Genomic DNA, 51,766 nt, shown 5'->3' with positions numbered 1-51,766 from the left:
GCCGATGCTGCTCGGGCTCGCGTACCGCCTCCTCGGCAGCCGTCACGACGCCGAGGACGTGCTCCAGGAGGCGTACCTGCGCTGGTTGGGCGTGGACCGCTCGACGGTGGCCGAGCCACGCCGATACCTGTCCCGGGTCGTCACCCGGCTGGCCCTGGACCGACTGCGGGCGCGGCAGGCGAGCCGCGAGACGTACGTCGGGCCGTGGCTGCCCGAGCCGGTGCCGACCGAACCCTCGCCGTTCGGGCCGCTGGACCGCGCCGAGCTGCGCGACTCGCTCTCCACCGCGCTGCTGCACGTCCTGGAACGGCTCACCCCGCCGGAGCGTGCCGTGTACGTCCTGCACACCGCCTTCGACCTGCCGTATGCGGAGATCGCGGAGATCCTGGACCGAACCCCGGAGGACTGCCGGCAGCTGCACCACCGGGCGGTCTCCCGGGTACGCCAGGAGCAGCGTCGGTTCACCGCCAGCCGCTCCGAACGGGAGCGCCTGCTGGACGCGTTCCTCGCCGCCGCCCGCGACGGTGACCTGGCGACGTTGACCAGCCTGGTCGCCGCGGACGCCACCGCGTGGAACGACGGCGGTGGCCGGGCACGGGCCGCCCGCAACCCGGTCAACGGGGCGGACCGGGTCGCCCGCTTCTTCGCCGGGATCTACGGCCCCGCCCGGGAATGGTCGTTCCAGCGGCTGGAGCTGAACGGCGAACCCGCCGCCCTGCTCACCCGCGCCGACGGCAGCCGTTACGCGCTGACCGTCGCCGCGGCCGACGGCCGGATCACCGGTATCTACGTGATGGGCAACCCGGCGAAGCTGCCGCCGACCGGCTGAACCCCGCCGCCGTCAGCCCGCGTCGACAGCCCGGGTCAGCCCAGCTCGGGGAACCAGAGCGCGATCTCACGCTTGGCGCTGTCCGTCGAGTCGGAGGCGTGCACGAGGTTCTCCCGGTTGGACAGGGACAGGTCACCCCGGATGGTGCCGGCGGCGGCCTTCCGGCCGTCGGTCGCACCGACCAGCCCGCGAACCACGTCGATGACCTGGTCGCCGGAGAGCACCAGGGCGACCAGCGGGCCGCCGGTCATGAAGTCCTTCAACGGCGGGTAGAACGCCTTGTCGACGTGCTCGGCGTAGTGCTCGTCGGCGAGCGCCGCGTCCATCGTCCGGTGCGCCATCGCGTCGATCCGCAGCCCCTTGCGCTCGAAGCGGGAGAGGACCTCGCCGACCAGGCCGCGGCGTACCGCGTCGGGCTTGATCAGAACGAGGCTGCGCTCATCCGGGCTGTTGCTGGACACGCTGGGTTCCTCCTGTACGCGTTGAACGCTCGAGATCGGTACGGTCAGCCTAGCGACCCGGTCCCGGCGCCGGCGCGGCGGCCGGTCTTTCCCCCGGTGGCCGATCCGGCCTAGCCTGGCCCTGACCCCCGGGAGGTCCACTGTGGCGAATGGCGGGAACCGGCCCATCGCGCCGGTACGCAAACTGATCGGCACGGTGCTGGGCACCGTGGCCACCTTCGTCGTCCTCTTCGGGCTGGGCATGACCAGCTGGGCCATCGTGGCTCTCGGGGTCGCCCTGCTGGTGCTGGCCATCGCCCTGGCGACCGTACGCGGCGGCGGGCGCACCTGGGTGGTCGGCGTCGGGCACGTGCACAGCGCCTCCGAACCGCCAACCCAGTACGCGTTCGGCCGCTGTGAACTCCAACTGGTCATCGACGCGCCCGGCCTGCCACCGCGATCCAAGAAGATCATCGAGCCTCGGGTGCCGGTCTCCAAGTGGCCGTCGCTGGGCCAGACCCTGCCGATCCGGGTCGCGTTGGACGACCAGCGGCACGTCAAGGTCCTCTGGGACGAGGTGCCGACCCACGCCGAGACCGCCGCCGCCGTCGCCGACCTCCCGCCGGAGTTCGCCGACATCGACGCGGTGGACGAGGTGTTGATCCAGCAGGATGCCCCGCCGTGGGCCGACCGCGCTCCGGACGACGACTTCCGGGACGACTTCCGCGACCCGCACGGCGACCCTTTCCGAGACCCGCACGGCGATCCGGTACGCACCGATCCCCTGCGCACCGATCCCCTGCGCTCCGATCCCCTGCGGGACGACCCGGGTGTCGCGTCCGAGGAGCGCGAGCCGGTGGTGGTGCACCAGACCCCGGGCGGCCCGGTGTTGGAGGGCGTCCTCGTCGAACCCCAGGCCAGCGGTCTACCCCGGAGGGCCACCCCGGCGCCACGCACCGCCCCCGAGGAGCGCTTCGACAAGCCCGACGCCGACCGTTACGACCCCCCGCGGGACGACCTGTCGACCGCAGATCCCGTGGACCCGCCGCCCGCGCAGCGCGCGGACCCTGTCAGCGCGCAGCGCTCCGATCCACTCAGCGCGCAGCGCTCCGATCCGCCGCCCGCGCAGCGGTCCGGAACGGGCGCGACCGACCCGCTGGATCCACTCGATCTACCGCTGGACGACCCGTCCCCGGGCCGGGCGGGCCGCGAAACCGTGAGCGACGAGGACCTGGATCGGGCGATCTTCGGGTTCGACACGGCGTCGGCCACGGATCCGACCGCGCCGATCAGCGGGGTCGGGCTCACCCTGCTGGTGACCGACCTGTCCCGGTCGCTCGGCTTCTACCGCGACGTGCTCGGCTTCAGTGAGGTCGACCAGGGCGCCCACAACGCCGTACTCGCCTCCGGCACGACCCGGCTCGTCCTCCGCGAGGTGACCGGGGCGGCGCCGATCAGCCGCCGCCTGGTGCACGTCAACCTTGAGGTGAACGACATCGAAGCGGCGTACGAGCGACTCCGTGAATCGGGCGTCCGCTTCACCTACGCGCCCCGGGTGGTCAACCGGGGCACCAAACTGGAGGTGTGGGCGGCGGCGTTCCGTGACCCCGACGGCCACGGCATCGCCCTCACCCAGTGGCGCGAACGCGCCGACGCCTGACCCTGCCGACCTCACCTCGGCTGACGCGGCCGCGTCAGCCGAGGATGACCCGACGAACGTGCAGCGCGTACGCCCAGACCAGGGCGAAGATGATGCCCAGCCCGAACAGCGACCAGTGCAGCAGACCTCCCAGGATCAGCAGACCCTGGAGCACGGTGCCGGCGTTCCAGGCCCACGGTCGCCGCATCATGCCGGCGAGCACGACGGCGGCCACCGCCAGTGCCACCACCACACCGATCGCGGCGCCGCTCAGGTCACCGCCGACCACTCGTACCGGCTGGATCGCCAGCAACAGCACCAGCGCCTCCAGGGCGAGGGTCCCCGCGCCCAGACCGCGTACCGCCGCCTCCGGGTTGCGCACCCCGCAGCGGCGCGGCTGCCCCGCGACGGGCTCCTCCACCGGCTGGTCAGCTGGCGCGCCTGCCCCGGCCTGCCCGGTCGGGTCGTCGGTGGCGTGCGGGTCCCGCTCCGGACCGCTCATCGCTTCAGCAGCCGGCGGGCGTCCGCGACCGTGACCACCGACCCGGTGACGAGGACCCCGACCCCGCTGAGTTCACCAGGGACGTCCTCCTCGGCCAGCGCCACCGCGAGCTCGATCGCGTCCGGTATCTCCTCGGCCGACTCCACCCGCTCCTCGCCGAACACCTCGGCCGCCAGCGCGGCGAGTTCCGCCACCGGCATCGCCCGTGGCGAGCTGTTGCGGGTGACCACCACCAGGTCGGCCACCGGCTCCAGCAGCTCGAGCAGGGCCTCCGCGTCCTTGTCGGCGAGGACGCCGACCACCGCCACCAGCTTGCTGAACGCGAACTCCTCCTGCAGGGCGTTGACGGTCGCGGCCATGCCGTGCGGGTTGTGCGCGCCGTCCAGCAGGACGGTCGGGGCGCTACGAACCCGCTCCAGCCGCCCCGGGGAACTGGCCGAGGCGAAGCCCTCCCGGACCGCCTCGATGTCGAGCTGCCGGCGAGCCCCGGCACCCAGGAACGCCTCCACCGCCGCGAGCGCCACCGCGGCGTTCTGCGCCTGGTGGGCGCCGTGCAGCGGAATGAACACGTCGTCGTACACACCGCCGAGGCCCTGGATGCTGAGCACCTGGCCGCCGACCGCGACCGCCCGACGCATTACGCCGAACTCGCCGCCCTCCCGAGCGATGGTGGCCCCGACCTCGGCGCAGCGATCCAGAAGTGGCCGCGCCGCCTCCTCCTCCTGGGCGGCCGCGATCACGGTGGCGCCCGGGTGGATGATGCCGGCCTTGGCCAGCGCGATGTCCTGGAGTGTGTCGCCGAGCCACTCGGTGTGGTCCAGCCCGATCGGGGTGATCACGCAGACGCCGGCCTGGATCACGTTGGTGGCGTCCTCGGCGCCGCCGAGCCCCACCTCGACCACGGCGATGTCGACAGGCGCGTCGGCGAAGGTGGCGAACGCCAGCGCGGTGGTCATGTCGAAGTACGTCAGCGGCTCGTCCGACCGCGCGTCGACCAACTCGGCCAGCGGCTTGATCTCCCGGTAGATCGACGCGAATCGTTCCTCGCTGACCGGCTCCCCGTCCAGGCTGATCCGCTCCCGCACGGTCTCCAGGTGCGGGCTGGTGTAGCGGCCGGTGTGCAGCCCGAACGCCCGCAGCAGCGAGTCGATCATCCGCGCGGTGGAGGTCTTGCCGTTGGTGCCGGTCAGGTGGATCGCCGGGTACGCCCGCTGTGGGCTGCCGAGCAGGTCCAGCAGCGAATCGATCCGGTCCAGCTCGAAGACCATGCGGGTGAAACCACGGGCGTTCAGCTCCGCCTCGACGGCGGCGAAATCGGTACGGTCGGTCACGAGGACAGTGTCTCCAGAGCAGCGTCGATCCGGACCAGGTCGGCCTCGGCGGTGGCGAGCCGGTCGCGGATCTTCGCGACCACCGGCTCGGGGGCCTTGCCGATGAAGGCAGGGTTGTCGAGCTTGGCGCGGGCCTGCGCGACCTCCTTCTCGGCAGCCGCACGGTCCTTCGTGAGCCGGGCCCGCTCGGCGGCCAGGTCGATCGACCCCCGGGTGTCCAACGCGACACCGACCGCGCCGGGCATGGCCAGGGTGGCGCTGGCCTGGAAGTCGTCCCCGGCCGGGTCCAACCGGACCAGTGAACGGATCAGGGGCTCGTGGGCGGCGATGCCCGCTCCGGTCAACCCGTCGAGGCGGGCAGCTACCCGCTGCGTCGGGCGCAGCCCCTGGTCCGAGCGGAACCGACGGATCTCGGTGACCACCCGCTGCACGCTCGCCAGCTCGGCCTCCGCGGCGTCGTCGACCAGCGCGCGGTCGGCCACCGGCCAGGCGGCGGTCTGCACCGTCTCGCCGCCCGTCAACGCGAGCCACAGCTCCTCGGTGACGAACGGGATGATCGGGTGCAGCAGCCGCAGCAGCTGGTCGAGCACGTGCCCGAGCACACGACGGCTGACCTCCGCCCGCTCACCGCCCTCGGCGAGCACCGGCTTGCTCAGCTCCACGTACCAGTCGCAGACGTCGTCCCAGGCGAAGTGGTAGAGCAGGTCGCACACCTTGGCGAACTCGTACGCCTCGAACTGCTCGTCGACCTCGGCGGTGACGTGCGACAGCCGGGACAGGATCCACCGGTCGACGGTGGAGAGCTGCTCGACGGGCGGCAGGTCCCCCGTGGTGTGCGCGCCGTTCATCAGCGCGAACCGGGTGGCGTTCCAGAGCTTGTTGCAGAAGTTGCGCGAGCCCTGGCACCACTCCTCACTGACCGGGACGTCCTGACCGGGGTTGCCGCCCCGAGCGAGGGTGAATCTGGTGGCGTCGGCGCCGTACCTGTCGATCCAGTCCAGCGGGTCAACCACGTTGCCGAACGACTTCGACATCTTCTTGCCGTACTGGTCGCGCACCATGCCGTGCAACGCGACCACGTCGAACGGCGGTCGGCCGTCCATCGCGTACAGGCCGAACATCATCATCCGGGCGACCCAGAAGAACAGGATGTCGTACCCGGTGACCAGCACGCTGGTCGGGTAGAACTTCGCCAGTTCCGGGGTCTGCTCGGGCCAGCCGAGGGTGGAGAACGGCCACAGGCCGCTGGAGAACCAGGTGTCCAGGACGTCCTCGTCCTGGTGCCATCCGTCGCCGGTCGGCGGCTCCTCGTCGGGGCCGACGCAGACGACCTCGCCGGCCGGGCCGTACCAGACCGGGATGCGGTGCCCCCACCACAGCTGACGGGAGATGCACCAGTCGTGCATGTTGTCGACCCAGGCGAAGTAGCGCTTCGCCAACTCGGCCGGCTCGATGCGGACCCGACCGTCGCGCACCGCGTCACCGGCCGCCTGGGCCAGCGGCGTGGTGTTGACGAACCACTGCAACGACAGCCGGGGCTCGACAGTCGTCTTGCAGCGGGAACAGTGCCCGACCGCGTGCACGTACGGACGCTTCTCGGCGACGATCAGGCCCTGCTCGCGCAACGCCGCGACGATCGCGGGCCGCGCCTCGAACCGGTCCAGCCCTTCGAACGGGCCGGGCACGGTGATCACACCGCGCTCGTCCATCACTGTCAGCGCGGGCAGGTCGTGGCGCTGGCCGATCTCGAAGTCGTTCGGGTCGTGCGCGGGCGTCACCTTGACCATGCCGGTGCCGAAGGACGGGTCGACGTGCGCGTCGGCGACGATCGGGATCCGGCGGCCGGTGAGGGGCACCTCGACCTCGGTGCCGATCAGGTGCTGGTAGCGCTCGTCGTCCGGGTGCACCGCCACCGCGGTGTCACCCAGCATCGTCTCGGCCCGGGTGGTGGCCACCACGACCTCGTCGCTGTACCTGATCGAGATCAACTCACCGTCGTCGTCGGTGTGCTCGACCTCGATGTCGGAGAGCGCGGTGAGGCAGCGCGGGCACCAGTTGATGATCCGGTTGGCCCGGTAGATCAGGCCGTCTTCGTACAGCTTCTTAAAGATCGTCTGGACGGCCCGGGACAGGCCCTCGTCCATGGTGAAGCGCTCGCGGTCCCAGTCGACGGAGTCGCCGAGGCGACGCATCTGACCCAGGATGGCGCCGCCGGACTCGGCCTTCCACTGCCAGACCCGCTCGACGAACTTTTCCCGACCCAGGTCGTGTCGGGACAACCCCTGAGCGGCGAGCTGCCGCTCAACGACGTTCTGGGTGGCGATGCCGGCGTGGTCCATGCCCGGCAGCCACAGCGCCTCGAAGCCCTGCATGCGCTTCCGTCGCACCAGGGCGTCCTGCACCGTGTGGTCCAGGGCGTGGCCCATGTGCAGCGAGCCCGTGACGTTCGGCGGCGGGATGACGATGGTGAAGGGGGGCTTCTCGCTGTCCGCGGACGCCCGGAAGTGCCCGGCGGCTACCCACTGCTCGTACCGTCGCTGCTCTACCTCGCCCGGCTGGTACTGGCCGGCAAGGGTCGGGGCGTCGGGGCGGTGGGCATCCAGTCTCTCGGTCACCTGACAAGTCTACGGAGGGCTTCTCCGGACCTGACGTGCGCCACCTCTCGTTCGCGTACGGTGTCGGCTATGTCCGACGCACATCTCACCGACCGTTCGCTCGACGGCAGTCACGAGCCGGTCGAGCTGAGCGAGGAGCCGATCCAGCTCAGCACCCGGGACTCCGGGGGCGACCCCGACGAGCGGTCCGGCGGCTGGTCCCGACGCCGCAAGATCGGTTGGGCGATCGCGTTGGTGGTCGGCCTCGCGGGCGCCGGTGTGCTGGGCGTCGGCGGATGGCGGGTGGCGCAGCAGAAGGACACCCAACTGACCTCACCCGATCGGGTGGCGGGTCTGACCCGCGACGACAGCGAGCGGGCGAAGAGCACCGCCGACTACCTGCGCAGTGGCCTGGCCGCGAACATCGAGCTGGACCGCAGTTTCGGCACTGTCTACCGCGACCCGGCCGACGACAAGCGCTCGGTGCTCATCTTCGGGGGCACCACACTGCTGTGGCAGCCGGAACGGGACCTGGACAGCCTCTTCCGCCTCATGTCGGACGAGACCGGCTCGGTGAACGGCCTGCGCGAGTCACCCGCCGGCGATCTGGGTGGCGTGATGAAGTGCGGCAGCACCAGTGGCGAGGGTGGCGATTTCGCGGTGTGCGGTTGGGCGGACCACGGCAGCGTCGTGATGGCCATGTTCCCGGGTCGGTCGGTCACCGACGCCGGCGGCCTGATGCGCAACCTCCGTAGCGAGATGCAGACCCGGGGCTGATCCGAGCCCAGTGCCCGTCAGTGTCACCGCCCTGGCCCGGGGCGCTTCCTGGCACCCTGCGGTGGCATTGGCACCGTACGCGCCTCCTGCACACGGATTTCGGCCCGGAACCGGTGCGCGGCGGGATGCCACATCTCCTCGAACGGACCCATGACCTCACCACCGATGCCACGACGACGTACCCGCGCTCCCAGCCACGTGAGGATCCCCAGGATCGCCGCCACGCAGGCTGCGACCACCAGGGGGATCAGGACGTCATCCACGCGTCCAGCCTAGAGGCGCCGCGCCCCGCACGCGTTGATCGACTCCGTTTCGCCGATGTGGCGGTATGGAGGGGATCAACCCGTGACACGGGAACGCAGAAAGGGCCACCCCCATCGGGGGTGGCCCTTTCTGAAAGATTGTCCGGCGGCGTCCTACTCTCCCACACCCTCACGAGTGCAGTACCATCGGCGCTGGAGGGCTTAGCTTCCGGGTTCGGAATGTAACCGGGCGTTTCCCCTCCGCCATGACCGCCGTAACTCTATGAACATATCAAACAACCCCGGCACGTCTCCACGTGGGTGTTCGCTTGTTCAGAGTTGCACAGTGGACGCGTAGCAGCTTAGTAGTCAAGTCCTCGGCCTATTAGTACCGGTCAACTGAACCCGTTACCGGGCTTACATTTCCGGCCTATCAACCCAGTCGTCTAGCTGGGGGCCTTACCCCACCAAGGTGGGTGGGATACCTCATCTTGAAGCAGGCTTCCCGCTTAGATGCTTTCAGCGGTTATCCCTTCCGAACGTAGCTAACCAGCCGTGCCCTTGGCAGGACAACTGGCACACCAGAGGTTCGTCCGTCCCGGTCCTCTCGTACTAGGGACAGCCCTTCTCAAGTATCCTACGCGCACGGCGGATAGGGACCGAACTGTCTCACGACGTTCTAAACCCAGCTCGCGTACCGCTTTAATGGGCGAACAGCCCAACCCTTGGGACCTGCTACAGCCCCAGGATGCGACGAGCCGACATCGAGGTGCCAAACCATCCCGTCGATATGGACTCTTGGGGAAGATCAGCCTGTTATCCCCGGGGTACCTTTTATCCGTTGAGCGACACCGCTTCCACTCGCAAGTGCCGGATCACTAGTCCCGACTTTCGTCCCTGCTCGACCTGTCAGTCTCACAGTCAAGCTCCCTTGTGTACTTGCACTCAACACCTGATTGCCAACCAGGCTGAGGGAACCTTTGGGCGCCTCCGTTACCTTTTAGGAGGCAACCGCCCCAGTTAAACTACCCACCAGACACTGTCCCTGAACCGGATAACGGTCCGAAGTTAGATACCCAAATCAACCAGAGTGGTATTTCAAGATTGCCTCCACCCATACTGGCGTATGGACTTCACCGGCTCCCACCTATCCTACACAAGCTAATTCGAGTACCAATGTCAAGCTATAGTAAAGGTCCCGGGGTCTTTCCGTCCTGCCGCGCGTAACGAGCATCTTTACTCGTACTGCAATTTCGCCGGGCCTGTGGTTGAGACAGTGGGGAAGTCGTTACGCCATTCGTGCAGGTCGGAACTTACCCGACAAGGAATTTCGCTACCTTAGGATGGTTATAGTTACCACCGCCGTTTACTGGCGCTTAAGTTCTCCGCTTCGCCCCGAAGAGCTAACAGGTCCCCTTAACGTTCCAGCACCGGGCAGGCGTCAGTCCATATACATCGAATTACTTCTTCGCATGGACCTGTGTTTTTAGTAAACAGTCGCTTCCCCCTGCTCTCTGCGGCCATACAACGCTCCACCCGCGCGGGGCTTCACGTCTCCGGCCCCCCTTCTCCCTAAGTTACGGGGGCAATTTGCCGAGTTCCTTAACCACAGTTCGCCCGATCGCCTCGGTATTCTCTACCTGACCACCTGTGTCGGTTTGGGGTACGGGCCGCTAAGAACTCGCTAGAGGCTTTTCTCGGCAGCATAGGATCACTGACTTCACCTGAATCGGCTCGGCATCACGTCTCAGCCTTCATGTGGTGCGGATTTGCCTACACCACGGCCTACACGCTTACCCCGGCACAACCACCGGCCGGGCTCAGCTACCTTCCTGCGTCACCCCATCGCTTGACTACTACCCGTCAGGTTCCCACGCTCCCCAACATCAACCCGAAGGTCTCCGTCAGTTTGGGTGGTTAGCACAACGAGGTTCATCAGGGACGCTCTTTCGCGGGTACGGGAATATCAACCCGTTGTCCATCGACTACGCCTCTCGGCCTCGCCTTAGGTCCCGACTCACCCAGGGCGGATTAGCCTGGCCCTGGAACCCTTGGTCATCCGGCGGAAGGGTTTCTCACCCTTCTTTCGCTACTCATGCCTGCATTCTCACTCGTGCCGCGTCCACAACTGGGTCACCCCGCTGCTTCACTCGCGGCACGACGCTCCCCTACCCATCCACACACCTGCACAAGGAATCACGTCCAAGCGAGGATAAAATGTGAATGCCACAGCTTCGGCGGTGTGCTTGAGCCCCGCTACATTGTCGGCGCGGAACCACTTGACCAGTGAGCTATTACGCACTCTTTAAAGGGTGGCTGCTTCTAAGCCAACCTCCTGGTTGTCTATGCGACCCCACATCCTTTTCCACTTAGCACACGCTTAGGGGCCTTAGCTGGTGATCTGGGCTGTTTCCCTCTCGACTACGAAGCTTATCCCCCGCAGTCTCACTGCCGCGCTCTCACTTACCGGCATTCGGAGTTTGGCTGATTTCGGTAAGCTTGTGGGCCCCCTAGACCATCCAGTGCTCTACCTCCGGCAAGAAACACGCGACGCTGCACCTAAATGCATTTCGGGGAGAACCAGCTATCACGGAGTTTGATTGGCCTTTCACCCCTAACCACAGGTCATCCCCCAATTTTTCAACATTGGTGGGTTCGGCCCTCCACGCGGTCTTACCCGCGCTTCAGCCTGCCCATGGCTAGATCACTCCGCTTCGGGTCTAGGACACGCGACTGAATCGCCCTATTCAGACTCGCTTTCGCTACGGCTCCCCCACACGGGTTAACCTCGCCACATGCCACTAACTCGCAGGCTCATTCTTCAAAAGGCACGCCGTCACCCCGCAAGGCTCCGACGGATTGTAGGCGAACGGTTTCAGGTACTATTTCACTCCCCTCCCGGGGTACTTTTCACCATTCCCTCACGGTACTTGTCCGCTATCGGTCACCAGGAAGTATTTAGGCTTACCAGGTGGTCCTGGCAGATTCACGGCAGATTTCAGGGGTCCGCCGCTACTCGGGAACACCCACAGAAGGTCAGCAACTTTCACCTACCGGACTTTCACCGTCTACGGTCAGCCATTCCAGACTGTTCGACTAGCCACTAACTTTGTAACTCCTCGAGCGCATGTCAGTACACTCAGCGGGGTCCCACAACCCCGACCACGCAACCCCTGACAGGTATCACACGCAGCCGGTTTAGCCTCGATCCGCTTTCGCTCGCCACTACTCACGGAATCACTAAATTGTTTTCTCTTCCTACGGGTACTGAGATGTTTCACTTCCCCGCGTTCCCTCCACACACCCTATGTGTTCAGGTGTGGGTGACACCACATGACTGGTGCCAGGTTTCCCCATTCGGACACCCTGGGATCACAGCTTGGTTGACAGCTCCCCCAGGCCTATCGCGGCCTCCCACGTCCTTCATCGGCTCCTGGTGCCAAGGCATTCACCGTTCGCCCTTGACAACTTGACCACAAAGATGCTCGCGTCCACTGTGCAATTCTCAACAAACGACCAACCCACAACCCGATCCGCCCCACACCAAACCCAGTCCTCAGACCAGCGGTATGTGAGGCCAGGCCATGCCTGGCAACCTCGCGAACCCACAGGCTCGCTACGGTTCCGAAAGAAACAACACGATGGTTGTTCTTTCAGGACCCAACAGGGTGCTCACATTCTCCCCCAGCCGCACCAGAAGCCACCGTTCCCACCACCCACGGGTGGCTGTACTAGGCGCCGCCGGCCGTTGCCAGGGCAAAACTTGCCAGTGTCTCCGCCATTCGAGCACCCCACCACCACATTCGGGTGATGCGGGCTCCTTACCGACTTTCGTCGGAAGGTGCTCCTTAGAAAGGAGGTGATCCAGCCGCACCTTCCGGTACGGCTACCTTGTTACGACTTCGTCCCAATCGCCAGCCCCACCTTCGACGGCTCCCTCCACAAGGGTTGGGCCACCGGCTTCGGGTGTTGCCGACTTTCGTGACGTGACGGGCGGTGTGTACAAGGCCCGGGAACGTATTCACCGCAGCGTTGCTGATCTGCGATTACTAGCGACTCCGACTTCACGGGGTCGAGTTGCAGACCCCGATCCGAACTGAGACCGGCTTTTTGGGATTCGCTCCACCTCACGGTATCGCAGCCCATTGTACCGGCCATTGTAGCATGCGTGAAGCCCTGGACATAAGGGGCATGATGACTTGACGTCATCCCCACCTTCCTCCGAGTTGACCCCGGCAGTCTTCGATGAGTCCCCGCCATAACGCGCTGGCAACATCGAACGAGGGTTGCGCTCGTTGCGGGACTTAACCCAACATCTCACGACACGAGCTGACGACAGCCATGCACCACCTGTGACCGCCCCCGAAGGACCCCCCATCTCTGGAGGTTTTGCGGCCATGTCAAACCCAGGTAAGGTTCTTCGCGTTGCATCGAATTAATCCGCATGCTCCGCCGCTTGTGCGGGCCCCCGTCAATTCCTTTGAGTTTTAGCCTTGCGGCCGTACTCCCCAGGCGGGGCGCTTAATGCGTTAGCTGCGGCACAGGGAACCGGAGAGGCCCCCCACACCTAGCGCCCAACGTTTACAGCGTGGACTACCAGGGTATCTAATCCTGTTCGCTCCCCACGCTTTCGCTCCTCAGCGTCAGTATCGGCCCAGAGACCCGCCTTCGCCACCGGTGTTCCTCCTGATATCTGCGCATTTCACCGCTACACCAGGAATTCCAGTCTCCCCTACCGAACTCTAGCCTGCCCGTATCGACCGCAGGCTTGGGGTTGAGCCCCAAGTTTTCACGGTCGACGCGACAAGCCGCCTACGAGCTCTTTACGCCCAATAAATCCGGACAACGCTCGCACCCTACGTCTTACCGCGGCTGCTGGCACGTAGTTGGCCGGTGCTTCTTCTGCAGGTACCGTCACTCTCGCTTCGTCCCTGCTGAAAGAGGTTTACAACCCGAAGGCCGTCATCCCTCACGCGGCGTCGCTGCATCAGGCTTCCGCCCATTGTGCAATATTCCCCACTGCTGCCTCCCGTAGGAGTCTGGGCCGTGTCTCAGTCCCAGTGTGGCCGGTCGCCCTCTCAGGCCGGCTACCCGTCGTCGCCTTGGTAGGCCATCACCCCACCAACAAGCTGATAGGCCGCGAGCCCATCCCAAGCCGAAAAACTTTCCACCACCAGCCATGCGGCCAGAAGTAATATTCGGTATTAGCCCCCGTTTCCGAGGGTTATCCCAAAGCTTGGGGCAGGTTGCTCACGTGTTACTCACCCGTTCGCCGCTCGAGTACCCCGAAGGGCCTTTCCGCTCGACTTGCATGTGTTAAGCACGCCGCCAGCGTTCGTCCTGAGCCAGGATCAAACTCTCCAACAAAAAACTATGTTGAACAGCATCCTGACAACAAACAAATGTTGCCAAAGGAATCCCAACCAGCCAGCAAAAACTGACCAGTCCGGGGTATAAATCATAATTGGCACTGGCTTTACAAGCACCCTGTTGAGTTCTCAAAGAACAACCACACACCGACCAGAAGCCCCACCTCAGTGGAACCCCAACCGGGGCTTTTCGTTCCGTGTCCCCGCCGCTCTCGCGCCGGGCACTTTTACTACGTTACCTCACCGTCTCGGCCGTGTCAAACCGTGTGTCCCGGTCTGTCATGCTTCGTGCGGGTTGGCCCCGGCGCACCCACGCAGCAGCGAACCGCTGCGTCAGGTCGTCGGATTTGGCAGGCCGGCCGCTGCGGTTTCCCGCAAGCTCGCCCGGTGCCCTGCCGGTCGTGAACCTTACCCGGTCGGCTTCGCCGCACCAAATCCGCCTCGCGGCCAATCCGGCGAGCCCCGCCCGGCCGTGTCTCACAGGAGCGAACCCCTGCTTGACCCGGTCACCAGCTTGGTTTGCGGCCTCAGGACTTTCGTCCCGTTTGCCCCGTTCCGCGCTGGCAGAGAGAAAGTTACGCGTCCGCGGGTTTGATCGTCAAATCCGCGGGGTAGCGGCGCGCGTCACATTCGGGTTCGCGGCCGCCCACTCACGCCAACGGAAAGGCCGCCAGAGCACCGAATGGGCAGGTCAGGACGCCTGCCGCCGCCGGGCGACCAGCCACGCCCGGATGCCGAGGACACCCACAGTCGTTCCGATGGCCAGTGACGCCCCGATCAACAGCGCGTGCACCCACAGAAAGCTGGTGGGCGCGCCGTCGGCGACCGTGCCGGACGCCCAGGACCGCGGGTCCTGCCAGATGGCAACCGCGAACCTCGGCCAGATCACCCAGGTCCAGATCCCGACCCCGACCAGGAAGACAGCCCACCGTCGCGACAACACCATGGCAGCCGAGTATGCCAGCGCGGCTGCCCACCAGAGCCGCCGTCAAGCCAGCCGGGCCTCCCCGCGAGACCCGCACGGGCACAGCAGGCGCCACCGACGCCCGGGACTCATTCCGTTTCCGACGGCAGCGAGCTGGGCACTGCGAAAGAGGACAGTTGCCGACCGTCCCCCCGGAGGTGCCCCGTGCAACCCTCGATCTTCAATCCCTGGGCATGGCGTGACCCGTCCGCCCTCGCTGGCGGATACACGCAGACCACCCCCGCGGTCACGCCGCCGGACGGCCCGGACGGTGGGCACGACGGCCCGGACGCGCCCGGCCCTGGCACACCAGTGGACCTGGTGGGCTACCACGTGGAGGCGACCGACGGGCGGATCGGCACCATCGACGAGGCGAGCAACGAGGCGGATGCGGGATACCTGGTGGTGGACACCGGCCCGTGGATCTTCGGCCAGAAGGTGCTGCTGCCGGCTGGCACTGTGGTTCGGGTGGACCACCAGGAACGCGTCGTGCACGTCGACCGCGCTCGGCAGGCGATCAAGGACGCACCGCCGTTCGAGGCGGATCCGGCCGACCCGGAGTACCGGGAACGTGTCGGCAGCTACTACGCCGACAGTTACCTTCCCCCGCCCGGAGCCATACCGCGGGTAATCTGAGCTCGTGGTCCGACTGGGCAACTGCGCGTCGGAGGCGGTCGACACGGTCGACGGCCTCCCGCTCGGCGCGCTGCCCGGGATCGCAACCAGCCCCGGCGATGGCCGGGAGCAACTTCTGAACGTCCTCCGTGCCGGTGGTCTGCGGTACCGCGCCGGCGCGCGATGGCGGACGGCTCGCTGAGCCGATCCCGCTGACCGAGGGGTCCCGGAAGGGACCCGCTCGGCGCGCGCCCGCGTCACCCCACCCTCGGATACGAGAGGCACACCACCATGTCCGTCGCACGAATGCTCACCGGCGACCGGCCCACCGGCCGCCTTCACCTCGGCCACTACGTCGGCAGCATCGCCAACCGGGTGCGGCTGCACCGGCGCTACGAGAGCTTCTTCATCATCGCCGACCTGCACATGCTCACCACTCGCAATCGCCGCGAGGACATCGACCAGGTTTCCGGCAACGCCCGGGAGATGGTGACCGACATCCTGGCCGCCGGCGTCGACCCGGAGCGGGCCATCTTCTATCTCCAGTCGGCGATCCCGGAGGTCGGTGACCTCAACACACTCCTCCAGAACCTGGTGACCGTCCCCCGGCTGGAACGGGTCCCGTCACTCAAGGACATGGCCCGAGACGCCGGCAAGGAGGAGATGCCGTACGGATTGCTGGGTTACCCCGTGCTCCAGGCCGCGGACATCCTCTGCGTCAAGGGCGAGGTGGTCCCGGTCGGCCGGGACAACGCCGCGCACGTCGAGGTGACCCGGGAGATCGCGCGCCGATTCAATCATCTGTACGGCCCGGTCTTCCCGGTGCCTGAGCTGATCCCGGCGGACACGCCGAGCCTGGTGGGCACCGACGGCGCGGCCAAGATGAGCAAGAGCCGGGGCAACACGATCGCACTGTCCGACGACGCCGCCACCGTGCGGCGGAAGGTGCTCGGCATGTACACCGACCCGAATCGGGTACGGGCCGACGTGCCGGGCACGGTGGAGGGCAACCCGGTGTTCGCGTACCACGAGGTCTTCAATCCGGACCGCGACGAGGTGGCCGACCTGGCCCGGCGTTACCGGGCCGGGCAGGTCGGTGACGTGGAGGTCAAGGAACGCCTGGTCGTCGCGTTGGAAGCGTTCCTGGCGCCGATTCGGCAGCGCCGGGCCGAGATCGAGGCCGACCGGGGGTTGGTCGACCGGCTGATCGTCGAGGGCACCGAACGGACCCGTCAGGAAGTCCGGCAGACCCTGATCGAGGTACGCCGGGCGATGGGGTTGACCGGCGCGTACCAGCAGGTGCGGCGGCGGGCGGAGCGGAGCCGGCGGCGGACGCAGACCTCGGCCTGAGGCCGGGGCGTCCGGTGCTCGGCGGGGGGACCGGGTGAACGGTCGGCCGGTTCCCGCTCCACCCTGACGCAGAATGCGGGGATGAGGGGGATTTCGGGCGTTCGACCGGTACCGGTGGCGGAGGCGCACCGGACCACGATGTTCGAGATCTTCTTCGATCTGGTCTTCGTCTTCGCCCTCACCCGGGTCATCACGTTCATGGCCGGATCGCCGACCGCGCTCACTCTGGCTCAGGGGCTGCTCCTGCTCCTGCTCCTGCTCTACTCCTGGGGGCCGTACACCTGGGTGGGGAACCTGGTGCGCGCGGACGTCGGCCTGGTCCGCGCGGCCACCCTGGTCGCGATGGCGGCGATCTTCGTGGTCGCTCTGGTGCTGCCAGACGCGTGGACCCAGGGCCCGGGGCTCGTTGACGCGCCGCTCGCGCTCGCCCTGGCCTACGTCGTCGGACGCGCGGTGCAGCTCGTGGTCCTGTTCTGGGTGAGCAGGACGGACCAGCCACTTCGTTCGACGCTGCGCTTCTTCGTCGTGCCGGTGGTGCTGGCGTGGTTCCCGCTGATCGGTGGAGCGCTGCTCGGCGGTGCGGGCCAGACCGCGCTCTGGACGGTCGCGCTGCTGGTGGACATCGGTGGCGCACGGATCGCATCGGCCTTCCGGCCGTGGCAACTGCGCAGCGTGGGCCACTTCACCGAGCGGTTCGGTCTGGTGCTCATCATCGCGCTGGGCGAGTCGTTGATCTCCGCCGGTGCGAGCCCACGGACGATGGCGCCGGTCAGTGCGGCGGTGGTGGCCGCGCTGCTCGGTCTCGCCAGCACTGTGTGTCTGTGGTGGCTCTACTTCGACCGGCTGGCGCCCGCCGCGCGGGAGGCCGTCAGCAACGTGCCGGATGACCGACGCGGCGACGTCGCCGGTGACGCGTACGGCCTCGGGCACTCGCCGTTGATCATCGGGGCGATCTACGTCGCGCTCGGCATCGAGGAGGTGATCGGCCGGCTCACCGAGGAGTCGGCGCGTGCCGATCCACTGGGTTGGGAGGCGGCCACCGCGCTCTTCGGTGGCGCGGCCGTCTACCTGCTCAGCAGGTTGGTCTTCCGCCGACTGACCCTCTGGACGATCTACCCGACGCAGGTCGTCGTCGCGGTGCTGCCGCTGGTCCTGCTGCCGGTCGGCCGCTCCCTGCCTCCGCTGGCGGCGCTCGCCCTGCTGACCGTCCTCCTGGTCGGGGTGACCTGGTTCGAGCGACGGGTGGACCGGCGCGACGAGCGGCCCAAACCCGCGCGGCCAGTGCGGCCAAGAAAATCGTGACGTGCCGTGTCGACATCCCCGGTCTCCGATCGTCGTCATGCTGTACGGCGACACGCCGCACCGAGAGGAGCCGGAACGTGAAGTACATGCTGCTGTTCATGAGTCCCGTGGCCGACGGGGAGGCCGTCGACAACGGGTGCACCGTCGAGGACTGGATCCGCTACGACCGGGAGATGAAGGACGCCGGGGTCTGGGTCTCCGGGTATCCGCTACAGGACCTGACCACCTGCACGACGGTGCAGGTCGGCCCCGGCGGTGAGCGCACGATCACCGACGGGCCGTTCGCCGAGACCCGGGAGCTGCTCGGCGGGTACGACGTGATCGACGTTCCGGACCTCGACGCCGCGCTGGACTGGGCGGCCCGCAGCCCTGGTGCCATCGGTACCGGGTCGGTGCAGGTTCGTCCGATCTTCGAGTTCGACATGCAGGCCTGATCGTGCCGGACGGGGAGTCGGCCGTCAGTTCGTCGGTGGAGGCGGTGTTCCGGGAGGAACGCGGTCGACTGCTCGCCTCGCTCGTGCACCGCTTCGGAGATCTCGACCTGGCCGAGGAGGTCGCGTCCGAGGCCATCGAGGCGGCGCTCGTGCACTGGCCGACCGACGGTGTGCCGAGTCGACCGGGCGCGTGGCTGCTCACCACGGCTCGGCGTCGGGCGGTGGACCGGCTGCGACGCGACAAGGTGCTGGCGACGCGGCTCGCCGTACTCCGGGCCGAGGCCGAGCGGGCCGACCCCGCCCCACCCGCCGACGCGGACCGGGACCTCCCCGACGACCGACTGGCGCTCTTCTTCACCTGCGCGCACCCGGCCCTGGCCGCGCCGGATCGCGGGGCGCTCACCCTGCGGTTCCTCGCCGGTCTCACCACTGTCGAGGTGGCGCGGGCCTTCCTGGTGCCGCCGGCGACGATGGCTCAGCGGCTCGTCCGGGCCAAGCGGAAGATCCGGGACGCCCGTATCCCGTTCCGGGTGCCCGGGGAGGACGAGTTGCCCGGTCGACTGCCCACGGTGCTCCAGGCCGTCTACTCGGTGTTCACCGAGGGGTACGCCGCCAGTTCCGGCCCGGATCTCCAACGGATCGATCTTGCCGAGGAGGCCATCCGGCTGGGCCGGATCCTTCGTCGGCTGCTACCGGCCGAGCGGGAGGTCGCCGGGCTGCTCGGTCTGATGCTGCTGGTCCATGCCCGACGGGACGCGCGTACCGGACCGGACGGCGCGATGATCCTCCTGGACGAGCAGGATCGTGGACGCTGGGACCGCCCGATGATCGAGGAGGGGCGCGGGCTGGTCGTTGTCGCGTTGACCGGCCCCGCCCCCGGCCCGTACGGGGTGCAGGCTGCCATCGCCGCCCTGCACGACGAGGCGGCGGACGTGGCGAGCACCGACTGGCCGCAGGTGGTGGCGCTCTACGACGTGCTGCTCGACCTGGTGCCGTCGCCGATCGTCGCGTTGAACAGGGCCGCCGCGGTGGCCATGCGGGACGGGCCCGAGGCAGGGCTCGCCCTGCTCGACGGGTTGGCCGACGATCCGCACCTGCGCGGTCACCATCCCTATCCGGCGGCGCGGGCCGACCTGCTGCGCCGCCTCGGCCGGTACGACGAGGCGGCCGAGGCGTACCGCAGCGCATTGGCGCTGGTCGGCACCGAGCCGGAGCGGGCGTACCTGCTCGGCCGGCTCAGAGCTGTCACGACCGAGTGAGCTGTACCCTTCCCCGGGTGAGTCTGCCTCTGCCTCCCGGTGAGTTCGCCGCGTACCTGTTCGACTGCGACGGCACGATCGTCGACTCGATGCCGCTGCACTACGTGGCCTGGCAGCGGGCCCTGGAGGAATGGGGCTGCGAGTTCCCCGAGGAGCTCTTCTACGCCTGGGGTGGCCGGCCGACCGCCGACATCATCGTCGCCCTGAACGAGCAGCAGGGTCTGGCGATGCCGGTGGCGACGGTCGTCGAGAACCGTGAGCGCATCTACCAGGAGTTGCTGCCGCAGCTCGCCGCCGTGCCCGACGTGCTGGCGCACATCCACGACGCGCACCGGCGGGTCCCGTTCGCTGTCGTCTCCGGCAGCACCCGCGCCTCGGTCACCGCCTCCCTCGATGCGCTCGGCCTGCTGGACCGGTTCGACGTGCTGGTCTGCGCCGACGACTACACGCGGGCCAAGCCCGACCCGGAGGCGTTCCTGCTCGCGGCGGAGCACCTCGGCGTACCCCCGGAGTCGTGCCTGGTCTTCGAGGACACCGACCTGGGCATTCAGGCCGCGACCGCAGCCGGCATGGCATCGGTACGCGTGCCGCAGCAGCGCACGCACTGACGTCTCAGGCCACCGTGAGCAGGAGCTTCCCCGCGTAGGAGGTCTGCAGACGCTTGTGTGCCTCCCGCACCTTGCCCAGTGGGAACGTCTCCGCGACGTGCACCACGAACGGTCCCGCCTCGATGAGTTCGTTGAGGCGTTGCAACTGCCGGGGGTTCGACTCGCCGTCGTACGCCCGGACCACGACGCCGGGGCGTTCGCTCGGCTCCGGCTGCACCCCGTGGGCGTACGCGACCACGCCGCCGTCGACGAGCGTCTCGGTGAGCCGGTCCACTGTCGCACCGCCGGCCATCGCGAGGATGGCGGCCACTCCGGCCGGTGCCGCGTCCCGGATCCGGGCGAGCACGTCGTCCAGGTCGCCGTGGCCGTCGAGGGAGATGTCGGCACCGAGCCGGGTCACCAGCGCGACGCCGTCCGCCCCGGAGGCCACGGCGATGACGTTCAGCCCCTGGCGCTTGGCCAACTGCACCGCCAGGTGACCCTGTCCGCCGCTCGCCCCGAAGATCAGCAACCACGAGCCGGCCGACAGGCTGAGCGTGTCGAGCCCGGCCAACGCGGTCAGCGCGTCGGTGGGCATCGCACCGGCGTGCTCGGCCGGCACTCCGTCGGGCACCTTCGCCGCGTACTCCGCCTTGACGGCCGCGTACTCGGCGTAGCAGCCGCCCTTCGGTCGGGTCGTGGCGGAGACGTAGACCAGCTCTCCGACCGCGACGTTGGACACCTTGCTGCCGGCCGCGATCACGGTCCCGGCGCCGTCGGAGCCGGGCACGATCGGGAGGGAGGAGCCCTCCGGCACGAGGATGCCCTGCCGCTCGTACGCGTCCCACACCCCCACGCCGGCGCTCAAGACCTTGATCAGCACCTCGTCGTCGGCGACCTCGGGGATCGGCAGCTTCCGCAGCGTGATCACCTCCGGCCCACCGAACTCGTCGAAGGCCGCGGCCTGCATCCGCTCTGGCACATCCCCGTCAACCATGTGGATTCCCTCTCCGTGCCGGCGTTCCCGTCGCAGCATGCCGGCTCGGGCACAGGCGCGGTCCAGGGCTGAGCGTCGTTCACCCACAAGGGCGACCGGCTGCTGTCGGCGTGGAGTGACGGGCGTAGCCGGGGCGGAGCGGGAAAGGCGGGCGGACCGCGAGGACGGCTACCGCCGCCGACCACGGTCGGCGGCGGTGACGGAGGCAGCGGTCAGGACGTCCGTGGCTCCTGACCCCGCAGCGCCTGCTCGACGGCGTCGCGTACGCGGGCGTCTTCGCGCACCTTGCGCTGCGTCCGGTTGCGGCGCCGGTACAGGTACGCGCCGACGAGCACCGCGATCAGTACGACGAGCACCAGCACCAGCATCCACGGCAGGGCCCAGCCGTGCGCGGTGACCTGGACCGGCTTGAGCGAGGTGGTGGAGCCGGAGGCGTCGGTGAGCAGCGGGGTGAGGGTCGCGGTCGCGGCCAGCGAGATGGTGGGAGCGACCCCGTGCACCGGCACTGTCACCTTCCAGCTCTCACCGGGCAGCAGCTCCGGCGGCGCGGCGATGTCGGCGGCCCGTACCCGCAGCAGGCCGAACGGACCCGAGACCGTCACCCCCTGCTGCCCGGACAGGGCGGCGTTGCCGATGTTGTGGACCTTGTAGGTGATGGTGGCGTCGCCCTTGGCGAACGGGTTCGACGAGCCGGCGTACGTGACGTGGAGGTCCTCGATCGCGAGGTTCGGCTTCAGCTCGCCGCCGACCCGCAACTTGATCCGGATACCGAGGCGACGGTCGACGTTGATGCCCTCGGCCTGGTCGGCCTGGGTCAGCGCGGTGAGGATGCCGCCGACGTAGTCACCGGGGGTGGCGTTCTCCGGGATGCTGATCTTGAAGGGAACCTGTGCGGTCTTTCCGGGCTGGATCACGACACTGGCGGCGTTCGCCTTCACCCAGGCACCGATGGCGACGGACTTCTTGTCCTTGGTGAGCAGGTCAAGCTGGCCCGCGTCGGTGGTGAAGCCGTCGGCCGCGTACACGGAAAGGGTCAGCGGCGCGGGACCCCGGTTGGCCACGACCATGGCGTCGTCGACGGCGCCACCGGGATTGACGTTGTAGCTGTAGCTGGACCGGGCCTCGCCGTAGCTGTTGGAGGCCGTCCGGACCGTCCAGGCGACGTTGCCCTCCGCCGCCGAGGCGGGGACGGCACCGACACCGACGGCCGCGACGGCGGCGAGCACTGACAGTGCGGTCGTACGGAGGAGTGTCTTCCAGCGCGTTACGGACGGGTACATGTCGGTTCCTTGAGGTGATCTTGGGAGGAGTGCAAATGGGTGGCGGGGTAGGCCCCCGAAGGTGCCTACCCCGCCGAATGGAGCGGTCCGGTCAGCTGCTCAGCGCAGTGATCGTGAGGGTGGTGCGGTAGCTGCCCTTCGCGATGCTGTCCGGGATCTTCAGGTCCAGGTCAGCGCCGAGCTTGGCGCCGCCCCGGGGGTGACCCTGGGCCGCCGCACCGAGGGCGCTGGAGACCGAGAGGCCCTTGCCCTGGTCGTCGTAGGACGACAGGATCGGCGCGCCGGCCTCGGCACCCGCTCCGGCGTCCAGCACGTACGGGGTCCAGCCCAGGTAGGAGCCCGAGAAGGTCTTCTCGGCGTCCTGGAAGTCACCGACGTTGGCCGAGATCGACCACGGGGCGAGCGAGCGGCGGCTGTCCGACACGAGGATCGGGTTGATCTTGCCGTTCGCCTGGAAGTAGGTGCCGTTGCGCTCCTGCGCGGTACCCAGGTCCACCAGGCCGTTGTAGCCGTCGATCGTCCAACCGAACTCGCCCGGAGCCGGGTTCGGCACGTTCACCTGGATGGACTGGCCGTCACCGTTGAACGGGTGCACCGTCACGTTGTCGACGATCGAACCGACCGGCTGACCCTCGGGGGTGTTGACGCAGGAGAGGCCGTTCTCGACCGACGCGTTCGGCGCCGCGCAGGTGCCGCTGCGGATGTTGGCCAGGACCAGCTTGTCGCCGCGCACCTGCACCTTGACGTAGCTGCGGACGTGCTCCTGGTTCTGCACGGAGTTGTACCAGTACTTGTTCGGGTCCAGCGGGTCCGGGCCGTTGCCACGGATGCCGGTGCCGGTGGTGTCCGGCTTCTTGATGTCGTAGTACTTCGAGCCGGAGGCCGAGTTGGCGGTCACGTAGATGACGCCACCCGGGCCGGGGAACACGTCGGCGGCACCCGGCTTCTCGGCCGGGTTCTCCTTCTGGCCGTTCTTGATGGAGTAGCTGCGCGAGTAGCTGTGGTCGTGGCCCTGCAGCACCATGTCGATGCCGAGGTTCGAGAAGGCCGTGGTGAAGTCTTCCCGCCGCTGCTTGTTGTCGGTGTCGGTCGCGTGGCTGGCCGGCGAGTAGATGGAGTGGTGGTAGACCAGCACCTTCCACTTGGCCTCGGAGCCGTGCTTGTTGACCACGTCGGTGATGTACGCGACGTGCGCGGCGTCACCGGCGTTGCTGCCGTCGGTCGGCAGCTTGTAGCTGTTGCTGTTGATGTCGATGAACAGCACGTCCTTGTAGACGAACCAGTAGTCGCCACCGGACTTGGTGCCCGCCGGGCTCCCGTTGTCGTAGTACGGGGCCGTGCGGTCGGTGTTCGGGGTGAAGTGGTGCTGCTCGTAGGACTTGCCGCCGACGTCGTGGTTACCGATGGTGGCGACGACGGGGTACTGACGCAGCTGGTCGGGCGCCATGAACGAGGTCCACTGACCCTCGTCGTTGGCGGACTCGACGTGGTCGCCGCCGGAGACCAGCAGCTCCGCGTTCGGATTGGCCGCGGTCGCGACCTTCAGGGTGTCCTCCCAGCCGGCCTGGTCCTTCAGCCGGTCACCGGAGGAGCCGATCTGGGGGTCGCCGAAGAACAGGAAGTCGTAGTCGCCCTCGAAGTCCTGCGTCTTGAAGGCGTACGTCGGGGACCAGCTGCCCTCGGCGCCGACCCGGTACGAGTACGCCGTCTTCTCGCGCAGGTTGCTGATCGTGGCGTGCCGGCTGAACCCGGTGGTGGAGGTGTTCGCCGCGCCGACGGCGTCGAAGCTCACGGCACCGGCCGGGAACTCGCCGTTGACGATCTCGGCGGTCGGGGCGAGCTGGATCTTCTGCGCGGTGTCGGCGGAGGAGTACCAGGTCACGATGCGCTGGGTCTCGTTGGCGCCGACGCCGAGGATCACGCTGCTGATCGTGGTGGACTCGGCCGCACTCGCGGTGGCCGTCAGGCCACTGCCGAGGGCCGCTCCCATTCCCAGGAAGCCGGCGACGACTCCGGCGACCAGGCGCCGCCGCACGAGCCCGGAGGCCCGTGTCGAGGTGCTCAATGTCATCGACATTGTTCCCTTTTCAAATAGAGAAATGGATGTTTCTTCACCCGACACTGGGGAAGCGGATCCACGCTTTCGCCGCCCGATGAACCGATCATGAACGTGATCTTGCGAAAGACTGCACTTCACGAACTACTTAGCCTTACTCAGGACCCGGAAATGCGCTGCACAAACCAGATGAGCCCCATGATGGACACCGCCCCCGAAACAGCTCCGGTCGCCCAGATACCGGCTTTCGGCGCACGGCGACGCAGCACGAGCAACAGCGGGAAGACGATCGCGATAATGCTCAACTGCACAACTTCGATGCCGACGTTGAACACCAACAACGACCACAGCAGGGTCCACGACCACGCCTCGTCGATGCCCAACGCGCCGGCGAAGCCCAGCCCGTGCACGAGACCGAAGCAGAACACCACGCCGAGGCGGATCCAGCCGGCCCGATCCAGGCTGAAGTGCCCGTGCCCGGGCGTCTCCAGGTCGGCCGCGTGGGTGCCCCGCCGCCAGATCCCCCACAAGTGCCAACCTGCGACGACGGCGATGGACAACGCGATCACCGGCTCCACGATCGTCGCCGGCACCTCGACCAGTCCGAGGGCGGCCAGCATGAACGTCACCGAATGCGCCAGGGTGAAGCTGGTGGCGGCGAGCACGATCTCGCGAAGCCGCCGCGACCCGGCGATGAGCGCCAGCAGGAACAGGATGTGGTCGATCCCGGACAGCAGATGCTCGGCGCCCAGCAGGAAGAACTCCCCGAACCGGTCGTACCACGCCTGCCCGGTCGAGAAGGAGGGGTGGGCCGCGTCGAGCGCCGCGCTACCCGTACGGCCGTCGATCTCATAGGTGACGATCGTCTTGGTGCCCTTGACGTAGCCCTCGCCGTCCGGGAAGAGGTCGCTGCGAACCTCGTGCTCGTCGACCCGCTGGGCGCAGGTCCAGTCCAGCAGCAGACCGGCGTACGGCACGCCGTCGCGCTCGCCGATCGTCGCGTCGCTCACCTGGGTCGGCCGGCACGCCGTACTCCCCGACGTGACCGAGAAGCGGTCGGAGACATACCCGAGGACCGTCGACGCGTGGCTCTTCAGGGCTGCGGCCTGGGCGCTGGAGTCACCCGCCTCGAATGCGGCGGTTCCCGCCTGGAAGAGCGGATCGTCGCCACCGGAATCGGCGGCGGACACGACGAGGAGGTCGTATTCAAGTTCGACCGTCGTGCGAATGTGACCCTCATCTCCCGCTGTGATTTTTGTGTACACAGTCGACGAGAAACCGTGCGCGGACGCCGCGTGAGCGCCCAAAAACGGGATCACCGCTGCGGCGATCCCGACAGCGGTGACGATAACGGTGCGGCGGACGCGGCCCAACATGCGACTCCCTCGGTTGGCCAGTGCACGCTGCATGCCGTGGGTGAACACCAACCCGCGCGCCGACGAACCACCGGAAAACAAAATCCCCGAACCGGCACCCGCAGATTGCCGTCGGCCGGAATTGCGATAGGAATACGAGAAAGTACGCGCACCCCCCGCCACCATCCGGAGGACGATCACCTTGCGCCCCCCGCTTCGGGCCGTTGCCATGTTGGCCGCGACCGCCGCGCTGGTCACCGCCTGCAGTTCCGGCGACGACTGGTCCCAGCCGCGTCCGGCGCCCAGCGCCATCGGCACTCTCGGCCCCGGGTTCGTCGACCCCTCCACGAAGCCCGCTCCGGAGGCGACCATCACTCCACAGCCGGGCTCCTGGGACGGCGTCCACCCGCCGAAGGACTACCGGGTGGTGCTGTTGACTGCCGGCGACGACGCCCCGACCAAGGCCCTCGTGACGGCCGTCAAGGAGTGGGCGGACGACGAGCACGTCGACCTCCGGACGATCGTCGTCGGCAACGCACACGACGCCGTTTCCCGCATCGCCAAGGCCATGGAGATGGGTCCGGACCTCATCGTCAGCGCTGGCAACGACCTCATCGACCCCCTCGCGCTGGTAACCCCGAGCCACCTCGACGAGAAGTTCCTGGTGGTGGGCGCGGAACTGGCCGAGCCCACCCACAACGTCACAGCCGTCGACTGGGACGGCGCGTCGTTCCGTGGCGAAGGGCTCGGGGCGTCGTCGACCTACGACCCGGCCTCGTTCACCGGAGAAAGGTGCGCCGCCGCCGTCCGGGCGGGCGTGGCCGCCGTTCTCAACGACCTGACCGGGATCGTGGTCTGGCTCTGAACGGCGGAAGCGGCCTACCTCGGCCCTCGGTCCTCGAACTCGTACGTGGTGGTCAGGCCCTCGGGCAGGTCGGGGACCAGAGCATTGGTGCCGTCGACCACCTGGACGTAGCGCTTGCCCTGGAAGATCGAGTAACTCCCGTCGGCGACCTGGTCGATCCGGAAGAGCTGCGTCGAGGCCGCCGCGTCGCACGCCCGGCCGCGTACGCTCCCCGGCGCGGCGTCGTGCATGACTGTCATGCAGACCTCACCGCCGCCGGACGGTGCGGCCAGCACGATCCGGTACCTGTCCCCCTGCGGGCGGAGCACCCACCGAACCGCGTCGTCGACGCCCGGCTCGCTGATGGCCCGCACCTGGTCGGTGCCAACGCTGATCGCCAACGCGGCGCCGTTCATGCCCGGCACCACGATGCGGACCTGACGCTCACCGGCGAGGATCTCCTGTGGTCCGGCCGAGGCGGTCGCGGACGGAACCACAGACGGTGGGGCCTGACTCGCCGGACCGCCGACCGGCGGCTCGACGTCGGCACGCGCCCGCACCAGGGCGGTGCCAGCGGCGACAGCCACGATGGCCAGGCCCACGGTGCCGACGGTTACCCGGCGTCGCCGGCGCTGATCGCTGCGACGGCGCAACGTCTGGGCCCCTGGCAGCGTGGCGACTCGCCGGACCTCGTCGGCGATCGCCGCGAGGTCGTCGCGCGGATCAGCCATGGGAGGTCTCCTCCTGGTGCTCGTCGGCCAGCAGCCCGGCCATCGCTCTCCTCCCACGGGCGAGGTACGTCTTCACCGTCCCGACCGGCGCCTGCATCTCCGCTGCCACCTCTGCGACGCTGAGGTCGTTGAGGTGGTGCAGCACGACGGCCCGGCGCTCGTTGGCGCTCAACCGCTGGAGCGCCTGCAACAGCGCGACGTGGTCCTCACTCAGACCCGGCACACCCTGGTCGACGGCAGCCCGACGATGGGCGCGTACCCGGTTGAACGCCTTACGCCAACTGCTCACCGCGATCCGTGAGGCCACCCGGCGGACCCAGGCCTCCGGGCTGTCCGTCTCCCGGACCGTCCGCCAACGCTGCCAGGCGCGCATGAACGCCTCCGCGACAGCGTCCTCCGCCTCGGCACGGTTGCCGGTCAGCGCGTACACGTGACCGACGACCCGACCCGCGCAGGCCGCGTAGAGGGCGTCGAACTCCTCGGCATCACGCATCCGACCGGTGCCCTCCCGCGCCTCGTCCCCTGGTCACCGCCCGCATGCAACCCGCCGGGGTGGACCGGCCCGAGCAGCGCGGGGGGATTTTGTGACCAGCGTCACACCGCAGTGATCAACCTGACGACCGGGCCAGACGTCATCGTGCCGCCCCGGGAGAGGCCCGTGGCGGAGAGGACGATGTGCGACGACGGCAACGACGCGCCCTGACAGCCGGCGTACTCGCGACCGTGCTGGTCACGGCGGGCCTGACGGCCCAACCGGCGAGCGCGCAGGAGCAGCCGACCGCTGCGGTCTCCGGCACTTCCGGGACGTTCACCCTGATCACCGGCGACCGGGTGTCGCTGGACGCGACAGGTCACCCGGAGATCCAGCGAGGACCTGGGCGGGCCGGGATGCGTTTCGTGAGCAGCCGGGAGGACGGCCACCAGTACGTCGTCCCGGTCGACGCGATGCCACTGCTGCGCGACGGCCGGCTCGACCGGCGACTGTTCGACCTCACCGCGCTCGGCGAATTCGGCTACGACGACCGGGCAGCCGAATTGCCGCTGCTGGTCGCGTACCCCGAGGACAGGCCGGCGCAGGCGCGGACCGCCACCGCCGAGGGTGACGGGCGGGTCCGGGCCGATTTGCCGGCCGCGCACGCGCTCGCGGTCCGGGCGGACCGCGACGACCGGGTCACGCTCTGGACCTCGCTCACCCGAGGTACGACCTCCGCGCGCACCCTCGCCGCCGGAGTGACCCACGTCTGGCTGGACGGCAAGCGCAAGGTCTCCCTCGATCGCAGCGTGCCGCAGATCGGCGCACCGACTGCCTGGCAGGCAGGATTCGACGGAACCGGCGTCACCGTCGGCGTGCTGGACACCGGGATCGACGCCGACCACCCCGACTTCGCCGGGCACCTCACCGAGGTCCGGGACTTCACCGGCGGGAACGACCCGAGCGACGCGGTCGGCCACGGCACCCACGTGGCGTCGACGATCGTCGGCAGTGGTGCCGCGTCCGGCGGCAGGTACCGAGGTGTGGCACCGGGAGCGAAGCTGCTGGTCGGCAAGGTCTGCGCCACCACGGAATGCCAGGACTCGGACATCATCACCGGCATGCAGTGGCTCGCGCCGCAGGCACGGGTGGTCAACCTGAGCGTGGGCGGCACCGACGCACCCGGTCTCGACCCGCTGGAGACCGCGGTCCAGGAACTGAGCCACCGCCACGGCACCCTCTTCGTGGTGGCGGCCGGCAACGAGGGCAAGCCGAAGTCCATCTCTTCGCCGGCCTCCGCCGACGACGCCCTCGCCGTCGCCGCCGTCGACGCCGACGACCAGCGGGCCTACTTCTCCAGCCGGGGTCCGCGCGTCGGCGACAACCACATCAAGCCCGAGATCAGCGCGCCCGGCGTCGACATCGTGGCCGCCGCCCCCGGCGGCGACTACGCCACCATGTCGGGTACGTCGATGGCGACCCCGCACGTGGCCGGAACCGCCGCCATCCTCGCCGGGCAGCACCCGGACTGGACCGGCCCACAGCTCAAGGCCGCCCTCATGGACTCGGCCAAGCCGACCGGCGAGGACACCATCTACGAGCAGGGCGCCGGCCGTGTCGACATCGCGCGGGCTGTCGCCCAGCCGGTCGCCGCCGACGTCGCCGCCATCGATTTCCCCGTCCAACGCTGGCCGCACGCCGACGACACCCCGCTCACCCAGGTCGTCGGCTACCGCAACACGGGAAGCGCCCCGGTCACGTTGACCCTGGCCGTCGCCCCCGCTCCGGCCGGCATGCTCACCGTCAGCCCGGCCACGCTCGTGGTACCGGCCGGTGGCCGCGCCGAGGCGACGATCACCGTGGACACCCGGGTGGACGCCCCGGACGGCGTCTACCAGGGGGCGCTGACCGCGACCGGCGCCGGCGACCTGCGGGTACGGACGCCCTTCGTGCTCAACCGCGAGATCGAGAGCTACGACGTACGACTCGACCACACCGGCCGGAACGGCAAGCCCGCCACGGAGTACACGACGGTGGCGGCGAACCTGACCACCGGAGAGTTCAGCACCCTCGCCGCGACCCCGGGTGGCGGCACCCTCCGGCTTCCCAAGGGCCGCTACGCGCTGTACAGCACCATCCACGAGGGTGCCGTCTCGACCATGCTCGTCCAGCCGGTGCTGGACGTCCGTGGTCCGGTCACCGAGGCGGTCGACGCACGGAGCGCCAAGCCGGTAGCGGTGACCGTGCCCGAGCGCGACGCCGCAGCCACCTCGATCAACGTGAGCGCCAACTGGGACGACGGCTTCCGCTATCCGGGCGTGCAACTCAGCGGGGCGTCCTTCGCGGACGTCTTCTTCGGCCGGATCGGACCGGCCGTCACCGCACCCGAGTTCACCGCCACACTGGGCGTCGGGCTCGCTCGGCCGGGCCCGGACGGCACCTTCCGGAACAGTCCCTACACCTACGACCTGGCGTACGTCCGGCAGGGCGACATGTTCACGGGCCTGGCCAGGAAGCTGTCACCGAAGAACCTCGCCACCGTCCGGACGACCTACCGCAGCCAGTCCACCACGACGACGGCCACCCGGTTCCACCGCGCCTCGGCACCCGGCGGCTCCGGCCCGATCGGTTCGAGGACTCCGGTCGACCTGCCGTTCCACGGCACCGAGTACTACAACACCGACGGCGGCATCACCTGGACGTCCACCCTCGTCGAGGGGGACAACAGCACCCTCCAGGAGTCGACCTTCAAGGCGGGGAGGTCGTACACCCAGACCTGGAACGCGGCGCCCTTCGGTCCCACCGTGGCCCAGGCCCCGGCCCTCGCACCCCTGGGGTACGCCGGCCGCGACGGTGACACCATCTCGGTCGCGGCGCTGCCCCTGTTCGGCGACGCCATGGGCCGCCCGGCGAGCCGCGACGACCGGCCGATGCAGATCCGCCTGCTGCGCGACGGTAAGGAGATCGGCACCTCGGACAGCCCGTGGGCGGAGTTCGCGGTACCCGCCGCCAAGGCCGCCTACCGTCTCGAGGCGACCACCACCCGGGGCGCCCCGGACACCCTGTCGACGTCGGTCTCGGTGGCCTGGACCTTCACCTCGGCGTACACGGCGTCGCCACAGCGGCTGCCACTGACGACGGTCCGGCCGATGCCCGTGCTCGACGACACCAACACGGCCCGGGCGGGCCGGATCATGACGATTCCGGTGACGCTGGACCGGCAGGCTGACTCGAAGGCGGCGGCCAACCGCACGCTCGGGGTGTCCGCGTCGTTCGACGACGGCCGCACGTGGGTCGCGTTGCCGGTGCTCCGGAACCTCGCGTTGATCAGCCACCCGCGACGGGCCGGATTCGTGTCGCTGCGGCTGACCGCCACCGACACCGCCGGCAACACGGTCACGCAGACGATCCAGCGGGCCTACCGGATCGTCTGACGCACTGCCTGGTCCGGGGCGGTGGCCGCTCGAGCCACCGCCCCGGAGCGACCTTCGGCGCCTCAAGCGGTGAGGGCACCGTCGATGGCGATGGACGCACCGCTGATGAAGGTGGCCTCGTCGCTGAGCAGGAACGTGGTGAGCGCGGCGACCTCGTCGGAGGTGCCGGCCCGCCCGGTCGGCTGCGCCGACAGGTAGCGCTCAGCAATCTCCGGGGCCTGGTTGACGACGCCCTGCCAGAGCGGCGTGTCGATCAGGCCGGTGACCAGGGCGTTGACCCGTACACCGGAGCGCGCCACATCGTGGGCCGCCGAGCGGGTCAGCCCGATGACGCCGTGCTTCGCCGCGTTGTAGGCGGCCTGGGTCCCGTCACCCTTCACGCCGGAGACGGAGGCGTTGTTGACGATCGCGCCACCGCCGGAGGCGATGATTGCCGGCAGCTCGTACTTGAGGCCGTAGAACACGCTCGTCAGGTTGAGGGCGAGCGACAGGTGCCAGTCCTCGCTCTCGGTCGCGCGAACGCTGGCCATCGGGCCGCCGCCGGCGTTGTTGAACGCGCCGTCCAACCGCCCGAACTCCGACACCGCGGTGCCGACGAGCCGCGCCATCTCCTCCTCGACCGTCACGTCGGTCGGCACGAACAGGGCGCTGCTGCCCGCGCTCCTGATCTGCGCGGCCGCCTCCTCGCCCCGGTCCTTGTCCCGGGCGCCGATGACGACGTGGGCACCCTCTTTGGCCGCCCGCTGCGCGAACGCCAGGCCCATGCCCTGCGTACCGCCGGTCACGACCAGCACCTTCGAATCCAACCGTCCGGACATTCCGCTTCGCCTTCACTCGATGTGTTGAGCCCCGGCAGTCCGCAGGGCTTCGCGAGGGAACGCTAGTCATTTCTGGAACGGTCGACAAAGTAACAGTCCTCACAAGGCCGGAGTCGAGCCTTCTAGAATCCGGCCAAACCGGCTGTCACCCTCGACACCGGGGCCCGCGCCGACCGCCGTGCGGCCGTAACCGCAGGCACATTCTTTGGTAATCGTTCCATAAAATAGTTAGCTTTGGTGCGTCGTTCGAATACCTTCAAATAACTCTTAAGGGACAGTCATGCCTACACGTCACGCCGCTTCACAGTCGCAGCGATGGAGAGCCCTGCTGTTCATCTCCATCGCCCAACTGATGGTGGTGCTCGACGGCGCCGTCATGAACATCGCGCTTCCCTCCGCCCAGCAGGCGTTGCACTTCACGGACGGGAGCAGGCAGTGGGTGGTCACCGCGTACGGTCTGGCCTTCGGCGGCCTGCTGCTGGTCGGTGGCCGGATCGGCGACATGGTCGGGCGCAAGCGCATCTTCCTGATCGCACTTGGCGGTTTCGCCATCGCCTCGGCCATCGGCGGTTTGGCCGCCAACGCCGCGATGCTGTTGACCGCCCGAGCGCTGCAAGGCGTGTTCGCGGCCCTGCTCGCGCCAGCCGCACTCTCGTTGCTCTCCCTGTCCTTCACCCAACCGAGGGAACGCGCGAAGGCGTTCGGCGTGTTCAGCGCGGTCTCGATCGCCGGTGGGGCGGTCGGCCTGATCGTCGGCGGCCTGCTCACTCAATATCTGAACTGGCGTTTCGCGATGTTCGTGCTCGTTCCGATCGCGGTCATCGGGATCCTCGGCGCCAGTCGCACCGTCCACGACGACAGCGAGCGGCACCGCGCCCGTCTCGACATCCCCGGCGTCCTGCTGGCAAGCCTCGGGCTCGTCGGCCTGGTCTACGGATTCGGTGTCGCCGAGAGCCACGGTTGGTCGGCGGGCGTGACGATCGGGTCGTTCACCGCTGGCGTGCTGCTGCTGGCGACCTTCGTCGTGGTGCAGACCCGGGTCACGTCTCCGCTGCTGCCGCTGCGCGTCCTGACCGAACGCAACCGCGCCGCCGCGTACCTCTCGGTTGGTCTTGCCATCGTCAGCATGTTCGGGATGTTCCTCCTGCTGAGCTACTACTTCCAGCAGGTCAAGGGATGGTCGCCAGTCATGGCTGGTCTGGCCTTCATGCCGATGGCGGTGCCGCAGGCGGTCGGAGCCACGCAGATCGGTGCAAGACTCGCGCACCGGATGGCCCCTCGGCCGATCATGGTCGGTGGTTACCTCGTCACCGCGGTCGGCCTCGTGTTGCTCGCCCTGCTCCGCGCGGACAGCGGCTTCCTGGAGATCGCGTTCGCCGAAGCGGTGATCGGGCTCGGCATCGGCACCGCGTTCATGCCCGCGATGAGCATCTCCACCCACGGTGTCGAGCCACGGGACGCCGGTGTCGCCTCCGCGATGATCAGCTCCTCGCAGCAGGTCGGCGGCTCGATCGGCACGGCACTGCTGAACACCATCGCGACCAGTTCGGCCGCCACCTACCTGGTCTCGCACGGTGGCCCCGGGGCCCGGAACGAGTCGCTCATGCACGGCTACTCGGTCGCCTACTGGGTCGCCGTCGGGTTCGTGGTCGCGGCAGCTCTGGTGTCGGCGGTCATGGTGAACGCCGGCGCTCCGAAGCACGTCCCGGCCCTGGCGGACGATCTTCCGGACATCGCACCGGTGCCCGCGCACTGAACGGCGTTATCCCGCCACCGGTGACCGAGGACACGGTGCGCGGAACCGTCCGGCAGGGTGGAATCAGATGCGTGAGCAGAGCAAACACCACGAGTGAGGATGGGACGCACGCTCTGCCGAACCGCCGTCCGGCTTCCACCAGCGGTGACGATGCCCCCTCGTTGGAGGAACCGGTGCGAGAGAGCGCAGCGCACCGACAACGCTGGGCGGTCCAGACGATGGCCGTCGCACCCGACGATCAGGTGTTGGAGATCGGTTGCGGTCGAGGAGCAGCCGTCTCCCTGATCGCCGACCAGCTCAGGACCGGCCGGATCATCGCCGTCGATCGCTCGGCGACGATGGTGCGACTCGCCGTCGAACGGAACAAGCGCCACATCGACGCAGGTAGGGCCGAGATCCGATGTGCCGGATTCGAGTCGGCCGACCTCGCCGCCCACCGCTTCACCACGATTTTCGCGGTGAACGTCAGTCTTTTCTGGTTGGGCGACGCGACCCAGCACGTCGACCGGGTGCGGAGCCTGCTCGCGCCCGGTGGGCAGCTCTACGTCTTCGGCGAGCGGCCCAGCGCCGCACACGCCACCGCGAATCTCACCGCTACCGAGTCGCTGCTCCAAGCTCACGGCTTCGCGAGAACCAGGTCGAGCGTCGTTCGCGGCAAGGGCCGCGTGCTCACCTGCGTCAGCGGCACACCGAGCGAGTAGGTCAGGGCGCGCCTCCCCATTGGGCGCTGTCATTTCTGGGACTTGAGCAACCGCCAAATTGATCTATCGTCCCCGGTGCATACCCGCCTGGGTTGCAGAGGTGTCGTAGCATTGACCGCGAACGTTATTCATCCCGGCTCGGGGAGGGAGCGGCATGAAGTTCGACATGGGGGCGCAGACTCTCGGCAGCCTCACGAAGCAGACTCAGGGGTCGTCAGATGATCTCGGGAGTCTGATCAAGCAGTTGATTGCCGCGGCCGAGCCGTTGCAGGGCAACTTCAACGGTGCGGGCCGGGTGGCTTTCGACTCGTTCAAGGCCAACGCTGATTCGATCACCGCTGCGTTGAATTCTGCGTTGGGTGCGATTCTCGGCGGTCAGGGCGGAATGGATTCCGCGTTCGGTCAGGGTGACACCGAGATGGCCGACAACGCGTCGTCGGCGGCGGGGACCGCCAACTTCGACGCCGCCAGGTTCTCGAGCAGCCGCTGATCCCGGGGGGAGTGGGCAGGTTATGAGCACGGACCGACGCAGTTTTGACGTGAGCACCTCGCAGCAGGTTCAGGGTGACCTCGCCGGGATCATCGCCCGGTTGGAGGCGGTGATCTCGCAACGCAGCGCCGATGTCTCGGCGGCGATGGCGGACTTCCAGGCCGATGGTGTCTCGGAGGAGTACCGGACGGTCGAGGATCGGTGGAACCGCGCCGCGAGTGAGGTGCGCACGATCATCGATCTGGTCAAGACCACCATGGTGAAGAACGACGACACGGCGACGACCACGTTGGCCAAGGCGCGCACGGCGGTGCAGTCCATCGGCTGAGCCGGGCTTTTACTTACCAGTGTTGACGAGGGAGCACTAGCGTGAGCGCCTGGGATATCTCCCCCGGTGGAGTGCGTGATGTCCTGAATCGCACGCATGCCGCGGCCGCCCCGTTCGAGGGGCAGATGAAGAACTTCAACTCGGCATTGGAGGGTTCTGCCGTCCAGTCGAGTTCGGAGATCGTCGGGCAGGCGCTTCAGGGCTTCGTGGAGTCGATCCGTAAGGACCTTGAGTTCGTGTTCACTCGCACGGGGGCGTGCATGAATGCGGCGGCGCAGGCGACGAACGCCTACGTCCAGGGCGATCTGGACATGGCAGCCAACGCGCAGCGCAGCGCCTCGGCGGCACCCGACCCGTCGGCCACGATGCCGGGCCCGGGCCGTCAGGCGGTGCCACGATGATCAATCCGGGTGAGATCCCGCAGATCCCGGGCAACATGGAGTTGTTGGCCACCCACGCACAGACGATCAAGACCACCGGCGTCGACTTCGCCAACACCGGCCAGGCGGTCGACACCACCTGGCAGGGGCTGGCTGCGGTCTACGAGGCGCCGGAGGCGGCGCAGTTGTTCGCTGCCTCCGGCCCGATCCGCACCGTGTCAGCGTCGGTCGGCGAGGACGTCCAGGCCGTCGGCACCGCCCTGGCCACGTACGCCAGCGAGGTCAAGGAGATCAAGGCCCAACTCGCCGCGCTCAAGGGTCAAGCCGAACAGTTCGTGGCCTCCACCAACGGCGACGAGGACTGGCGCGAGGACGAAGGCAAGGTCGACAAGCACAACGGGCTGATCTCTGCGGTGAACACGCAGGTCGCCGCGTTCTTCGAAGCGCAACGCAAGTGCGCCAACACCATCAACGCCCTCTACGGTGGCCGCCAGTACCGGGCCGACAACGCCGACGGCAAAGCCGAAGACGGCGAGTACGGGTTCGACGCCAACACCCTCAACGCGGCAGCCGGTGAGGACGGGGCGCTGCCCTGGGGCAGCACCGAGGAACACGACCGGGGCTTCCTCGGTGACGTCGGCGCGTTCTTCGGCGGCATCGGTGAAGGCTTCGTCACCATGCTCGAAGACCTCGGTGGGCTGATCGGCCGTGACCCGACCACCGGCGAATGGAGCTGGGGCACCGCCGGCCAGTCATGGTTGGGCCTCGGCAAGTTCGTCTGGGCGGTCTCCATCTACATCAACCCGGTCACCATCGTGATCGACCAGACCGTCGGCATGCCGTTCATGGAGAAGCGCGAAGCCGGCAACCTCCTGCTCAACGCGGGCAAGAGCATCATCGCCTACGACATGTGGAGCGAGGACAAATCCCGAGCCGGAGGCCTCGCCGCCTTCAACATCGTCTCCGCCGTCGTCGGCACCAAGGGCGCCGGCTCCGGCCTGCGCGGCGCCGGCGCAGCCGTCAACAGCGTCCGGGGCAGCGCGACCGCCGCCCGCATCGGCGCCGGGCTGGTCCGTGCGGGCAACTGGCTCGACAACCTCCCCACCGTGGGCGAGGTCGCCATCAACTTCGCCAAGAAGTTCGACATCCAGATTCCGCAGCTCGGGCTGGTGCCCTCGATAGCGGGCGACGTGCCCACCACACGCGGCTTCGACGTCGAGATGCCGGGCGACCGCACCCCCAACACCATGAACATGGACGGCGGCAACAACCCCGCCGGCAACAACCTCCCTGGCGACACCCCACCCACTAGGAACCTTCCCGAAGAGACCCCACCAGCTGCCAGGAACCTGCCGGAGGACAGCACCCCGGGCAACGTCCCGGACGACACCACCCCGGGCAACGTCCCGGACGACACCACCCCGGGCAACGTCCCGGACGACACCACCCCGGGCAAAGACGTGGATGCCGACGACGGCCCCCGCAACGATGGCAGCAACGACTCGGATTCTGACGTCGATCCGGACGACAAGCCCGCAGAGAAGGCCGGCGACGAACGCGGCGACAGGACTGCGGACGACGAGCCCGTGTCGGGTGGACAGCCCGAGCCCGACAACGCGGGAGATTACAAGCCGCCGTCAGCGGGTGACCAGCGTGTGGAGAACCCACCGAACTTCCCCGAACCCGAGGACCCGGGCCCTGCTCCCAAGGTGACGGATCCGGAATACGCGCGAGACCCGAGCCGGGGCTCCATCGTCGATGAAATCGACGTAAATGACACCAGCCGAGTGACGACTCGAGACGGCATTATTACCGAAATCGATGGAAAGCCCGTCCGGGATTACATGGAAGACCTGTCACGGCAGCGTGCAACTGACGTACATGTCCCGGGGCGCGAACGAGGCGAGGGCCCAGTTTCCGCCACCGCCATCGATCTCCGCACAGGCAAGATCGCCGAAGGCGTCAATGGAACGGATCTTGACCTGATCGCGCCGAAGAATCTGCATCCGTTACTACGCGACAACTACCTGGACATGGCGGAGTGGAAACACCCGGTCATGCGATCGGAGACCGAAGCCGCGCAGACGCCGGTCCTCGATCCGGTGACCGGCAAGGCAGTCCGGAACGAGGCGGGCGATATCGTGTTCAAGGACGCGGTGCTGGATGGGCGGGCGCACTTCGACAATCCGCTACGTCACGCCGAGGTCAAGGCGACCAATGAGCTACTTTGGGAGCGTCAACGATTGCACGATGAGCAATGGAGACGCGAACACGGACCGGATTCAGAGCCACCGCCACTGGGCCGGGACGTCCTCGATGAAATGCGTTTCGACCCACGTTGGCTGGACGACGCACGTCACCATTCGCCCGGCGACCCGGCTCCAGCCTGCGGAAACTGCAACAGTATACTCCGGGGCGTTCCGAGCTACACCGGTCGCTACCAGTTCCCGCCTGGCGACTACCGGCGCATGGATACGTTCGAGCCTCCGTGGAGTGACTGATGCGCGTTGACGAGAAAGAGACCTACGTCGGTGACGACCTTCGGGTGATGCACGGTGATGAACCGTTCACCGGCGAGGTGGCAGCCATGGGCCCCGAGGGAAACATTGTCGAGCTCGCCACCTACTTCGACGGCGTTCCCCACGGACCTCAGATCATCTGGTATTCGAATGGCCAAAAAAAGCAGGAAGGCGTACGCGACTACGGTCGCAACGTCGGGGAATGGCGGCGGTGGCACAAGAATGGTCAGCTCGCCGAATGTACTGTTTTCGGCGACCACAACTTGCCGGCAAGCCGAAAGCGTTGGGACGATCAGGGGAATCTGACCGAGGAAGGCCCATAGCCTCGGAGGGCCTTCGTGGCCTCAGGGCTGCGGAGGCCGTCCGCAATCGCTTAGACCTAGCCGCGCTGCATGCACGAACATGGCCACCCTGGCAGCCAGTTCATCCCGGAGTAAGCACTGTGCGAGTCGACTACGACGACGTCGCGACCGAGGACGACCTTCGGGTGACCTACCAGGGCGAGCTGTTCACCGGCGAGGTGGTCGAGCGCTCGCCGCAGGGTCAGATCATCGCTCTCAACACGCACTTCAAGGGTATCGAGGACGGCCTCTCCGCCGAGTGGTACCCGACCGGCGAGCGTAAGGCTGAGGGCACCGCCCACTACGGCATGGCTGTCGGCGTCCACGAGGAGGGGCACCGCAACGGCAGCCCCGCGACCCGTGTCGAGTTCGACGAACAGGGCAAGATGCTGAGCCGCCAGCGCTGGGCCGAGGACGGCACTCCGATCGGAAGCCACGTCGTGCAGGGCTGAACACCCGATGCCGGACGGCAGGGGTCGCTGCCGTCCGGCGCACCCGTGGGGCGGTCAGCCGGCGCCCTGGCCGGCGGTGCTCAGGCCGTACCTGCGCAACACCGCAGTGAGGTTCTCGTACGGGGCGCCCGGCCCTCTGTCCACCCTGTACCACCACGCGCGTCGGGCACCCCGGCCGAGCGCCCGACCCGGGACCATCTCCGGCTCGGAGTCAAGCGCCTGTTCCTGACGGCCGACCAGGATGCCCAGCGGCAGGGCGGGGAGGCTCGGCGTGCTGGACCGTAGCCCGCCGGAGCGGCCTGGGTGCACGGTCACGATCATGCTGCGCACTGTCGTCGCCAACTTCTCGGCGAGTGCCTCGACCGTCTCCTCGTCGACCTCCGACAGCGGAGGGCCGGCGAGTCGGAGCTGTTCGCGGACGCCGACGTCGACCCGCTCGACCGTCAGGACCCCGAGCAGCGCCGAACGTTGCCTTCCGCCGACGATCGCCACGCTGGATGGTGCCGGTGCCCGCGTACGGCAGAACGAGGTGAGCTCGCGGCGCGACCACCGCTCGGTGACCGGCTCGGCGACGCCCCACCCGACCGGATCGTTGCCGGTGAGGGCGCGAACGGCGGCCTCGGTGCTGGCGCCGAGGTCCAGGGCCTCGGTGGCCGGGTGCAGCGTGACGATCTGGATCTCCAGACCGCCGGACCAGGGTACGGCGGTCGGCAGCGGACCACCGGCAGGCGACCCGTTGGACGCCGAGAAGCATCGGCCGTCCCAGTGCAGGGGCAACCCGGTGAGCCCGTCGCGGTACTGGTCGCCGGCGCGCACCACCCACTGCCCCTGTGCCTGCGCCAGCATCACTTCGAGCGGGTACGTGATGGAGCCGTCGGCCGGCGTGACGAGTTGGAGCAGTAGCCCGTTGCGGACCGCGTCGACGGCCGCTTCGGCGAGCCAGGGCGAGAGGCCGACCACCGCGCGGTTCTGGTGCAGGACGACGGCTCGGTCGGTGATCGTGTCGGTCGCGCCGGTCATCGGTTCGCCCATGTCAGTCCTCCCGTTATCGATACCAGCGCGGTGGTGAAGTTGCGGGTCAGCTCGGCGGCCTGCGGGTCGCCGTCTGGCGCCCGGCTCTCCACCCACCAGACCCTGCCGGCGAAGGAGTCGTCCAGCGTGACACCGAGCAACCGTTCCGCCTCCCCCGGCACCTGTACCAGCCGCGCGGTCTCGACGGTCAGCAACAACCGACCGTCGGCAGGGTCGAACAACTGCACCAACCCGGCCGAGTCCACAGTGTCCATTTTGAAGTCGGAACCAACCGCGACCAGGGCGCCGATCATCGTGGCGGCGTCGGGCTCTGAGCGGCACAGGGCCACCGTGTCGTACGTCATCAGTGCTCCTTGGTCTCGCCGAGGTACGCGGTCTGCGTCATGCGTGGGGGGTGACCTGGGCGGATGAGCTGGCCGCGCCCCACCGGCAGGACCGTTGGTCGGACCCCCGTGAACAGTTGCCCCTCCGTGCGGTCACCGGACATGAGCAGGCTCAGACAACCGGCCTCGCGCACGGCCAGTGGGAACGGCTCGAACAGGCCGCGCGAGGCGCCGGCCACCCGGCGTGTCATCACGACGTGCAGCCCGGTGTCGCGCGCGGCCGCCACGTAGGGGACGAACGCGCCGAGCGGTTGGCTGGCCGACGCGGCGAGGATGTCGTAGTCGTCGATGAGCAGCACGATCCGTGGCCGCGCCGAATCGGACGGCTGCCGCGTCGCGAGTTCCTTGCACACCGCTGCCGACAACTGCTGGGCGAGCGTCGCGTTGGTGGCGTAACCACCGAGGTAGGTCTCGGGCACCACGTCGGCGAGCCCTCGCCGTGGATCGAACACGGCGAACACCAGCTCGTCGGAGGTGTACTGCCCCATCAACTCCTCGGCCACGAGCCGCAACAGGTTCGTCTTACCGGTACGGGGGTCGCCGAGGACGAGGAAGTGCTGGTCTTGACCGAAGAGGTCGAGCACGGCGGGGGTGAAGTCGCTCTCGAACCGGCCGAAGGGCACCACGCCGTGCCCGGCCGGCGTGTCGGCGAGGTCGGCCAGCGGGAGCACCGCGGGGAGCACCCGCACGGGTGGTGGCAGCGGGCCCGACCACGATCCCCGTACCGATTCGGCCGCGGCGACCAGGCCGGCGTTCGCCGGATCCGGCTGACCGTCGAGGCGCGGCAGGGCGATCTGGGCGAACAGCTTGCCGCTGGTCAGCGCCCGGCCGGCCTGGTCTGACGGGATGCCCCGGGCCAGCCTGCCGTCGATGCTGGACTCGGCGGGCTCGGTGAGCCGCAGCTCGATGCGGTTGGCGAAGGCGACCTGCTGGGCGGCGCGAACCTCGTTCCACCGCCGGGCGGTGCCGATCACGTGGATGCCGTAGCGGCCGCCTCTGGCGAGCAGGTCGTGCACCTTGGATTCGAGGCTTTCGAACTCGGTGTTGAGCTGGCCGTACCCGTCGATCAGCAGCACCACGTCGACACAGCCGACCTCCGCGCGTACGCGTTCGTCGGCGGCGCGGAGGTCGTCGATGGTGTCGAACTGGTGCTGGGTGTAGATCCGCTGGCGTTGCGCGAGCATGGCGTGCACCTCGTCGACGGTGCGGCGGATGCGCTCCCGGTCCTCCCGACCGGCGACGCCGCCGACGTGGGGCAACCCGACCAGGCCCGACAGTCCGTTGCCGAGCAGGTCGATGCAGTAGATGCCGACGTCGGTCGGACGGTAGGTCGTGGCCAGACCCAGCGCCAGGGTGCGCAGCGCTGTCGTCTTGCCGGTGCCGGGGCCACCGAGCACGAGTGCGTTGCCACCGCTGCTGGCCAGGTCGACCAGCCAGGGACCCTGCCACTGACGGGCCGGGTCGTCGAGGCGTCCGAGTGGTACCCGCAGCCCGGTTTCGGACTGCCCGGCGATGTCCAGCCGGAGCCCCTCGGGGGTGCTGCGGATCCCCCCGGCCACCTGGTCGAGGGTGAGGGCGGCCGGCAACGGCGGCAGCCAGATCGCCTGAACCCGCTGGTCACTCGTGGCCATCTGCTCGACCACCGTCGAGAGCAGCGTCGGGCCGGTGGTGCGCCTGGTCGCCTTCGGCTCCTCGGGGACGTCGTCGGTGTCCCTGCGGACGGTCCCGAACACCGGCATCGGCTTCGCCAGCGGGCCGACGATCGGGGCGAGTTCGGCGTCGGCGCCGTCGGTGAGCGGGCCGGACACGTAGGCGGCCTTGAACCGCTGGTAGATCGAGACGTCGACCTTCAAGTACCCGTTGCCGGGCAACGGAGGCAGCTGGAACGCGTCGACAGTGTCGAGAACGGTGCGGGACTCCATCTCGGTGAGGGTGCGCAGCCCGAGGCGGTAGGCCAGGTAATTTTCCAGGCCGCGCATCTTGCCCTGCTCGACCCGTTGGCTCGACAGCAGCAGGTGCACCCCGATGGACCTGCCGATCCGCCCGATCCGGAGGAACAGGTCGATGAACTCCGACTTGGCGGCGAGCAGTTCGCCGAACTCGTCGATGAGCACGAGCAGGTGCGGCAGCGGGGGCAGGATGCTGCGCTCGCCCTGCACCGCGCGCAGCAGGTGATACTCGACGATGTCGGTGACCTTGCCCGCGTCGGCCAGCAACTGCTGGCGGCGCTGCACCTCGCCGTCGAGGCTTGTGTACATCCGTTCCACCAGCGCGGCGTCGGCGACCAGGTTGGTGATCAGCCCGGACACGTGCGGCATCTCGGCGAACGGTGCAAACGTCGCACCACCCTTGTAGTCGACGAGCACCATCGCCAACCGTTCGGGCGGGTGGCTCGCGGCCAGGGCGAGGACGAGCGTCCGCAGCAGTTCGCTCTTGCCCGACCCGGTGGCGCCGACACACAGCCCGTGCGGGCCCATGCCGAGCTGCGCGGATTCCTTCAGGTCGAGCAACACCGGGCGTCCCACCGGGTCGACACCGATCGGTACGCGCAGGAAGTCACGCTCCCCCCTCGGCCGCCACAGCGTGGCCAGGTCCAGGTTCGTGGGATCGGACAACCCCAGCAGGTCCTGGAAGTCGGCCGGCGGGGTGCCCGTGCCGTCGTCGTACGAGTCGGCCGACAGTCGCAGCGGTGCGATCCCCCGGGCGAGGCCCTCCACCAGGGGCACCGGCACCTCGTCGACAGCGCCGACCACTGTCATCGGCGGTGACGCGGCGAGATCCTCCAGCACGAGCGAACCGCCGTCGATGGTGATCCGCCGGGAGATGTCACCGGGCTCGTGCAGCCGGTCGGCGAGCAGGTGGACCACTGTGACTCCGAGGCTCCCGAGACCCACGAACTGGTCGGGGCTGGCCAGCGCACGGGCCACCTGCCCGTGGGCGTCGTCGATGACCAGCAGCCGCGACCGCGTACGGGCCTCGGCCCGTCCGGCGTTGTGGCGGAACGACTTGAGCGCGCTCGTGGCCCGCTCCTCCAGATCCCCGGCGAGGAGTTCGGCGAGTGTCTCGGGGGCGGTGACCAGCAGCGGGGTCGGGCCGCTTGGGCCGATCGAGGCGCGGTCGAGCAGGTGCGGCAGCCACCGCGCCCACCCCCAGGTCGTCGCCCGCTCCGGCGTGGTGACGATCGCGAGCGTCACGTCGTCCGGGGCGTGGAACGCGGCCACCTGGACGAGGATCGCGCTGGCGAGGGCGACCACCTCGTCGCGGTCCGGCGAGATCACGCTGACATCGCCGGCGCAGTCCAGGTCGACCCGGAGCGGCAGCCCCGGCGTCAGTTCGAAGCGGCGCATCAGCGACTGCGCCTCGTGACGCATGAAGGGATCGAGCGGGTTCGTCGGTGTGCTCTGTTCGCGCAGTTGGATCGGCCGGACGGGTAGCGCGCCCATGCCCACCCGTACCCGCAGGAAGTCGATGTCGGCGCGACGGCGCTCCCACAGGCGCGCCGGGCTACGGATCACGTCGAGCAGCCGGCCGACCGGCGGGTCCAGCACCGTCGCCTGTTCCTGGAGGCGCTGCTCGTCCTCGCGGAGCTGTTCGCGTAGCTCTTCCAGGTAGTCCTGGTACCGCTCGCGCTGCACCCGGCGCTGCCGGCCGGCCTTACCGAGCTGGGTGAGGTACATCGCCCCGGCTGCGGCCAGCGCGACGACCATGACGACCGCGCCCAACGCCGCGAAGCCGGAGCCGCGCATGAACATCATCATGCTCATCGCCACGCCCGCGCCGGCCATCGGCAGCAGCGCCTGGAGCCCCACCGCGGATCGGCCGTCGGGGAGCTGGGGTGGCGCGTCCAGCACCAGTGGTTCCATGGTGGACGCCGGCCTTGCGACCCGGGTTGGGCGGTGCACCATACGCGTCGACATCAGGGCGTCCTCCGGTCACATTCGCCGGGCCGTGGCCAGCGCGAGGCCGGCCGCGCGGGTCGCCTCGACGAGCGTCGCCTCGCCGATCCGCGACGGTGTGATGAGCGCGCCGGCCGCCAGGTGACGGTCGTAGGGCAACACCACCACCGGTACGCCGGTGTTTTCGATCAGCTCGCGGGCAGCGTCGCCGAGGAGCGCGGTGCGCCCGGCGGGGTTACTGGTGCTCAGGACGACCACCACCCGTGCCAGCCACGCCCCGTACCCGCCGTCGACGATCCGGCGCAGCGCCTGGTAGGTGGCCCGGACCCCGTCCGGCGTCCCTGCGGCGACGAGCACCACCGAATGGGCGTCGGCCATGGCCGCCGCCGCGGTACGGGACTCCAGGCCGGGCGGACAGTCGACGACGGCGACAGCGAAGAGCCGCGACAGCGCCCGCGTCACCTCGCTGCACAGCGTCGGGTTCGAGGTGCCGCTCGGCAACACCCACAAACCCGTTCCGGTACGCGGAAGGAGCGGCTCAAGCGCGTGGAGGTCGCCGCCCCGGGCCGCTATCAGGTCGGGCGCCAACCGCTCCAGGGGCGGCTCGCCCGGCGCGCCGAGCCGCCAGGTCAGCGAGCCCTCGTATGGGTCGGCGTCGGCGACGAGCACCGGATCCGCTCGCCGCGTCGCGAAGACCGACGCCAACACCGCGGCCACCGTGGTCTTTCCCGCTCCACCGTGTACGGAGGCAACCGCGATGCGCCGGCCGGTGTGAACCGGCACCTGCACCTCGGCCGCGAGGTCGGCAAGCTCACGGGTTGCCCGGCCACTTGTGAACATGCGGCTGGCGGTGCGCCAGAGTCGCCGCAGTGCCGGGTCGCCGGGAAGGATGCGCCGCACGAGTGACAGGTCGTCCCCCTCCGACCTCGCCAGCTCGCCGGGCGTCCGAGGTGTCGGAGCCGGTCGGGCCGGTGCCGACGCCGGGGTGGTCGAGCCTCCCCTCACCCGCCGCTGTGGTGGGTGCGGTCCGTGCCCCCCGGAATGGGTCGGCCCGGGAACCGGTGGAGCACTCATGCCACCGCCTCAATCAGAACGTGTTGAGTAGTCGCGAGTAGAGCCCGAACACTCCGACCGCAACGGGGACCAGTGCCATCACTGTCAGCGCCTCGACGCGGTCGGCGTATTGCCGGGCTCGGGCCAGAGCGTGCGGCGGCGGCCGGTAGGCCAGGATCACGAGAGTCACCGCGCAGAAGGCCAGCGCCACGAGCGCCGGGCCCCACCACATGCCGGGCGCATCCCGTGCCCAGCGCGTCAGCAGGCCGCCCGCGATCACCAGCGCGGCAGCCACCAGCCCCACAACCTCGACGGTCAGCGGGAACGCCCGCATCCGCAGCAGCAGAGCGGCGGCCACCAGCGCTGCCAACACCAGAGCCCAGGAGCCCGCTGCGGCGGCCAGGACGAGGCCGCCGAGCGCCGCCGACGTAGCCGTCGCCAGCGCCGCCACGGCCAGCCCACGGTGCGCGGCGTCGACTGCGGCCAACACCGCTACGCGGCTCACCAACTCGTCGTTGCTCCGCCGGTCGTCGAGGCGGGTGAGCCCGGACGCGATCATCGCGATCCGGGGCAGCAGCCCCAGCATTCCCACGGACACGATCGTCAGCACCGCCGCGACGCGCTCGGCGGGCACGGCGAACGCCAGGGGTACGCCCCAACCGGCCACCAGGGTCAGCAGTGTGCCGCCACCGAGGACGCCAGCACGGCGGTTGCCGGTCACCGCACCCACGGCGAGCACGATGCAGCCGACGCCGACGGCCCAGAGCGCCCATCGCAGTGTGCCCCCGCTCGTCAGCCCGGGCACCATGGCCATCGTCATCGCGGCACCGCTGAGCAGGACCGCGATCCCGACGGCCCGCCTGCCCACCAGCCCGACGAGAAGGCCGGTCAACGCGACCACGCCCCCGACGATGCTGACCGCCACGGGCCCGAGTTGGGGGGCGGCGAGCACCGCCGCCAGGCTGGCGGCGACCAGGCAGACGGCGGTGGCGGTCCACATTCGTGGGGCGAGCCCCCATCGTCCGTGGCGCCGGGCAAGGTCGTCGCCGACCTCGTCGGCGACGTCGTGCACGATCGCCGCCGGTGGCGCTTCGGAGATCGGGTCGACCCGCAGCATCGCGCCATCGGGGACGGCCGCCTGTCGCAGGCTGCCGGCCGGATCGAGCACTGTGCCGTCGAGGGTGCTGATCTGGTAGCCACGGGAATCGTCCACCGGCTGGTGCCCGACCATGGCGACGATCTCGGGCAGCAGCAGGCCCAGCGGCTCGTCGGCCGGCAGCACGAGGTCGATGCGACGGCGTGCCCCGGCCAGGGTCACCCGGCTGAGTTGGCCTGCGGCGGCGGAAGGCTGCGTCTGGGTCATCGCGCCCCCTCCGACTGGGCCGGTGGTGGATTGCGGGCCTTCTGCTGGTCGGCGATCACGCCCTTGAGGAAGGACCAGCCCACACACCCCGCGCAGGCCACGGCCGCCAACACGAGCCCGATCCGCAACCAGCGGAACCCGTCACCGGTGGCCCGGACGCGGCGCTGCCTGCCCCACAGCAGCAGCTCACGCATTCGGGCACGGCGGACCGCGACCGACTCGATGAGCTGGGTGTCGTATTCACGAGCCACGGCCCGATTCTATCCACGATCGCTAATCCACCGGGGGTGACGATCGGGTGGCAGCACCGCCCCCAACTGGTCGTTTCGTGGACGGGCCCGCGACGGGATTGTCCGTCGCGGGCCCACCTTCCATGGATCAGCGTCGCAGGGTCACCAGACCCGGCTCAGCGTTGCAGGGTCAGCAGACCCGGCCGGTACGGCAGCAGCCCGTAGTCGACGCCGTCGGAGCTGGGGGAACGACCCTGGTAGAGCAGTTGCAGGTTGCACGCGTTGACGGTCATCGTCTGGTCGGCGTTGGTCCGCAGCAGCTCACCGTGGCTGATGTCGTTGGTCCAGGTGGCACCGCTGTTGACCTTGCCGGCGAACGGGTTGCTCTGGGACGCGGCCTGCGGCGTCCACGTACCACCCAGGCTGGTGGCCGTGAACGAGCGGAAGTAGCGGCCCGTCGAGCCGATCGCCTCGACGATCATCAGGTACTTGTTCAGACCCTGGAGCTTGTAGACCTGAACAGCCTCGAACAGGTTGTTCGTCGTGTCACTCATGATCGTCGTGTAGTTCGACCCGAAGCTGCCCGGGAAGTTCCCGATCGGCATGCTCGCCCGATAGATCTTGCCGTTGTCCCCGGCGAAGAACAGATACATGTTCTGGTCGTCGCCGATCACCGCCTGATCGATCGGCCCCGTACCCGAACCCGTGATGCTCCCACTGAACAGCGTCTGCGGCGAGGACCACCCGTTCGGGTTGGTCGGGTCACTGGAGGTCCGGTACGAGAACGCCGGCCCACCCCACTGGTACGCCAGCACCCAGATGTTGCGCGGCGCGAAGTAGAACAGCGACGGCGCGACGGTTCCCGAGTTCATCGCGTTCTGGCTGGCCGAGCCCATCTGTGAGTAGTTCGAGAACAACCCGAAGTTCATCGAACCCCAGCTCGACCCGAAGTCGTGCGTGGTGGCGTAGACGAGCTGCTGGCCGTTGTACGGCGCGACGGTGAAGTCCTTCAGCGACACCCACCCGGACCTCGGCTGCGCCAACGCACCCGTCGACGACCACCGGTACGTCGAGGGAAGGTCACACGTGCCGGTGGGCGGCGGCGTGGTGGTGGGGGGTGGGTTGCTCCCGCCGTCGACGCGGACGAGCTGCCACTGCTGGTTGGTGCCGTTCCAGTCGTCGTACTGCACGATGTTTCCGCCGTCGGCGGTCGAGGCGCCCTGCACCTCCATGACCCGGTTGCTGTTGCGGTTGATCAACCGCACGTAGCCGCTGTCCGAGTCGGCCAGCCGGAACTGCTGGTTGGTGCCGTTGTTGTCCGCCCACTGCACGATCGCGGCACCGTTGGCGGTCGAACGCTGGTAGACGTCGAGCACCTTGTTCGACAGCCGCGACTTCAGCCGGTAGTAACCACCACCGGAGTCCACGAACTGCCACTGCTGCTGGTTGCCGTTGTTGCGGGCCCACTGCGTGATCCGGGCACCGTCGTTCGTGGCCAGGTTGTAGACGTCCAGGGCCTTACCGCTGTTGCGGTTGACCAACACGTACCACGCGCTCGTGTCGACAGTCGCGGCAGCGGCGGGTGACTGCACCACCGCCACGGCGGCACCACCGACCATCACCGCCGCCGCGCCAGCGGCGAGGAGGCGGGGCAACCACCATCGCCGCCGCGGCGGCGCGATCGATGGAGACCTATCAAGGGCAGACATGATCCTCCTTCAGTGACCAAGTGCCGAACGGTCCGCCCGAGATGGGCACACCGCAACACGTGCCCGGGCGCATGCGTCGGAGGAGTTAGCGCTAACAAGCCGCCTACATGCCCTGGTGCACGCCTGATTCGAGGTCGACGAAGCAGGCCCGCCCGGCAAGCCGTCGTGTCGCCGTCCTTAGGCATCGACTGTGAGCGATAACATGGCGTTCGTCAAGACGTAACGTGCTGGGAACATCGATGGATGACACGACACTTCCCGTGACGCGATCCGTCGCTCGTGAGCAACGGCAGGCCACCACCCCGTAGAGCGGTTCGGGACGGTGCACGTTGGCGCTAACATCGACACCAGACCATGGCACGCCGGCGTCCGCCCGGCCGCCGTGGAGGAGGGCGTTACCCCTTCGCGGCCCAGAAGACGTAGACCGCGCCGTACGGCACGGCAGCGGTCGCGCCGTCGGTGCAGGGGCCGGCCGGGGCGACACCACCCGAGGTCAGCAGGCGGCTGATGTACGCGACGTTGCTGAGGATGCCCTTGCCGGTGTGCGCGTCGACGGTCAGCAACAGCTCGGGGATCGTCCCCGGACGCGGGCTCTCCGCGGTCTTCTTCGCCGTGATCAACGAACCGTCCCGCTCGGACTGCCAGCTGGGGCCCTTGAAGTGGTGGACACGCCCGCCGGTACCGAACAGCTGGGCCTCCGGCACGGACGCGCCGGTGAACAGGCCGCCAGCGCACGTGTAGGTCTGCGTTCCGCGGGTGACGACGTACGCACCGACGGGGCGAGATCCCGCTGGCGGCCTGATCGTCGAGGCGATGCGCGGTGTGTCGGCCCGGCTGGTGTCGGCGCTCACCGCCGGTACGGCGACCTCGGCGGCGGACGCCTGATTCGTCACCCCGCCGATCGCGGCCAGGACGCCGACCAGGCCGACGACAGCGAGCGCGCGGACCCTGGAGCGCGATGTGTTCGGCATTCGATTCCTCCGTCTCCGGTGGGCGCACCCGCGCCCACTCCCTTTCGACAACGGACAGGATGCGTCGACCGATCAATATGTCGTCGGATTTGAACGACCATTCACCTGGTGGAGCTGCCTTCGGCAGCTCAGGCGCTGGTAACAATCGGCGGGTTCGACTTCTACCAGTTCAAGAGCCGGCTGAACCCCGCGAAGTGCCTCAACGTGCAGGGCAGCACGACGTCGAACGGTTCCGACCTGATCCTCTACCCGTGCGCCACGACGACCAACGCCATCTTCTCCTGGGCGCCGGCAGTGCAGGCGTAGGTAGCGGTGTCGCTGTAGTGACCCCTGGCGTGTGAGTCCGAGAACGTATGCCACAGGTATGACTCGCACATGGCTCACATGAAACAGGGTGGATAGCCGACTGGCTATCCACCCTGTTTAACAACTCTGTGCGCCCGAAGGGACTCGAACCCCTAACCTTCTGATCCGTAGTCAGATGCTCTATCCATTGAGCTACGGGCGCTCGTGCTCAGCCAGTGTACACACCCGGCTTTCGCGCGGAGACTCCGGGATTCGAACCCGGGAGGGGCTTTAAGACCCCAACCGCATTAGCAGTGCGGCGCCATAGACCAGACTAGGCGAAGTCTCCCTGGTGGCCCTGCAGACCACCGCGCCCGAGGATACAGGTCGCCACCCACCGGGAGCAAAACGACTTCCGGGGTACGCCCACCGAGACCGCGCGCCCCCGTGTTTTCGCGCTGTGCGACGGGGTGATCAGGACTACGCTCCATCGATATGCAGGAGCAGCCGCCGAGCGAGCCGACCCGTCGAGAGCCTGCTGAGAGGGCGCGTCGACGCTCCCCACGGGCCACCTTCACGCCGCCGGTCGCCGCCGAGCAGCCCGTCCCGCCCGCCGAGCCGTCCGCGGAGACGACACCGCCGGCTACGCCTCCGGCGGGTCAGCGTCCTCGACAGGCCAAGGCTGCCCCACCGGTGCTCTTCCAGCCACCGGAGCCGGACCGTGCCCTACCCCCGCGGCCGAGGCGCGCTCCGACCGAGCTGACCAGCGATGCCTCCGCCACGCCCAGCGACGCGAACGCCGAGAAGCCAGCGCCACCGACCGCCGAGGCGCACGAGAAGCAGCCAACGCCGCCGAGCGCCGACCCGGACGGCAGCGCGACACCCAAGGTCACGACACCCAAGGCCCGGACAGCGAAGGACCAAGCGCCGGAGGAGGACCAGGCTCCGAAGGCCCGGACCACTCCCGTCCGCAAGGCAGCCACCAGGAAGTCGACGGAGACGGCCACCGAGGTGACGCCGACCACACCGGCACCGGCCAAGCGCGCCGCGACCCCCGCCAAGCGGGCGGCGGCCCCCCGAAAGAGCACCACGCCGAAGAAGGCCGAAGTCGAGCAGCAGTCGACACCGGAACGTCCCGCCGAGCAGCAGGCGGTGCCGGCTTCGGGGCGCACCCCGGAATCGGAACTGCGGGCGGTGGCCACGCGCGCGCTCGACCACCCGGGGTTCGCTCCGGAGCTGTTGGCTCTTGCCGCGGTGCGGGCGCTCGGGCCCGGCGCGGCCGAGTGGGCCACTCGGCTGCGGAACCGGTATCCGGACGCGTCGGCGGACGGCCTGGCCCGGTTGGCCACCCGGCGGTTCGTCCGCTCGGCGGGCGCGGGTGGGGCGACAGCCGCGCTGGCCGGGTTCTTCGCGCCGCTGGCCGAGCTCACCTCGGTGCTGTGGACGCACGCGAACCTGGTGCTGCACCTGGCTGCCGCTTACGGGAAGGATCCGGCGCATCCCGACCGGGCCGTCGAGTTGCTGGTGCTCACCCAGGTCCACCCGGACGCGGCGAGCGCGGAGGCGGCTCGCCGCGCCGTAGGTCGACCTGCTGGAAGGCGAGCCAGTCGAGGATGGCCGGCAGTCGTACGGTCAGCGCCTGCCGGAGTTGCTGCT

Annotated in this window: 43 protein-coding genes, 2 tRNA genes and 3 rRNA genes; 22 read left to right on the top strand and 26 right to left on the bottom strand. The window is 68.6% G+C overall.

All coding sequences use genetic code 11. From position 1 onward, the window contains the following. Positions 1–829, top strand: an 829-nt coding sequence (gene sigJ / locus ACWCO3_RS02175) for an RNA polymerase sigma factor SigJ (protein ID WP_450008036.1), incomplete at its 5' end; no start/stop codon positions are given. A gap of 35 nt (positions 830–864) precedes the next feature. On the opposite strand, the gene ndk is transcribed toward sigJ, so the two are convergent. After that, the gene (gene ndk / locus ACWCO3_RS02170) at positions 865–1,290 is read right to left on the bottom strand and encodes a nucleoside-diphosphate kinase (RefSeq protein ID WP_088949743.1); all 426 of its coding nucleotides are present in this window, start codon (positions 1,288–1,290) and stop codon (positions 865–867) included. Positions 1,291–1,432: 142 nt separating this feature from the next. On the opposite strand from ndk, the gene ACWCO3_RS02165 reads away from it, so the two are divergent. Next, a complete protein-coding gene (locus ACWCO3_RS02165; RefSeq protein ID WP_450008034.1) occupies positions 1,433–2,929 on the top strand; it encodes a VOC family protein in 1,497 nt (498 codons plus the stop codon). 34 nt (positions 2,930–2,963) lie between these two features. On the opposite strand, the gene ACWCO3_RS02160 is transcribed toward ACWCO3_RS02165, so the two are convergent. From ACWCO3_RS02160 to ACWCO3_RS02150, 3 genes are read right to left on the bottom strand one after another with little or no spacing between them, the layout of a single operon-like run. Continuing rightward, entirely contained in the window at positions 2,964–3,410 is a 447-nt protein-coding gene (locus ACWCO3_RS02160; RefSeq protein ID WP_450008032.1) for a DUF4233 domain-containing protein, read from the bottom strand. Further along, positions 3,407–4,741 (bottom strand): bifunctional folylpolyglutamate synthase/dihydrofolate synthase, encoded by a 1,335-nt coding sequence (locus ACWCO3_RS02155; RefSeq protein ID WP_450008031.1) that lies wholly within the window; start codon positions 4,739–4,741, stop codon positions 3,407–3,409. The genes ACWCO3_RS02160 and ACWCO3_RS02155 overlap by 4 nt, the downstream gene beginning before the upstream one ends. Continuing rightward, positions 4,738–7,356 (bottom strand): valine--tRNA ligase, encoded by a 2,619-nt coding sequence (locus tag ACWCO3_RS02150; protein WP_450008029.1) that lies wholly within the window; start codon positions 7,354–7,356, stop codon positions 4,738–4,740. The genes ACWCO3_RS02155 and ACWCO3_RS02150 overlap by 4 nt, the downstream gene beginning before the upstream one ends. A 69-nt stretch (positions 7,357–7,425) precedes the next feature. Here ACWCO3_RS02150 and ACWCO3_RS02145 point away from each other — a divergent pair, with 69 nt between their 5' ends. Continuing rightward, positions 7,426–8,112 carry a hypothetical protein gene (locus tag ACWCO3_RS02145; protein WP_358053851.1) on the top strand — a complete coding sequence of 229 codons (687 nt, stop codon included), beginning with the start codon at positions 7,426–7,428 and terminating at the stop codon, positions 8,110–8,112. A gap of 23 nt (positions 8,113–8,135) precedes the next feature. Here the strand turns inward: ACWCO3_RS02145 and ACWCO3_RS02140 are convergent, their stop codons facing one another. The 5 genes from ACWCO3_RS02140 to ACWCO3_RS02120 all read right to left on the bottom strand — a co-directional run bounded on the left by ACWCO3_RS02140 (position 8,136) and on the right by ACWCO3_RS02120 (position 14,669). Further along, entirely contained in the window at positions 8,136–8,375 is a 240-nt protein-coding gene (locus ACWCO3_RS02140; protein ID WP_145779362.1) for a hypothetical protein, read from the bottom strand. Positions 8,376–8,515: 140 nt separating this feature from the next. Next, positions 8,516–8,632, bottom strand: a 5S ribosomal RNA gene (rrf, locus tag ACWCO3_RS02135). An 87-nt stretch (positions 8,633–8,719) separates the two neighbouring features. Continuing rightward, positions 8,720–11,829 (bottom strand): 23S ribosomal RNA (locus tag ACWCO3_RS02130). Positions 11,830–12,206: 377 nt separating this feature from the next. Further along, positions 12,207–13,721: ribosomal RNA gene (locus ACWCO3_RS02125) — 16S ribosomal RNA — on the bottom strand. The 16S, 23S and 5S rRNA genes sit together here, the layout of an rRNA operon. Before the next feature lie 693 nt (positions 13,722–14,414). After that, complete coding sequence (locus ACWCO3_RS02120; protein ID WP_145778495.1) at positions 14,415–14,669, bottom strand: SCO4848 family membrane protein; 255 nt, start codon at positions 14,667–14,669, stop codon at positions 14,415–14,417. Positions 14,670–14,852: 183 nt separating this feature from the next. Between ACWCO3_RS02120 and ACWCO3_RS02115 the strand changes: the two genes are divergently transcribed. The 7 genes from ACWCO3_RS02115 to ACWCO3_RS02085 all read left to right on the top strand — a co-directional run bounded on the left by ACWCO3_RS02115 (position 14,853) and on the right by ACWCO3_RS02085 (position 20,255). Beyond that, a complete protein-coding gene (locus ACWCO3_RS02115) occupies positions 14,853–15,323 on the top strand; it encodes a PRC-barrel domain-containing protein (protein ID WP_450008025.1) in 471 nt (156 codons plus the stop codon). A 4-nt stretch (positions 15,324–15,327) separates the two neighbouring features. Beyond that, positions 15,328–15,504: a hypothetical protein gene (locus tag ACWCO3_RS02110; protein WP_167524730.1), complete on the top strand. Its 177-nt coding sequence runs from the start codon at positions 15,328–15,330 to the stop codon at positions 15,502–15,504. Positions 15,505–15,593: 89 nt separating this feature from the next. Further along, complete coding sequence (gene trpS / locus ACWCO3_RS02105; protein ID WP_269681933.1) at positions 15,594–16,652, top strand: tryptophan--tRNA ligase; 1,059 nt, start codon at positions 15,594–15,596, stop codon at positions 16,650–16,652. Between the two features lie 81 nt (positions 16,653–16,733). Further along, positions 16,734–17,954 (top strand): low temperature requirement protein A, encoded by a 1,221-nt coding sequence (locus tag ACWCO3_RS02100; RefSeq protein ID WP_145778492.1) that lies wholly within the window; start codon positions 16,734–16,736, stop codon positions 17,952–17,954. An 86-nt stretch (positions 17,955–18,040) separates the two neighbouring features. Continuing rightward, on the top strand, positions 18,041–18,388 hold the full coding sequence (locus ACWCO3_RS02095) for a YciI family protein (RefSeq protein ID WP_341874457.1): 348 nt from the start codon (positions 18,041–18,043) through the stop codon (positions 18,386–18,388). Positions 18,389–18,390: 2 nt separating this feature from the next. Beyond that, positions 18,391–19,647 (top strand): RNA polymerase sigma factor, encoded by a 1,257-nt coding sequence (locus ACWCO3_RS02090; protein ID WP_244311524.1) that lies wholly within the window; start codon positions 18,391–18,393, stop codon positions 19,645–19,647. Positions 19,648–19,664: 17 nt separating this feature from the next. After that, positions 19,665–20,255, top strand: coding sequence for an HAD family hydrolase (locus ACWCO3_RS02085; RefSeq protein ID WP_145778489.1), 591 nt, complete (start codon positions 19,665–19,667; stop codon positions 20,253–20,255). A 4-nt stretch (positions 20,256–20,259) separates the two neighbouring features. Here ACWCO3_RS02085 and ACWCO3_RS02080 read toward each other — a convergent pair whose 3' ends face one another. The 4 genes from ACWCO3_RS02080 to ACWCO3_RS02065 form a co-directional block, all read right to left on the bottom strand. Beyond that, positions 20,260–21,231 carry a quinone oxidoreductase family protein gene (locus tag ACWCO3_RS02080; RefSeq protein WP_357937174.1) on the bottom strand — a complete coding sequence of 324 codons (972 nt, stop codon included), beginning with the start codon at positions 21,229–21,231 and terminating at the stop codon, positions 20,260–20,262. A gap of 212 nt (positions 21,232–21,443) precedes the next feature. Beyond that, complete coding sequence (locus ACWCO3_RS02075; protein ID WP_450008020.1) at positions 21,444–22,511, bottom strand: WxL protein peptidoglycan domain-containing protein; 1,068 nt, start codon at positions 22,509–22,511, stop codon at positions 21,444–21,446. A 91-nt stretch (positions 22,512–22,602) separates the two neighbouring features. After that, a complete protein-coding gene (locus ACWCO3_RS02070; protein ID WP_450008019.1) occupies positions 22,603–24,582 on the bottom strand; it encodes a fibronectin type III domain-containing protein in 1,980 nt (659 codons plus the stop codon). 143 nt (positions 24,583–24,725) lie between these two features. Continuing rightward, complete coding sequence (locus ACWCO3_RS02065) at positions 24,726–26,180, bottom strand: HupE/UreJ family protein (RefSeq protein WP_450008017.1); 1,455 nt, start codon at positions 26,178–26,180, stop codon at positions 24,726–24,728. Between ACWCO3_RS02065 and ACWCO3_RS02060 the strand changes: the two genes are divergently transcribed. Continuing rightward, on the top strand, positions 26,152–26,787 hold the full coding sequence (locus ACWCO3_RS02060; RefSeq protein WP_357937176.1) for a type 1 periplasmic-binding domain-containing protein: 636 nt from the start codon (positions 26,152–26,154) through the stop codon (positions 26,785–26,787). The two genes, ACWCO3_RS02065 and ACWCO3_RS02060, sit on opposite strands and share 29 nt — an antisense overlap. 14 nt (positions 26,788–26,801) lie before the next feature. On the opposite strand, the gene ACWCO3_RS02055 is transcribed toward ACWCO3_RS02060, so the two are convergent. Together ACWCO3_RS02055 and ACWCO3_RS02050 are read right to left on the bottom strand one after the other, a co-directional pair. Beyond that, positions 26,802–27,497, bottom strand: a complete 696-nt coding sequence (locus ACWCO3_RS02055) for an RICIN domain-containing protein (protein ID WP_145778484.1) — start codon at positions 27,495–27,497, stop codon at positions 26,802–26,804. Continuing rightward, the gene (locus ACWCO3_RS02050; RefSeq protein WP_145778483.1) at positions 27,490–27,990 is read right to left on the bottom strand and encodes a sigma-70 family RNA polymerase sigma factor; all 501 of its coding nucleotides are present in this window, start codon (positions 27,988–27,990) and stop codon (positions 27,490–27,492) included. The genes ACWCO3_RS02055 and ACWCO3_RS02050 overlap by 8 nt, the downstream gene beginning before the upstream one ends. A gap of 182 nt (positions 27,991–28,172) precedes the next feature. Between ACWCO3_RS02050 and ACWCO3_RS02045 the strand changes: the two genes are divergently transcribed. Then, on the top strand, positions 28,173–31,403 hold the full coding sequence (locus ACWCO3_RS02045) for a S8 family peptidase (protein WP_450008013.1): 3,231 nt from the start codon (positions 28,173–28,175) through the stop codon (positions 31,401–31,403). 62 nt (positions 31,404–31,465) lie between these two features. On the opposite strand, the gene ACWCO3_RS02040 is transcribed toward ACWCO3_RS02045, so the two are convergent. Further along, complete coding sequence (locus tag ACWCO3_RS02040) at positions 31,466–32,221, bottom strand: SDR family NAD(P)-dependent oxidoreductase (protein WP_145778481.1); 756 nt, start codon at positions 32,219–32,221, stop codon at positions 31,466–31,468. A gap of 280 nt (positions 32,222–32,501) precedes the next feature. Here ACWCO3_RS02040 and ACWCO3_RS02035 point away from each other — a divergent pair, with 280 nt between their 5' ends. The 8 genes from ACWCO3_RS02035 (at position 32,502) to ACWCO3_RS02000 (ending at position 39,188) form a co-directional block, all read left to right on the top strand. Then, a complete protein-coding gene (locus ACWCO3_RS02035; RefSeq protein ID WP_357937179.1) occupies positions 32,502–33,977 on the top strand; it encodes an MFS transporter in 1,476 nt (491 codons plus the stop codon). Between the two features lie 173 nt (positions 33,978–34,150). Beyond that, positions 34,151–34,678 (top strand): class I SAM-dependent methyltransferase, encoded by a 528-nt coding sequence (locus ACWCO3_RS02030; RefSeq protein WP_450008010.1) that lies wholly within the window; start codon positions 34,151–34,153, stop codon positions 34,676–34,678. A 154-nt stretch (positions 34,679–34,832) separates the two neighbouring features. Further along, positions 34,833–35,168 (top strand): hypothetical protein, encoded by a 336-nt coding sequence (locus ACWCO3_RS02025; protein ID WP_145778478.1) that lies wholly within the window; start codon positions 34,833–34,835, stop codon positions 35,166–35,168. Positions 35,169–35,190: 22 nt separating this feature from the next. Then, complete coding sequence (locus ACWCO3_RS02020) at positions 35,191–35,496, top strand: pore-forming ESAT-6 family protein (RefSeq protein ID WP_145778477.1); 306 nt, start codon at positions 35,191–35,193, stop codon at positions 35,494–35,496. Positions 35,497–35,537: 41 nt separating this feature from the next. Then, positions 35,538–35,897: a DUF6507 family protein gene (locus tag ACWCO3_RS02015; protein WP_145778476.1), complete on the top strand. Its 360-nt coding sequence runs from the start codon at positions 35,538–35,540 to the stop codon at positions 35,895–35,897. Continuing rightward, positions 35,894–38,377 carry a hypothetical protein gene (locus ACWCO3_RS02010; protein WP_450008007.1) on the top strand — a complete coding sequence of 828 codons (2,484 nt, stop codon included), beginning with the start codon at positions 35,894–35,896 and terminating at the stop codon, positions 38,375–38,377. The genes ACWCO3_RS02015 and ACWCO3_RS02010 overlap by 4 nt, the downstream gene beginning before the upstream one ends. Next, positions 38,377–38,718 carry a toxin-antitoxin system YwqK family antitoxin gene (locus ACWCO3_RS02005; RefSeq protein ID WP_145778474.1) on the top strand — a complete coding sequence of 114 codons (342 nt, stop codon included), beginning with the start codon at positions 38,377–38,379 and terminating at the stop codon, positions 38,716–38,718. Before ACWCO3_RS02010 ends, ACWCO3_RS02005 begins: the two co-directional genes overlap by 1 nt. A gap of 119 nt (positions 38,719–38,837) precedes the next feature. Beyond that, positions 38,838–39,188 (top strand): toxin-antitoxin system YwqK family antitoxin, encoded by a 351-nt coding sequence (locus ACWCO3_RS02000; RefSeq protein ID WP_450008004.1) that lies wholly within the window; start codon positions 38,838–38,840, stop codon positions 39,186–39,188. 54 nt (positions 39,189–39,242) lie between these two features. On the opposite strand, the gene ACWCO3_RS01995 is transcribed toward ACWCO3_RS02000, so the two are convergent. From ACWCO3_RS01995 to ACWCO3_RS01960, 8 genes are all read right to left on the bottom strand, one after another. After that, positions 39,243–40,220, bottom strand: coding sequence for a DUF6177 family protein (locus ACWCO3_RS01995; protein WP_145778472.1), 978 nt, complete (start codon positions 40,218–40,220; stop codon positions 39,243–39,245). Beyond that, entirely contained in the window at positions 40,205–40,564 is a 360-nt protein-coding gene (locus ACWCO3_RS01990) for a hypothetical protein (RefSeq protein ID WP_450008001.1), read from the bottom strand. Before ACWCO3_RS01990 ends, ACWCO3_RS01995 begins: the two co-directional genes overlap by 16 nt. Next, the gene (gene eccCa, locus ACWCO3_RS01985; RefSeq protein WP_450007999.1) at positions 40,564–44,520 is read right to left on the bottom strand and encodes a type VII secretion protein EccCa; all 3,957 of its coding nucleotides are present in this window, start codon (positions 44,518–44,520) and stop codon (positions 40,564–40,566) included. Before eccCa ends, ACWCO3_RS01990 begins: the two co-directional genes overlap by 1 nt. 15 nt (positions 44,521–44,535) lie before the next feature. Continuing rightward, entirely contained in the window at positions 44,536–45,399 is an 864-nt protein-coding gene (locus ACWCO3_RS01980) for a MinD/ParA family ATP-binding protein (protein ID WP_450007997.1), read from the bottom strand. A gap of 187 nt (positions 45,400–45,586) precedes the next feature. Next, on the bottom strand, positions 45,587–46,915 hold the full coding sequence (gene eccD / locus ACWCO3_RS01975; RefSeq protein ID WP_450007996.1) for a type VII secretion integral membrane protein EccD: 1,329 nt from the start codon (positions 46,913–46,915) through the stop codon (positions 45,587–45,589). Next, a complete protein-coding gene (locus ACWCO3_RS01970; protein WP_145778468.1) occupies positions 46,912–47,166 on the bottom strand; it encodes a hypothetical protein in 255 nt (84 codons plus the stop codon). Before ACWCO3_RS01970 ends, eccD begins: the two co-directional genes overlap by 4 nt. A gap of 155 nt (positions 47,167–47,321) precedes the next feature. Next, positions 47,322–48,854 (bottom strand): non-reducing end alpha-L-arabinofuranosidase family hydrolase, encoded by a 1,533-nt coding sequence (locus ACWCO3_RS01965; RefSeq protein ID WP_450007993.1) that lies wholly within the window; start codon positions 48,852–48,854, stop codon positions 47,322–47,324. Positions 48,855–49,249: 395 nt separating this feature from the next. Next, positions 49,250–49,825, bottom strand: a complete 576-nt coding sequence (locus tag ACWCO3_RS01960; protein ID WP_357937185.1) for a DUF3455 domain-containing protein — start codon at positions 49,823–49,825, stop codon at positions 49,250–49,252. Between the two features lie 108 nt (positions 49,826–49,933). On the opposite strand from ACWCO3_RS01960, the gene ACWCO3_RS01955 reads away from it, so the two are divergent. Then, on the top strand, positions 49,934–50,131 hold the full coding sequence (locus tag ACWCO3_RS01955) for a hypothetical protein (RefSeq protein WP_358050386.1): 198 nt from the start codon (positions 49,934–49,936) through the stop codon (positions 50,129–50,131). A gap of 129 nt (positions 50,132–50,260) precedes the next feature. On the opposite strand, the gene ACWCO3_RS01950 is transcribed toward ACWCO3_RS01955, so the two are convergent. Both ACWCO3_RS01950 and ACWCO3_RS01945 read right to left on the bottom strand, forming a co-directional pair. Then, positions 50,261–50,333: transfer RNA gene (locus ACWCO3_RS01950), tRNA-Arg, on the bottom strand. 35 nt (positions 50,334–50,368) lie between these two features. Continuing rightward, positions 50,369–50,459: transfer RNA gene (locus ACWCO3_RS01945), tRNA-Ser, on the bottom strand. Positions 50,460–50,605: 146 nt separating this feature from the next. On the opposite strand from ACWCO3_RS01945, the gene ACWCO3_RS01940 reads away from it, so the two are divergent. Continuing rightward, on the top strand, positions 50,606–51,766 hold a 1,161-nt coding region (locus ACWCO3_RS01940; RefSeq protein WP_450007990.1), incomplete at its 3' end, for a hypothetical protein.

The sequence above is a fragment of the Micromonospora sp. NPDC002411 genome, from assembly GCF_053592955.1.
The sequence above is the reverse complement of the archived record's forward strand: the minus strand, read 5'-3'. Positions and strand labels throughout refer to the sequence as shown.

What these genes read in the sequence shown, in the direction of transcription:
- ACWCO3_RS02160 (WP_450008032.1), bottom strand. Translation starts at nt 3,410, where the DNA reads ATGAGCGGTCCGGAGCGGGACCCGCACGCCACCGACGACCCGACCGGG.
- ACWCO3_RS02145 (WP_358053851.1), top strand. Translation starts at nt 7,426, where the DNA reads ATGTCCGACGCACATCTCACCGACCGTTCGCTCGACGGCAGTCACGAG.
- ACWCO3_RS02120 (WP_145778495.1), bottom strand. Translation starts at nt 14,669, where the DNA reads ATGGTGTTGTCGCGACGGTGGGCTGTCTTCCTGGTCGGGGTCGGGATC.
- trpS (WP_269681933.1), top strand. Translation starts at nt 15,594, where the DNA reads ATGTCCGTCGCACGAATGCTCACCGGCGACCGGCCCACCGGCCGCCTT.
- ACWCO3_RS02100 (WP_145778492.1), top strand. Translation starts at nt 16,734, where the DNA reads ATGAGGGGGATTTCGGGCGTTCGACCGGTACCGGTGGCGGAGGCGCAC.
- ACWCO3_RS02095 (WP_341874457.1), top strand. Translation starts at nt 18,041, where the DNA reads ATGCTGCTGTTCATGAGTCCCGTGGCCGACGGGGAGGCCGTCGACAAC.
- ACWCO3_RS02080 (WP_357937174.1), bottom strand. Translation starts at nt 21,231, where the DNA reads ATGGTTGACGGGGATGTGCCAGAGCGGATGCAGGCCGCGGCCTTCGAC.
- ACWCO3_RS02075 (WP_450008020.1), bottom strand. Translation starts at nt 22,511, where the DNA reads ATGTACCCGTCCGTAACGCGCTGGAAGACACTCCTCCGTACGACCGCA.
- ACWCO3_RS02070 (WP_450008019.1), bottom strand. Translation starts at nt 24,582, where the DNA reads ATGACATTGAGCACCTCGACACGGGCCTCCGGGCTCGTGCGGCGGCGC.
- ACWCO3_RS02060 (WP_357937176.1), top strand. Translation starts at nt 26,152, where the DNA reads ATGTTGGCCGCGACCGCCGCGCTGGTCACCGCCTGCAGTTCCGGCGAC.
- ACWCO3_RS02055 (WP_145778484.1), bottom strand. Translation starts at nt 27,497, where the DNA reads ATGGCTGATCCGCGCGACGACCTCGCGGCGATCGCCGACGAGGTCCGG.
- ACWCO3_RS02050 (WP_145778483.1), bottom strand. Translation starts at nt 27,990, where the DNA reads ATGCGTGATGCCGAGGAGTTCGACGCCCTCTACGCGGCCTGCGCGGGT.
- ACWCO3_RS02040 (WP_145778481.1), bottom strand. Translation starts at nt 32,221, where the DNA reads ATGTCCGGACGGTTGGATTCGAAGGTGCTGGTCGTGACCGGCGGTACG.
- ACWCO3_RS02035 (WP_357937179.1), top strand. Translation starts at nt 32,502, where the DNA reads ATGCCTACACGTCACGCCGCTTCACAGTCGCAGCGATGGAGAGCCCTG.
- ACWCO3_RS02025 (WP_145778478.1), top strand. Translation starts at nt 34,833, where the DNA reads ATGAAGTTCGACATGGGGGCGCAGACTCTCGGCAGCCTCACGAAGCAG.
- ACWCO3_RS02020 (WP_145778477.1), top strand. Translation starts at nt 35,191, where the DNA reads ATGAGCACGGACCGACGCAGTTTTGACGTGAGCACCTCGCAGCAGGTT.
- ACWCO3_RS02010 (WP_450008007.1), top strand. Translation starts at nt 35,894, where the DNA reads ATGATCAATCCGGGTGAGATCCCGCAGATCCCGGGCAACATGGAGTTG.
- ACWCO3_RS02005 (WP_145778474.1), top strand. Translation starts at nt 38,377, where the DNA reads ATGCGCGTTGACGAGAAAGAGACCTACGTCGGTGACGACCTTCGGGTG.
- ACWCO3_RS01995 (WP_145778472.1), bottom strand. Translation starts at nt 40,220, where the DNA reads ATGGGCGAACCGATGACCGGCGCGACCGACACGATCACCGACCGAGCC.
- ACWCO3_RS01990 (WP_450008001.1), bottom strand. Translation starts at nt 40,564, where the DNA reads ATGACGTACGACACGGTGGCCCTGTGCCGCTCAGAGCCCGACGCCGCC.
- eccCa (WP_450007999.1), bottom strand. Translation starts at nt 44,520, where the DNA reads ATGTCGACGCGTATGGTGCACCGCCCAACCCGGGTCGCAAGGCCGGCG.
- eccD (WP_450007996.1), bottom strand. Translation starts at nt 46,915, where the DNA reads ATGACCCAGACGCAGCCTTCCGCCGCCGCAGGCCAACTCAGCCGGGTG.
- ACWCO3_RS01965 (WP_450007993.1), bottom strand. Translation starts at nt 48,854, where the DNA reads ATGTCTGCCCTTGATAGGTCTCCATCGATCGCGCCGCCGCGGCGGCGA.
- ACWCO3_RS01960 (WP_357937185.1), bottom strand. Translation starts at nt 49,825, where the DNA reads ATGCCGAACACATCGCGCTCCAGGGTCCGCGCGCTCGCTGTCGTCGGC.